This is a genomic window from Streptomyces sp. 6N223, from assembly GCF_052246635.1.
GTDB lineage: Bacteria > Actinomycetota > Actinomycetes > Streptomycetales > Streptomycetaceae > Streptomyces.
This window is the reverse complement of record NZ_JBQQCA010000058.1, coordinates 1-45852: the sequence shown is the minus strand read 5'-3', so window position 1 is coordinate 45852 and position 45852 is coordinate 1. Positions and strand designations below refer to the sequence as shown.

Here is a 45852-nt window from a genome sequence, read left to right as displayed (position 1 = left end):
GTGGGGCCCGGGGCGGGCGTGTCGTCGGTCAGGGCGCGTACGGGGTCGACGACGCCCCAGCCGAGGTACGGGTCGTGGCCGGGGATGGCGCGCTCGGCGGTCTGCTGGAGCTGGGTGACGATTTGCTCGGCGGTCCAGCCGGGGTGCTTGGCACGGAGAAGGGCGGCGACGCCCGCGACGTAGGGAGCGGCGAAGCTCGTGCCGTTGTCCACGCAGTGGCCGCCGCCGGGCACGGTGGAGACCATGTCGACGCCCGGGGCGGCGATGTCCACGAAGTCGCCGGACTGGGAGAACGGGGCCCGCTCGTTGTTGCGGTCGGAGGCGGCGACGGCGAGCACGCCGTCGTAGGCGGCCGGGTAGGTGGAGCGCAGGCGGCCGTCGGCGCCCTCGTTGCCGACGGAGGCGATGACGACGATGCCCTGGGCGACGGCGGCGTCGATGGCGCGGGCGAGGGAGGAGTCCTCGGTGAGTGCCTGCTCGGTGTCCTGGGAGATGTTGATGATGTCGGCGCCCTGGGTGACGGCGTGGTCGACGGCGCGGGCCAGGGAGACGACGGTGCCGCTGCCGTACTCGTCCTGCTGGCGGATGGGGATGATGGTGGCCCGGGGCGCGAGGCCGGCGAAGCCGGTGCCCTCGCGCGGGCGGGCGGCGATGATGCCGGCGACCTTGGTGCCGTGGCCGACGGTGTCGGTGGTGCCGTTGCCGCGGCTGGCGGTGGGCGGGGTGTCGTCGCGGCGGGGGTCGGCGGGGGTGAAGTCGGCGCCGCGGGAGGCGTCGACGGCGCCCGCGAGCTGGGGGTGCGCGGTGTCGACGCCCGAGTCGATGACGGCGACGCTGACGCCCTCGCCGCGGGTGTCCTGCCAGAGCTGGTCGAGCAGGACGCGCTGGAGGGCCCAGGGGCGTTCCTCGATGGGGTCGGCGCCTGGGAAGGTGCACTGGCCGCCGCTGGTCTGCGCCTGGGCGGGAGGGGCGAGGACGGCGGGGGCGGTGGCGAGCAAGGTTGCCGCGGCCAGGAGCAGGGAGCGGAGGCGTCCGTGGAGCACGTTCACGATCCCTGCGGCTGGCGGGCGTCGGTGGGGTCGAGGTAGGGGCCGGTGGGCAGAAGCTCGGACCACTCGGCGGGGACGGGGACGGGGGTGACGTCGCCGTAGCCGAGGCGGATCTGGGCCTGGTCGGCGTCTTCACCGGTGGCGGTGGCCTGTACGCCGTACCGCAGGCCGGTGTCGGTGACGAGGTAGACGCCGCCGGAGGTGGCCTGTTCGCCCTGGACCTGGCGGTAGAGCAGGCCCGAGCCGGGGGTGACGTAGGCGGTGGAGGTGTCGGCGGCGATCGTCGCCGGGTACGCGCCGCCCGCCCACGTGGCGACCTCGGTGCTGCCGTCGTCGGGGTCGACGGAGAGGAGGACGGAGCACAGCGTGGTGCGGCTCTCGTCGGCGACCGGTGCGGGGGCGGGCCGGGGCCAGTCGAGGTCGGCGTCGATGCTCTCGGCGGCGGGGGCGGGGGTGAAGCTCTGGGCGCCGATCGGGAGGGCGTTGCCGTTCTGGCCGAGCAGCTCGGTCTCGGGGCTGTTGAGGAGGAGCCGGGCCGTGAAGTCGGAGACGGGCACGACCTTGTCCTCGAGCACGAGGTAGTGCTGGGGGCCGCCGCCGGTGGGGGCGACGAGGACGGTGCCGACGCTGGCCGCCCGGTCCGGCAGGCCGGGGACGTTCGTGGGCTCGCCGACGCGCCCGGGGATGTCGGGGAAGGCGATGGGCTCGCCGTCGCGGAGGGTGGCCAGCCACTCCTCGGTGACCGGCTGGGGTTCGGGCTCGCCCGCCAGGAGGACGCGGCGCAGGGTCTCGCCGTCGTCGCCGGTCTCGGCGATGGGGTACCTGGTGCCGGTGGCGTCCACGAGGTAGTCCTGGTAGGTGCCGTCGTCGGAGGGGATCGTCGGGCGGACGTGGAGGAGTTCGCCTCCGGCGAGGCGGGAGGGGCCCGCGACGCGCCCGGCGTCGTCCTCGTCGAGGATGAACGTGGCCTGCTGCACGTCGCCGCCGGTGCCCGCGGGCTGCTGGCAGACCGCCCAGCGCTTGTCCTGGCCGGCGTCGTCGGCGTCCGGAAGGCGGTCGGGGGCGTAGGGGATGCCGAGGGTGGGGCCGCGTGGGATGGAGCCGCTGTCGAGCTCGCTCTCGTCGACGCTGACGATGTCGAAGTTGTCGGGGTCGAGGAGCAGCCGGGCGGAGGAGAGGTTCAGCACGGGGTGGAGCTGAGGGCCGGCGCCGTCGGTCTCCAGCACCACGTAACGCGTGGTGGAGTCGCTGCCGATGATGACGTGCTGGCCGGGCTCGTCCCAGTCCTCGGGGACGGCGGGGCGGAACATGCCCCAGGCGCCGAAGCCGGCCAGGATCAGCGCGCCGATGACGATGCCGGGGAGCACGGCGCGCAGCGGGCGCGGGGCTCCCTCCTCGCTGCCGGTGGGTGAGGGCTGGATGAACGCCGCCAGCCTGCGACGCTTGGCGAAGGTGTAGGCGTTCAGCTCGTCTTTGCGCGATGCCACGGTTGGCGCTCCTCCCCCGTCCCCGACTTCCGGCCCCCGGAACCGTGGACCGACGGACCGTTGGACGGTCTGTCAGTGCCTGCCTCTACTATGCCTGTGACGATCTGGACACGGGGAGGTGGGGGTCGATGAGCGGGGGGTCGATGACGACGGCCACGGCCACGGCGCCGGCGCGGCGTGTGCGGCCGGGGCGGTTGTGGGGGCTGGGAGGCCAGGCACCGCTGTGGTCGCTGCTGTGCGTGCAGGTCGCCGCCGCGCTGCTGCTGGCGGGGTACGCGGCGGACAGCGGGCCGCTGCTGGCGGCCGCCTTCGTGCCGGCCGCCGGGCTGGTGCTGGTGGCCGTGGCGTGGCGGGGCGGGCAGCCGCTGCCGGTGTGGGCCGGGGCGGCGCTGGCGCTGCGGCGCCGCAGGCGGCGGGCGGCCGGGTCGCTGCCGCCGGGGACGGATCCGCTGTTCTCGCTCGCCTCCGAATGCCAGCCGGGGCTGCGGAGTTACGCCTTCGCGGGGTCGGGGCGGACGCGCCGGGATGTCGGGATGGTCTCGGACGGGCACGCGCTGACGGCCGTGCTGCGGGTGGAGGCGGCGCCCTCGGAGCGTTCGCCGCTGCGGCTGGGGCCGAAGGAGCGGGCCATGCCGCTGCGGCTGCTGTACGAGGCCCTGGAGACCGATGGCATACGCCTGGAGTCGGTGAAGAGCGTGCAGTACACCCAGCCGGCTCCGACGCCGCTTCTTCCGGTCCAGGCCGCGGCCAGCGTGAACTACGCGCGGCTCGCGGGGTGGGACGGACCCCCCGCGCTGCGGTTGAGCTGGGTCGCGCTTCGGCTGGACCCGGAGCTGTGCCCGGCCGCCGTGGCCGAACGGGGCGGGGGCCTTGAGGGTGCGCAGCGGTGTCTGACGCGCGCGGCCGACCAGTTGGTGAGCCGGCTGAGCGGGGAGGGGTTCGCGGCGACGGTGCTGTCGGAGGCCGAGGTGCTGGCCGCGATCGCCGCGGGCGTGAGCTCCGATCCGGCGGCCACGACGCTGATCGGGCAGGGAGACGGGCCGCGCCCCCGGCGCACGGTGGAGACCTCGCGTGAGTGGCGGTGCGACGATCGCTGGCACACCACCTTCCGGGTGACGCGGTGGCCGGTGCTCGAGGGCGGGGGTGCCGGCGGTGACGCCGGCGGGGGCGCCGGACCGGCGACGCTGGCGCGGCTGGTGGCCGTGCTGACGTCCACCCCGGCGTTCGCCACGACCTTCGCCGTCAGCCTGCGCCGCCGGGGACGGGGGTCGGTGGCGCTCAGCGGGCACATACGCGTCACCGGGCGGGGCGATGAGGAGTTGCGTGTCGCGAGCCGGGCGGTGGCGAGGGCGGCGCGGTCCGCCCGGGTCGGGCTGGCTCGGATGGATCGTCAGCAGCTGCCCGGAGTGCTGGCCACGCTGCCGCTGGGCGGCGAGCGGTGAGGCGGGAGCTCGGGCACGCGCTGCCGGTGGACCTGCTGGACGCGCTGGCGCTGCCGGTGAGTGACGACGGGATCATCGTCGGGGTGGACACCAAGCGACGTCCGGCCGTGCTGGGCGTGCACCACCCGCTGCCGTACGAGATCGTGCTCATCGGCGGGGTGTGGACCGCGCAGGTGCTGGCGCTGCGCGCGGTCGGCACGGGCGTGCGGGTGGCGGTCGAGACCGGTCGGCCCCACCTGTGGACGCGGCTGGTGCGGGCGGCGAACAGCGGCGGGGAGCTGATGACGCTGCACGAGGTCGGCAGGGTGCCCCCGATGGGGCCGACGCTGGCGAGCCCGGTGCTGGTGGTGCGGGACTGCGGGATCCGGCCGCCGCGCGGGCGGGTCGCCTCGACCCCCTGGCAGACGGTGCTCACGCTGCTGCCCTATCTCAGCCCGGTGGCGCCCCGGTTGCTGGAGCGCTCGGCCGCGGCCGGGGTGCAGCGGGTCTCGCCCGAGGAGGCGGAGCGCATCACCCCGATCCTGGGGCTGCCGCCGCAGCAGGCCGCGGCGCTGCCGGTGCTGAGCGAGGACGCGACGCTGTGGTGCACGCGGCGCAGCAGGCAGCTGGTGCGGCTCGTGCCCACGGACAGCGAGACGGGGCTGCTCGGAGAGCCCCGTCGGCTCGATCCGGGCGGTGCGGAGTAATACACCCGAAGGTCGCCCCTTTTGCCGCGTTTCAGGTGTGATGATCGCCCCGCGAGCGGGAAGGGGGTGGGGGAGATCGGCGGGTGGCGACTAGGGTGAGAGAAAGAGCGGCAGGAGTGCCGTAGGCGGGCACCAGAGCCCTGCCCGGGAACCGCTCGGGGGATCCGGTCCGTCAGTCCGCACTGCCGGTCATGACGTGCGGGTCAAGAAGTAGCACCAGTCGCGGGAGGCGTCGTGAACAGCGATCGGGACGGGGTTCGCACCGCGGGAGAGGTCTCCCGCGACGAACGCCCCGAGGACGGACCGCTGGACGAGGAGCGGGAAAACACGGGTCAGTTCACCATCGACTACTCCCAACCCGCCTGGTATTCGGGGGGCGAGCCGGCGCAGGCCGGGCCGCCCGTGGCGGAGGGGGGCGCGCCGGACGGCGCGGCGCCACACGATGCCGGGCCGCAGCCGAGCGACGCCGTGCCGCAGGAGGCGGCCGGCGGGACGACGATGCAGATCTCCTCCGCCGCCGTGCGCCGCGCGATCGCCGCCGAACGTCGGCCCGAGGGCAACGCTGCGCCGCAGTCCCCCACACCGGGCGGGCCCTGGGACGCTCCTCCGTCGCCGCGGCCCCCGTCCGGGTCCGGGCTTCCCGGGGGCCTGCCGCCGCTGCCACCGGACTTCCAGATGCCGCCGCAGCCGGACGCGCCGCCGCCGATCCCGCCGGGCTTCTTCGTGCCGACGCCGTCGGCGCTGGCCGGAGCGCAGGACGCGGAGGCCGAGGCGGATGCGGAGGTGGAGGCGGCAGCGGACGAGGCGGCTTCCGACTCTCGCGCCGATGCCGATGCCGATGCCGACGGAGGCGAAGGTGAGAGCGCCGCCGCCAACGCCGATGCCGGGGGCGCGCCCATCGGCCTGCCCCCGGCGAGCACCAACCCCACGGCCATCCTCACGCCGCAGGCGACAGGTGACGGTGCGTTGGGAGACGGCATGACGGTGCGGTTCTCCATGCCCCTGGCGCAGCCGGAGGAGGAGGCCGAAGCCGGGGACGAGGACGGCGACGCGAACGCCGCCGCCGCGGGGCCGGACCCCGACACGGCGGACGCTGCCGAGGCGGCAGAGGCGGACGAGGAGACGGACGAGGACACGGACGAGCGAGCCGAGGCCGATGAGGCGGTCGACGGCGGAGGCGACGCCGGAGAGACCGAGGACGCGGACGAACGGGCTGGGGACGATCGGGAGGCGGCCGAGGCGGCGAACGAGCCGCAGGACGCGGTGCCGCCGATGCCGGGCGTTCCGCCCCAGCCGGAGCCGGAGGATGCCAGACCCGCCCCGCAGGACACGCCGCCCTCCTCCCCCGTCTCCGGGGGAGCATGGCAGCCGCCGCAGTCCACGATGGTCATCGCCGCCATGCCCCAGCAGCAGCCTCGGCAGCCGCAGGACCGGATGCCGCAGCAGGGTGAGGCACAGGCCCTGCCGCAGGGCCCGGCACCGGCGCAGTCACAGGCACAGTCACAGGCGCTGCCGCAGGCCCAGCCGCAGAACCAGATGCCGCCGCCGGCGATGCCGGCGGAGGCGCAGCCGCGGGTTGCGTCGCAACCGCAGGACCAGACGCCCCCGCAGAGCCAGCCGCCGGGCCCGGCGCAGCCGCAGCCGCAGGCGCCGCTGCCTCAGTACCCGCACCCGGCGATGCCGCAGCAGCAGGCGTACCCGCAGGCCGAGCCGCCGCAGAACGCCGCGCAGGCGCAGCAGCCCGCGCCGCCCGCGCCCCAGCCGTTCCCGCAGCAGCAACAGCCGGCGCTTCCCGCCGTGCCCGAGCCGCCCCAACTCGCGGCCGGGCCCTCCGCGGCGCAGCCACAGTCGCAGCCGCAGGTGCAGCCACAGCCTCAGGCGCCAGCCCCGCAGAGCCCGCAAGGCCCGCCGCCGGACCCGCGGGCCGGTGGCGGCTGGCCCGATCCGCAGCAGTACGCCGCACAGATGCAGCCGGGGTCGCTCGGCTACACCGCCTCCGTGGAGCTGTCCTCGGACCGGCTGCTGCAGGAGAGGCGGCGCAGCAAGCCGCGTTCGCAGCCGGCGAGCAAGCCCACCTCGCGGTTCCGCTTCGGCGGGAAGGCGGCGGAGGAGGAGCGGCAGCGCAAGCTGGCCGCGATCCGCACGCCGGTGCTCAGCTGCTACCGGATCGCCGTCATCAGCCTGAAGGGCGGCGTCGGCAAGACGACGACCACCACCGCGCTGGGGGCGACGCTGGCCAGCGAGCGGCAGGACAAGGTCATCGCGATCGACGCCAACCCGGACGCGGGCACCCTCGGGCGCCGGGTGCGGCGCGAGACCGGGGCGACCATCCGGGACCTGGTGAGCGCGATCCCGTACCTGCACTCGTACATGGACATCCGCCGCTTCACCTCCCAGGCGCCCTCGGGCCTGGAGATCCTGGCCAACGACGTGGACCCGGCGGTCTCGACGACGTTCAACGACGAGGACTACCGCCGCGTCATCGACGTGCTGGGCAAGCAGTACCCGATCATCCTCACCGACTCGGGGACCGGGCTGCTGTACAGCGCGATGCGCGGCGTGCTCGACCTCGCCGACCAGCTCATCATCGTCTCGACGCCCTCGGTGGACGGCGCGTCCAGCGCCTCGACCACGCTGGACTGGCTGTCGGCCCACGGCTACGGCGATCTGGTTCAGCGCAGCGTCACGGTGATCTCGGGGGTGCGCGAGACCGGCAGGCTGGTGAAGGTCGATGACATCGTGGCGCACTTCAAGAGCCGCTGCCGCGGCGTGGTGGTCGCGCCCTTCGACGAGCACCTGTCGGCGGGTGCCGAGCTGGACCTGAACCTGCTGCGGCCCAAGACCCGGCAGGCTTACTTCGACCTGGCCGCGCTGATCGCCGAGGACTTCGCGCGCGCCCAGCAGGCGCAGGGACTGTGGACCCAGGACGGCAGCGGCATCCCGCCGCACATGGCCCCGCCGCTGCCCGGTCAGCCGCAGGCCCAGCCCCAGGCTCAGGCTCCCCAGCAGTACGGCGGCTACCCGACGCAGCAGCCGCAGCCGCAGGGGACGCCTCCGCAGCAGGGTTACGGGTACCCGCAGCAGCAGGCCCAGCCCCAGCAGCCGATGCACCCGGGACAACCGGGGCAGCCGCCGCAGCAGCAACAGCAGCCCGGCGGGTACGCCTACCCGCCGCAGCCGGGAGCCTGGCCGCAGCAGCCGCCGTCGCCCCCGCAGCAGGGCTGACCGGGTCGGCGCTGCCGGCCGGGCCGGCCGGGCCCGGCGTCAGGCTCTGGCGGTGGCGTCGCGAGCCTGGCGCTTGTCCTCCGCGAGCTGCGCGAGGAAGTCCTCCAGCGCGGCGAAGGTCTCCTGCCCGCGCAGGAAGGCGTGGAAGTCCACGGCGACGTACTCGTCGTACAGCTCCAGGTCGGTGCGGTCGAGCACGTGGGCCTCGACCGAGAGCCGCGTGCCGTGGAACTGCGGGTTGGTGCCGATGGAGATGACCGCCGGCATCCGCTCGCCGCCCGCCGTCAGCCAGCCGGCGTACACCCCGTCCGCCGGGATCGCCGAGTGCGGCGGGGTGTCGAGGTTGGCCGTGGGGATGCCGAGCTCCCGGCCGCGCTGCGCGCCGCGCACCACCGTGCCCTCGACGCGGTGCGGCCGCCCCAGCACCTCCGCCGCGCCCGTCACGTCGCCCTCGGCGACCAGCCGCCTGGCCAGCGAGGAGGAGAACGGCTCGCCGCCGCCCGCCTCCCCGCGCTCGACGAGGTCGACGACGAGCACCTCGAAGCCGTAGGTCTCCCCCAGCTCGGCCAGGGTGGCGACGGTGCCCGCCGCGCGGTGCCCGAAGCGGAAGTTGGGGCCCTCCACGACCGAGCGGGCGTGCAGCTTCTCCACGAGCACCTTCACCACGAACTCGGCCGGGGACAGCCGGGAGAAGTCCTGGGTGAAGGGCAGCACCAGCACCGCGTCCACGCCCAGCCCGGCCAGCAGCTCCGCGCGGCGCGGGTGCGGGGCGAGCAACGCCGGGTGGCTGCCGGGCCGCACCACCTCCCCCGGGTGCGGGTCGAAGGTGACGACCACCGACGGGACGCCGAGTTCCTTGGCGCGGGCCACCGCCCGCCCGATGATGAGCTGGTGCCCGCGGTGCACGCCGTCGTACGAACCGATGGTGACGACGCTGTGCCCCCAGTCACCGGGGATCTCCGCCATGCCACGCCAGCGCTGCACCGTCTCTCGCTCCTTGCCGCTCTCGTGTGGTCTCGTGTGGTCTCGTATGGTCGGGTGCTGATCGCGTGGGGCCCCGAAGTGGACCCGCCGCGATGCAACGGTACCCGGCGTCCCCTCAGGCGAAGACCGCGAGGCACCTGGCCCGGTCGTCACGGGACTCGATGAGTGCGATGAAGCGGCCGCGGGGCCCGAAGACGGCGATGGGGCCCTCGGGCAGCGGCGGGGTCGCGATGCGCGCGCCGTTGCCGAGCAGCTCGGCCTGCCGCTCGTCCACGTCCCAGCGGGGGAACGCCGCGGCGGCGGCCTGCGCGAGGGGCCGCACGGCCAGCTCCCGCCGCAACTCGTCCAGGGTGCGGGCGGCGTCCAGTCCGTACGGGCCGACGCGGGTGCGGCGCAGCGCGGTCAGGTGCCCGCCGGTGCCGAGCGCGGCGCCGAGGTCGCGGGCGAGCGCCCGGACGTAGGTGCCGGAGGAGCAGGTGACCGTGGCTGCCACGTCGGTGACGGGGGTGCCGTCGGCCGCGGCGCGCTCGGTCACCTCGTGGACGGTGAACGCCGAGACGGTGACCGGCCGGGCCGGGAGCTCGACGTCCTCGCCCTGCCGCACCCGCTTGTAGGCGCGCCGACCGTCGATCTTGACGGCGCTGACGCTGGAGGGCACCTGCATGATGGCGCCGGTCAGCCCGGCCACGGCGGCGTCGAGGGCGTCACGGGCGAGCCCGGCGGCGCCGGCGTTGGCGGTGACCTCGCCCTCGGAGTCGTCGGTGAGGGTGGCCTGGCCGAGCCGGACGGTGGCCGCGTACTCCTTCTCGGTCAGCGCCAGGTGGCCCAGCAGCCGGGTGGCCCGCCCCAGGCCGAGCACGAGTACGCCGGTGGCCATGGGGTCGAGCGTGCCGGCGTGGCCGACGCGGCGGGTGCGGGCGATGCCGCGCACCACGGCGACCACGTCGTGCGAGGTGAACCCGGCGGGCTTGTCCACCACGACCAGGCCGTCGGGGCGGTCTTCCTGGTTCGCCTTCCTGCTCACCGGACTCCCCTGGCTCCTCTCGCTCACCGCGCTTCCCTTGCTCACCTGGCTCTCCTTGCTCACCTGGCCCGCCTCGCTCATCGCTCGGTGCGGCCCTCGCCCTCGGCCTCCTCGGCCTCCCCCTCGCCCTCGCCCTCGGCCTCCCCCTCGCCCTCGGCCTCGTCCCCGCCGGAGAGCTCGCCTTCGCCCTCGCCCCGGGTGACGTACGGGTCGGCGCCCGCGGCGTACTGGGCGCCGGCCGCGTCGCGCCTGAGACGCTCGTCCCGCTCCCGCGCCTCGTCGAAGAGATGGTCCAGGTGGCGGGCGGTCTCCGGGAGGGCGTCGGGCACGAACTCCAGGCTCGGCGTGTGCTTCACCCCCGCCGCCGCGCCGACGGCGGAGCGGAGCACGCCGCGGGCGCTGCGCAGCCCGGCGGCCACCTCCTCGCGGTCGGAGTCGTCGCCGTAGACCGTGTAGAAGACGGTCGCCTCCCGCAGGTCGCCGGTGACCCGGGTGTCGGTGATGGTGACCCGGCTGCCGAGCCGGGGGTCCTTGATGTCCCGGTGCAGCTTCTGCGCGACCACCTCGCGGATGAGGTCCGCCAGCCTCTGGGCCCGAGCCTTGTCGGCCACTGGTCTTTCGTCTCCTCGCTGTTCTCAAGATCAGTCATCGTGTTCGCCGTGGATGCGGCGGCGCACGGACAGCAGTTCCACCTCGGGACGGGCGGCCACGAGCCGCTCGCAGCGGTCGAGGATGTCGGTGAGGTGGCCGGCGTTTCCGGAGACGGCCGCGAGGCCGATCCTGGCACGCCGGTAGAGGTCCTGTTCGCCCACCTCGGCGACGGAGACGGCGTACTTGCGCTGGAGCTCCGCCACGATCGGGCGCACCACGGAGCGTTTCTGCTTGAGGGAGCTCACCTCCCCCAGCAGCAGGTCGAAGGACAGGGTGCCGGTGTACATGGGCGTTGATCGTAGTGGGCGGAAACCGGGCCTGTCCGGCGGATATTCACCGGCCGGACAGGCCCGGAACGCCCTCTCCCGCGTCAGACGCGGGGCTTCTCCCGCATCTCGTAGGTGGCGATCACGTCGTCGACCTTGATGTCGTTGAAGTTCCCGAGGTTGATACCGCCCTCGAAGCCTTCGCGGATCTCGGTGACGTCGTCCTTGAAGCGGCGCAGCCCCTCGATGGTGAGGTTCTCCGCGACGACCTTGCCGTCGCGCACCAGGCGCGCCTTGCTGTTCCGCCGGACCTCGCCGGAGCGGATGATGACACCGGCGATGTTGCCGAGACGGGACGAGCGGAAGACCTCGCGGATCTCCGCCGTGCCCAGCTCGACCTCCTCGAACTCCGGCTTCAGCATGCCCTTCAGGGCCGCCTCGATCTCCTCGATCGCCTGGTAGATGACCGAGTAGTACCGCACGTCGACGCCCTCGCGCTCGGCCGCCTGCGTGGCGCGCCCCTCGGCGCGCACGTTGAAGCCGAGGACGATCGCGTCGGAGCCGGCGGCGAGATCGATGTCGGTCTCGGTGACCGCGCCGACGCCCCGGTGGAGGACCCGCAGCTCGACCCCGTCGCCGACGTCGAGCTGGAGCAGCGAGGACTCCAGCGCCTCCACGGAACCGGAGGCGTCGCCCTTGAGGATGAGGTTGAGCTGCTGGATCTCGCCGGCCTTGAGCACCTTGTCCAGGTCCTCCAGGGAGACCCGGCGGGTGCGCTTGGCGAACGCCGCGTTCCGCTCGCGGGCGGCGCGCTTCTCGGCGATCTGGCGGGCGGTGCGGTCCTCGCCGACGACGAGGAAGTTGTCGCCTGCGCCCGGCACGTTGGTCAGGCCCTGCACCAGGACGGGCATGGAGGGCCCGGCCTCGGCGACGTTGCGGCCGGAGTCGTCCAGCATGGCCCGCACGCGGCCGTGGGCGTCGCCGACGACCATCGTGTCGCCGACGCGCAGCGTGCCGCGCTGCACCAGCACGGTGGCCACGGCGCCGCGGCCGCGGTCGAGGTGGGCCTCGATCGCGATGCCCTGCGCGTCCTGGATCGGGTTGGCGCGCAGGTCGAGCGCCGCGTCGGCGGTGAGGACCACGGCCTCCAGCAGGGACTCGATGTTGGTGCCCTGGCGTGCGGAGATGTCGACGAACATGGTGTCGCCGCCGTACTCCTCGGCGATCAGGCCGTACTCGGTGAGCTGGCCGCGCACCTTGGCCGGGTCGGCGCCGTCGACGTCGATCTTGTTGACCGCGACGACGATCGGAACGTCCGCCGCCTTGGCGTGGTTGAGCGCCTCGACGGTCTGCGGCATCACGCCGTCGTTGGCCGCGACCACGAGGATCGCGATGTCCGTCGACTTGGCACCGCGGGCACGCATGGCGGTGAACGCCTCGTGACCCGGGGTGTCGATGAACGTGATCTTGCGGTCCTCGCCGTTGACGTCGATCGACACCTGGTAGGCGCCGATGTGCTGGGTGATGCCGCCGGCCTCGCCCTCGATGACGTTGGTCTTGCGGATCGCGTCCAGCAGCCGGGTCTTGCCGTGGTCGACGTGACCCATGACGGTGACCACCGGCGGCCGGGAGGTCAGGGCCTCCTCGCCGCCCTCGTCCTCGCCGAACTCGATGTCGAAGGACTCCAGCAGCTCGCGGTCCTCCTCCTCCGGGCTGACGATCTGAACGGTGTAGTTCATCTCGTCGCCGAGGAGCTGGAGCGTCTCGTCGGAGACCGACTGGGTCGCGGTGACCATCTCGCCCAGGTTGAACATGACCTGGACCAGCGACGCCGGGTTGGCGTTGATCTTCTCCGCGAAGTCGGTGAGCGAGGCGCCGCGGGAGAGCCTGATGGTCTCGCCCTTGCCGCGCGGCAGCATCACGCCGCCGATGGACGGCGCCTGCATCGCCTCGTACTCCTGGCGGCGCTGCCGCTTCGACTTGCGGCCGCGTCGCGCCGGACCGCCGGGGCGCCCGAAGGCTCCCTGCGTGCCGCCACGACCGCCGCCGCGGCCCGCCGGGCCGCCGCCGAAGCCGCCGCCACCACCGGGACGGCCACCGCCGCCACCGGGACGGGTGCCGGTGCCGGGACGGCCACCGCCACCGCCACCGCCGAAGCCGCCGCCACCGCCGCCGCCGGGACGCGGGCCGCCGCGGCCGCCGAAGCCGCCGCCACCGCCGCCGGGACGCGGGCCGCCGCCCTGGCCGCGGCCGCCCGGTCCGCCCGGGCCGCCGCCGGGGCGCCCGCCGGCCGGCGGGCGCTGCGGCATCATGCCGGGGTTCGGGCGGTTGCCGCCCGGGCCCGGCCGGGGACCGGCCGGTCCGGACTGCGGACGCGGCATGTTGCCCGGGGTGGCACGACCGCCGCCGGGCGCCTGCGGGCGCGGTCCGGGACGGTCGCCACCGCCGCCGCCCGGCCGGGGGCCGGGCCGCTCGGGGCCGGGCCGGGGGCCGGGACGCGGCGACTGCTGCGGGCGCGCCATGCCGGTCGAGCCGCTGGTGGTGAAGGGGTTGTTGCCGGGACGCGGGCCGGCAGGGCGGGCGCCCGGCTTCGGCACGGCCGGCTTGGGGCCGGACGGCTTCGGGGTGGCGCCGGGCTTGGGACCCTGCCCCCTGGTGCCGCCGGTGGCGGGGCCACCGGCAGGGCCGCCGGACGCGCCGGGCCGGGGTGCGGCCGGTGTGGCGCCGCCCGGCTTGGGCGTCGCGGGCCGCGGCGGCGCGGTGTCGCCGGTTGGCTGGGTGAATTCGGGGGCCGCTGGGCGCGGCTTCGTGCCGGGCTTCGGGGCGGGGCCTGGCCGGGGGGATCCCGGCCGGGGCGCGGCGCCGCCCGGCTTCGGCGCGGCGGGCCTGGGCGCTTCGGCTCCCGGCCTGGGCGCGGAGGGCTTCGCCCCGCCCGCTCCCGGCCTGGCGGGCTTCCTGCCCGCGCCTGCGCCGCCCGCGCTGAACGCGTCGGTCAGTTTGCGTACTACTGGCGCCTCGATGGTCGAGGACGCCGAACGGACGAATTCGCCAAGTTCTTGGAGCTTGGCCATCACGACCTTGCTCTCTACTCCAAGCTCCTTGGCGAGCTCGTATACCCGGACCTTAGCCACTTCGCTCCTTACGGTCCGGGTCGGTCGTCCGCCGGACCTTCGCTACTTCTCGGGCGTACTCATCGCGTACTCATCGAGTGCTCATCGCAATCTCGACCTACTTCCAACTCGCGAGGTACCTACCGCACGGCCTTTCCGTGCGGCGCGTCTGATGGTGCTGCCTGGCCGACCACACGCCACAGCTCCCCGGTGTCAAGCGGTCCCTCGGCCCTGAAGGCCCGGGGGAACGCCCGACGGCGAACCGCCAGCTGCAGGCAGTCCGGCGTGGGGTGCAGGTACGCACCCCGGCCGGGCAGCGTACCGCGATGGTCGGGGACACAACGGTCCTCGATCAGCGCCACACGCAGCAAGCCATTCCGGGTGGCGCGCTGCCGGCATCCGACGCAGGTGCGTTCAGGGCAGGGTCGCGCGCTCGTCCGGCCAGACATCACCGATTCTACCTCCCCATACGCGGCTGCCCGCCGCCGGGGCGGCAGCACGGCATCGTGCGGCTCCACCCGTCGCAAGGAGTGACAACGCCCCCGGTCGCCGCGGCATTCCCGTGACGGACCGGCCGACGGCTCTAGGCGTCGCCCTCCCGCTCCGGCTCGGTGTCGGAGCGGATGTCGATGCGCCAGCCGGTCAGCCGGGCGGCGAGCCGGGCGTTCTGGCCCTCCTTGCCGATGGCCAGCGACAGCTGGTAGTCCGGCACCGTCACCCGGGCGGAGCGGGCGGCGGCGTCCACGACCTCCACCTTGTTGACCCGGGCCGGGGAGAGGGCGTTGCCCACCAGCTCGGCCGGGTCGTCGGACCAGTCGACGATGTCGATCTTCTCTCCGTGCAGCTCGGCCATGACGCTGCGCACCCGGCCGCCCATGGGGCCGATGCAGGCGCCCTTGGCGTTCAGCCCCGGACGCAGCGAGCGGACCGCGATCTTGGTGCGGTGCCCGGCCTCGCGGGCGATCGCCGCGATCTCCACGGAGCCGTCCGCGATCTCCGGGACCTCCAGCTCGAACAGCTTCTTCACCAGGTTCGGGTGGGTGCGCGAGAGCGTCACCGACGGGCCGCGCGGGCCCTTGACGACCCGCACCACGTACGAGCGGAGCCGCGAGCCGTGGCTGTACTCCTCGCCCGGCACCTGCTCCTGCGGCGGCAGGATCGCCTCCAGCTTCCCGATGTCCACCAGCACGCTGCGCGGGTCGCGGCCCTGCTGCACGACGCCGGTCACCACGTCGCCCTCGCGGCCGGCGTACTCGCCGAAGGTGATGTCCTCCTCGGCATCCCGCAGCCGCTGGAGGATGACCTGCTTGGCGGTGGTCGCCGCGATGCGGCCGAAGCCCTGCGGAGTGTCGTCGAACTCACGCGGCTCGGCCTCCTCCCCCGCGTCGGCCAGGTCGGCGGCGTCCTCCTTGGCCCACACGGTCACGTGGCCGGTCTCGCGGTCCAGCACCACGCGGGCGTCGCGGCGGCTTCCCTCGGTGCGGTGGTACGCGATCAGGAGGGCGGCCTCGATCGCCTCGACCAGCAGGTCGAAGGAGATCTCCTTCTCCCGCACCAGCCCGCGCAGGGCACTCATATCGATATCCACGGCTACGCCTCCTTCTGGCTCTCGTCAGGGATCGCCGCGCCGGAGCCCGGTCCGGCGGCCCCGGCCTTGCGGCTGAACTCCACCTCGACGCGCGCCCGTGCGATGTCGGCGAACGCTACACGGCGCGCCGTGCCGGGCCGGCCATCCGTACTGCGGCCCTTCGGCCCGGGAACCTCCACCTCGACGCCGTCCTCGTCGGCCGTGAGGATCCGCGCGGTGAGCTCTCCGCCCTCGTGCAGGTGCGCCCGGATCAGGCGGCCGGTGGCGCGCCGGTAGTGGCGGGGCGCGGTCAGCGGGCGTTCGGCGCCCGGTGAGGACACCTCCAGCACGTACGGCGCGCCGCCCATGGCGTCCGAGGAGTCCAGCGCCTGCGAGACGGCGCGGCTCAGCTCGGCGCACGCCTCGAGACCCACCCCGTCGTCGCTGTCGACGACGACGCGCAGCACGCGCCGCTTCCCGGCCGGGGTGATGGCGATCTCCTCGAGATCCAGCCCCCGCTGCGCCGCCAGCGGCCCCAGCAGCTCCCGCAGCCTGTCGATCTGGGTGGTGCTCATCCGGGTGACTCCTCGGCCGCGCGTGGCGCGTCTGCTGTTGTGGGGATGATCTCGCGGGTCTCGCTCAACACCCTATCGCCTGCGGCCCGGTCGCGGACCGACCCGGTCCGCCCGCCGGGCGGCCGGCACGGGCGCGCCGACGGGGTGGGGTGGCGCGAGGATACGCGCAGCGCACGGGTACGCTCACGGGACGGTGATCTCCTCCGCCGGGCCTGCCGACGGAGAGCGACCGCGTCTGCCCAACGATCCCCTCTGCGAAGGGAAGTGCGGGGAAGCGATGCCTCCTGGCGTCTCCGTCGGCTCGTCCCGTTCCTCCGGCCCCTCCGGCCCCTCCGGCCTTTCGGTTGTCGCCGGCCGCCTGTCCCGTCGCGTGCTGCTGGCGGGCGGCGTCATGGCCGGGCTGGGCGGCGGGCTCGCCGCGTGCACGGGCGCGGACGGCGGCCAGGGCGAGGAGCCCGCCGACGACACCGGGCTGCGGCGCCGCGCGGCCCGGGAGGGCTCCGAGCTGCTGGCCCGGTACGAGGCCACCGCCGAGGCGCACCCGGGGCTCGCGGAGACGCTGGCGCCGTTCCGCGACGTGGTGGCGGCGCACGTGGCGGCGCTGGCGGAGGACGGGCGGGCCGGCGCCGGGGGCGGCGCGGCGCCCGGCGTTCCCGCGGAGGAGCCGGAGGCGGTCGCGGCGCTGGTCGACGCCGAGCGCGAGACCGCGCGGCAGCGTTACCGTGCGGTGGACGGGGCATCGCCCGAGCTGGCCCGGCTGCTGGCCTCGATGGCCGCGGCGGGCTCGGCACAGGCGTATCTGCTGAGCGAGGCGCGGCCATGAAGCGTGGGGAAGAGGAGTCCGAGGCGGCGCTGACCGCGACCCAGGCGGCGCTCGCGGCCGAGCACGCCGCCGTCTACGGCTACGGCGTGGTCGGCGGCCTGATCGGCGAGGAGCGCGCGGGCGAGGCCGGCGAGGCGTACACCGCGCACCGGGCGCGGCGCGACGCGCTGGAGCGCGCGATCCACCGCCTGGACGCGACGCCGGTGGCCGCGGCCACCGCCTACGAGCTGCCGTTCACCGTCGCCGACGGCGCGGACGCGGAGCGGCTGGCGGCCGAGCTGGAGACGCGGCTGGCCGGGGCGTACGCCGACCTGGTGGCGGCGACGACGGGCGAGGAGCGGCGTTCGGCCGCCTCCGCGCTGCGCGAGGCCGCCGTGCGGGCCGCCCGGTGGAGCGGGGTCAGCGCGGCGTTTCCGGGGCTGGCGGAGGACGAGTACGCCGACGCCGGGCAGCCGGGCAGCCCGGCGGGCGAGCGCGCGGGCGAGGGCTGAGCCGTGGGCGGCCTGGCGCTTCCGATCGGTCCCCCGCAGCGGCTGACACGCGCCCGGGCGGCGGACGCCGGCGACTGGCTGGCCGAGCTGCCCCGGCTGGTGGCCGAGATGCTGCGCCGCTGGGAGCTGACCCCCGAGCGGGTCGTGGAGCCGGGCGGGCGCAGCAGCCTGACCGTGCTGGTGCGCACCGCGGACGGCGAGCCGGCGGCGCTGAAGCTGTGCGCGCCGGGCGCGGCGGCGCTGGAGGACGCGGCGCTGCGGCGCTGGGACGGCCGTGGCGCGGTGCGCTCACTGCGCTGCGCGCCTCGGGCCGGGGCGCTGCTGCTGGAGCGCCTGCACGGCGAGACCAGCCTGCGCTCGCTGCCGGAGGCGAGGGCGGTGCTGGAGGCGGTCGAGACGGCGCACCGGCTGTGGGTGGACCCGGGCGAGGGGCATCCCTTCGGCACGGTGGCGGAGCGGACCGCCGCGCAGGCGGCGGCGATGCGGGCCGAGGGGCCCGCCGAGGCGCATCAGCTGGTCGAGGAGGCACTGTCGCTGCGCGGCGGGCTGCTGGGCGAGGGGGAAGAAGGCGCGGAGGGGGAGTCGCTGCTGCTGCACGGCGACTTCCGGCAGGGCGCGGTGCTCGCCTCGGACGCGCCGCGCGCCCCGTGGCTGGCGGTCGGGCCGGAGCCGGTGGTGGGCGAGCGGGCCTACGACCTGGCGCGGCTGGTGCGGGACCGGCTGCACGACCTGGTCGCCTCGCCGGGGGCGGCGGCGGTCACGCGGCGGCGAGTGGCGCGGCTGGCCGAGCTGGTGGAGGTGGATCCGGAACGGCTGCGGGCGTGGGCGTTCTTCCGCGCGGTGGAGTCGGGTGTGCGGAACCTGGCGGCGGGGCGGCGGGCCGACGGCGAGATGCTGCTGGAGTTCGTGACCTGGCTGTAGCGGCCTGTGGCAGCCCGTGGCCCCGTCCGGGTGGGGCTCACCTGCGCAGCGGCAGGACCGCGCCCATGACGGCGTAGGGGCAGGGCGCGGAGGGGAACAGGACGCGGCGGGCCAGGTCGCGGTAGCCGAGCTTGCGGTAGAGGATGCGGGCCGGGCTCTCGGTGTCGATGGCGGAGAGGATCGAGCGCGGCTCGCTGGCGGCGTCGGTGAGGGTCGTGATCAGGCGGCGGCCTATGCCGTGGCCCTGGTAGGCGGGCAGCACGTGCAGCTCGGTGATGGTGAAGGAGTTGTCCAGCCACGCCTCGTTCCCGGCGCGCCGCAGGTACGGCTCGACCACGGAGGACCACCACTGCGCCCGGTCGTTGGGCATCCCGTAGACGAAGCCGACCAGCCGCCCGCTGCTGCTGGTGGCGCCGAGGGCGCGGGCGCCGGGATTGGCCAGGTGGCGCAGCACGATGTGGCGGCGTACGCCGATCTCCTCCTCGGTGAGCCCGAACGCCTGCGCCTGCACGGCCAGCGCCTCGTCCACCCAGGCCGCCAGGTCCAGCGGTCCGATGACGATGTCCTGCGCGTCGGGGGCGGCCCCGGCAGATGGTGTCATGCCCGGGAGGCTAACGCGCCTGGCTGGGGAAGTCGCGTCGAGCGCCGGTCACCGGGCGGAGCCGGGTCAGAACAGCACGCTCATCAGGGTGCCGGCCTCGCGGAATCCAAGGCGCCGGTAGAGGGCGAGCGCGGGGGCGTTGAAGTCGTTGACGTAGAGGCTGACCAGGGGTGCGCCCCCGGCCAGGGCGTGGCGCAGCACGGCGGCGAGGCCAGCGGTGGCCAGGCCCCGGCCGCGCAGCTCGGGCGCGGTCCACACGCCCTGGAGCTGGCAGGTGTGCGGGGTGACGGCGCCGATCTCGGCCTTGAAGACGACGCGGCCGTCCTGCACCCGGGCGAAGCAGCGGCCGGCCCCGACGGTCTCGGCGACCCGCGCCTGGTAGATCAGCCCGCCGTCGGCGGCGGTCAGCGGCGAGAAGCCGACCTCCTCGGTGAACATCGCCACGGAGGCCGGGAGCGCCAGGCCCATCTCGTCCTTGCGCAGCGGGCGCACCTGGGGGTCGGGGGTGATGCCGGGCGGGAGGGCGCCGGTGGCCATCAGGGGCTGGCGGGGGCGCAGCTCGCGGGCCGGGCCCCAGTGCGGCTCCAGGTGCGACCAGAGCAGCGCGGCCTGCTCGGCGGAGCCGACGATGGCCGAGCAGTGCCTCTCGTCGCGCAGCGCGTGGCGTGCGAAGGCGCGGACGGCGGCGGCGTCGGCGCCGATGGGGACCAGGTTGGATCCGGAGTAGCACAGGGAGACCAGCTCGCCGTGCCGGTACCAGCCCCACATCTCGCCGCCCAGGTACGGCGGCTCCAGGCCGGAGTCGAGGACCCGGGCGGTGACGTAGGCGTTGGCCAGCGGGTCCTGGTCGAGGACGGCGAGCACGTCGCTCAGGTCGGCCGGGGTGAGAACCCGGGTGGTGGACGTGGTCAGCACGGCGGGCGGCCCTCGCGGTCGGGAGCGGGTCGGGGCGTCGTGGGGCTCGTGACGCACTGTACCCGCCCCTGCGGGCGCGACCCGCCGGGACCCGGCCGGGGTGTCAGGAGTTCGCGGTCGCGCTCACGTCGCGACGGAGACCTCGGGCTCGCCGGAGGCGGCCCCGTCCTTCTCCATCTGCTCGGCGATCTTCATCGCCTCCTCGATGAGCGTCTCGACGATCTTCGACTCCGGCACGGTCTTGATGACCTCGCCCTTGACGAAGATCTGCCCCTTGCCGTTGCCGGAGGCGACGCCGAGGTCGGCCTCGCGCGCCTCGCCGGGCCCGTTGACGACGCAGCCCATCACGGCCACGCGCAGCGGCACCTCCATGCCGGTCAGCCCGGCGGTGACCTCCTCGGCCAGCTTGTACACGTCCACCTGGGCCCGGCCGCAGGACGGGCAGGAGACGATCTCCAGCGAGCGCTCGCGCAGCCCCAGCGACTCCAGGATCTGGATGCCGACCTTGACCTCCTCCACCGGCGGGGCGGAGAGCGAGACCCGGATCGTGTCGCCGATGCCCTCCGACAGCAGCGCGCCGAAGGCGACGGCGGACTTGATGGTGCCCTGGAACGCCGGGCCCGCCTCGGTGACGCCGAGGTGCAGGGGGTAGTCGCAGCGCTCGGCGAGCTGCCGGTAGGCGTTGACCATGATCACCGGGTCGTTGTGCTTGACGGAGATCTTGATGTCGGTGAAGCCGTGCTCCTCGAAGAGCGAGCACTCCCACAGGGCGGACTCCACCAGCGCCTCGGGCGTCGCCCGGCCGTGCTTCGCCAGCAGCCTGGGGTCGAGCGACCCGGCGTTGACGCCGATGCGGATCGGGGTCCCGGCGGCGGTGGCGGCCTTCGCGATCTCCTTGACCTTGTCGTCGAAGCGCTTGATGTTGCCGGGGTTGACGCGGACGGCGGCGCAGCCGGCGTCGATGGCGGCGAAGACGTACTTCGGCTGGAAGTGGATGTCGGCGATCACCGGGATCTGCGACTTGCGGGCGATGACGGCCAGCGCGTCGGCGTCGTCCTGCGTCGGGCAGGCGACCCGCACGATCTGGCAGCCCGACGCGGTCAGCTCGGCGATCTGCTGCAGGGTGGCCCCGATGTCGCTGGTTCTGGTCGTGGTCATCGACTGCACGGAGACGGGGGCGTCGCCGCCCACGGCGACGGAGCCGACCTGGATCTGGCGGCTGACGCGGCGCTCGGCCAGCCTGATCGGTACGGAGGGCATTCCCAGCGAGATGGCGGTCATGGATGCGTGCAACCCCACGTGCGGACGGTGTGGACGGCGGTGTGGACGGCGGATCGTGTGACTGGTCCGGCTCCTCGGGGCCGAGCCTACGGCACGGGCCCCGAGGGCGGTTTGAGGGCTGCCGGATCTAACCGGTCAGCGACACGGGGCTCACGATGTCGGCGGCGAGCACCAGCAGCGTGAAGCAGATGAAGACGGCGGCGACGACGTACGCGACCGGCATCAGCTTGGCCACGTCGAACGGTCCGGGGTCGGGCCGCCGCAGCACCTTGGCGAGGTTCCTGCGCAGCGACTCCCACAGGGCGCCCGCCATGTGCCCGCCGTCCAGCGGCAGCAGCGGCAGCATGTTGAACAGGAAGAGGGAGAGGTTGAACCCGGCGACGAGGAAGAGGGCGGTGGCGATCTGCTGGCTGGCCGGGATGTCGAGGGTGAAGATCTCGCCACCGACCCGGGCCGCGCCGACGACGCCCATCGGGGAGTCCTGCTCGCGCTCCTCCTGGCCGGTGGCCGCGTTCCACAGGCCGGGGATCTCGGAGGGGATGTCGATCAGCGCCTGCACGCCGTCGACCATGATGTCGCCCATGCGCTCGACGGCCTGGCCGAAGTCCTGCCGGACGATGCCGCTGGCCGGGGAGAAGCCGAGGAAGCCGGCCGTGACGTACTCCCCCGCCACGTAGCCGCCGTCGCCGTCGGTCTTGGGGACCTGGTTCGGGATGAGGTCGGCGTGCAGGGTCTCGGTCCTGCCGTCGCGTTCGACCGTGATCGTCGCCTCGCCCGTGGTCGCGCGGATGCGCTGCTGCAGGGTGCTCCAGTCCTCGATGCGCTCGCCGTTGAAGCCGACGATCACGTCGCCCGGCTTGAGCCCCGCGGCGGCGGCCGGGGCGGACGGGTCGCTGTCCCGGCAGTCGCGGTTGCCCTCGCTCGCCTCGATCACGCACTGCGAGACGGAGGCGACGGTGGTGGTCTGGGTGTTGACGCCGAAGCCCATCAGCACGCCGAGGAAGATCCCCACCGCGAGGATGAGGTTCATGCCGGGCCCGGCGAACATGACGATGACCCGCTTCCACGGCTTGCGGGTGTAGAACAGCCGCTTCTCGTCGCCGGGCCTGAGCTCCTCGAACGCCGCGGCGCGGGCGTCCTCGATCATGCCCCGGAACGGGGAGGTGGAGCGCTTGCGGACCTTCCCGTCGTCGCCCGGCGGGAACATGCCGATCATGCGGATGTAGCCGCCGAGGGGTATGGCCTTGATGCCGACCTCGGTCTCCTTGCCGTGCCGCGACCAGATCGTCGGCCCGAAGCCGACCATGAACTGCGGCACGCGCACGCCGAACATCCGGGCCGTGGAGTAGTGCCCCAGCTCGTGCCAGGCGATGGAGAAAAGCAGCCCGAGGACGAAGACGAGTATGCCGATGAGGAACATCAGGCCGTTCATGCGGTGGTCGCCTCCGTCGTGTGGCTGCTGCCGGCCAGCTCGCGGGCGCGGGCCCGCGCCCTGGTCTCCGCTTCGAGGACGTCTGAGAGGTCCGGAGAGGTTCCGGAGCCGGAACCGCTGCCGCCGACGCCTCGCTCCGCCAGCTCCTCGACGACCCGCGCCACGGTGTCCACGATGCCGGTGAACGGCAGCAGCCCGGCGAGGAAGGCGTCCACGCACTCCTCGTTGGCGGCGTTGAACACCGCGGGTGCGGTACCGCCGAGGCTACCGACGTGGCGGGCCAGCGGCACCGAGGGGAAGGCATCCGTGTCCAGCGGCAGGAACTCCCAGGCGTGTGCCTTCGTCCAGTCGACGGGCGCCCCGGCCCCCGGCACGCGGTCCGGCCAGCCCAGGCCCAGCGCGATCGGCATCCGCATGTCGGGCGGGCTGGCCTGCGCCAGCGTCGAGCCGTCGGCGAACTCCACCATGGAGTGCACGTAGGACTGCGGGTGGACCACGACCTCGATCCGGTCGAAGGGGACGCCGTACAGCAGGTGGGCCTCGATGATCTCCAGGCCCTTGTTGACGAGGGTCGCGGAGTTGATGGTGATGACCGGCCCCATGTCCCAGGTGGGGTGGGCCAGCGCGTCGGCGGGCGTGACATGCCGCAGCTCGGCCCGGCTCCGCCCCCGGAACGGGCCGCCGCTCGCCGTCACCACCAGCTTCTCCACCTCCTCGCGGCGGCCGCCCAGCAGCGCCTGGAACAGCGCCGAGTGCTCGGAGTCCACCGGCACGATCTGCCCGGGCCGGGCCAGCCCGGTCACCAGCGGCCCGCCGACGATCAGCGACTCCTTGTTCGCCAACGCCAGCACCCGCCCGGCGCGCAGCGCGGCCAGCGTCGGCGCGAGGCCGATCGAGCCGGTGATGCCGTTGAGCACGGTGTGGCAGTCGCGGGCGGCGAGCTGCGCGGCGGCGTCGGGCCCGGCGAGGATCTCCGGTATCGGCTCGCCCACGCCGTACTGCGCCCGCAGCGCCTCCCGCAGCTCGGTGGCCTTCTCCTGGCGGGCGACGGCCACCGTGCGGACCTGGAGCCGGTGCGCCTGCCCGGCCAGCAGCCCGACCCGCTCGCCCCCGGCGGAGAGGCCCGTGACGCGGAAGCGGTCGGGGTTGCGCAGCACGACGTCGATGGCTTGCGTGCCGATGGAGCCGGTCGAGCCGAGGATCACCACCTCCCGGGGCCCCTCGGCGGACGTGGGAGGACGTACGTGCGGATCTGCGAGCAGCGCGGGACTCTCCGTCATCCCCCCATTCTCCCCCGAGCGCGGAGCGCCCCGTGCGGCGGGCTTGGGCCTCCTTGGGCCTCCGGCAGGCCTGCAGGAGTGCGGGACTGCGGCGGGCTTACGACGGCGGACGGGGTCTGGCGGCGTTCGGCGGCGACGCAGTCGCTAGTCTCTCCTCCCCATGGGAACACCGACAGCCCCACCGGCACCCCAGTGGATACCGCCGACCGACGTGGAGCGGGCGCTGTACGAGGCCAAGGCGCGCGGCGACGGGGACGGGTACGCGCGTGCTGCTGGGCGCGGACACGCTGGCGTACAAGCGGAAGGAGAAGGTCGACCGCAAGAGGCTGACGGCTCCCTGGCTGCCGCACCAGGCCCCGGACGGCCGCACGCACGTCGCCGTCTTCACGCGCGGCGAGCTGCCGCCGCGCCGCCCCGACGTGGTGGCCTGCGAGATGCCGCTGCCGCTGCCGCCCGAGGAGTGGTGGGGAGAGGACCTGGCGGGGCTGCTGGTCAACCCGGGCACGCCGGCGGAAGCGGTCTTTCCCGACGCGAAGCGGCAGCGCCGCCACTGGAAGGCGCTGAAGAAGGACGCGCCCCGGCGCGGGCACGACGACGACGCGCTGCTGACGAAGTACACCGGCCCGCTGCACGGCCCGCTGGCCCACGGCCTGGCCTGCGGCGCGCACCTGGCGGTGCACCGGCAGGACCTGTGGAACGACGTCGGCGACGTCACCTCCGACTGCCAGGCCGACGCGTTCGTGCTGAAGGACTCCTGGGGCACGACGGACCGGGAGACGTGGCTGGAGCAGCTGAGCTACCTGCTGCAGGGGCTGAACAGCCCGCCGGAGCCGGAGTTCGCGCTCTCGGCGCGCCGCGGGCTGGCGGCACGCTTCCCCGGCACGCACCTGGACGCGGGCGCCTGGCAGCGGGTGGTCACCGACACGCTGCGGGCGCGCGGCGCGGACGAGGCGCGGATCGGCGGGGTGGTGGAGCTGACGCAGCGCATCTCCCGCTACGAGGCCCGGATGCGGGCGGACGGCGTGCTGCCGCCCGACGGGCACGTGGCCTCGGCGCTGGCGTACGACTACGGCCGCGCGGTGAACTACGCCCGCTGGGGCGTGGGCGCGCGGCTGGGCGAGCCCGCCGAGGCCGAACAGGTGGCGGTCCGGGCCGGGGAGCTGGCGCGGATGGCGTACGCCTCGTGGGAGGAGTACTCGGCGGGCTACATCCTGGGGCGGGTGCTGCGCTTCGACGAGGAGTCCTTCGGCCACATGTACGGCTCCGCGATCTCGCCGCACCGGATCCTGACGACGGACCCGGCGAGCCCGTGGCGGAACATCCCCTTCGGGGCGGCGGGCGCCTGAGGAGGATGTGATGGAGGACGCGATGCTGCGCCACGTCTACTGGATCGGCGGCGGCAGCGGCGCGGGCAAGTCGACCATCGCCCGCCGCCTGGCCGGCCGGCACGGCTGGCGCCTCTACGGGACCGATGAGGTGATGGGGGACCACGCACGCCGGACCACGCCAGAAGAGGCGCCGTTCCTGCACGAGTTCATCGCCATGGACATGGACGAGCGATGGGTCAGCCGGTCTCCGGAGGTCATGCTGGAGACGTTCCACTGGTTCCGGGGCGAGGGCTTCGGCCTGATCGTCGAGGACCTGCTGCGGCTGCCGTCGGACCGGCGCGTCGTGGTCGAGGGCTTCCGCCTGCTGCCGCACCTCGTGAGGCCCTTGCTCGCGGAGCCGCGTCACGCTGTCTGGCTGCTTCCGACGGCCGAGTTCCGCCAGGCCGCGATCCGGAGTCGGGCGACGCCGGGGGGCGGCTTCATCGGGAAGACCAGCGACCCGGACAGGGCGGGCCGCAACATCGCCGAGCGCGATCGGATGTTCGTGGAGCGCCTCCGGGAGGAGACGGCTCGCCTTGAGCTGCGCGCCATCGAGGTCGGGACCGGGATGACGGAGGACGATCTCGCCGGGCGGGTGACCGAGGCGTTCGGGCTCTGAGGCTCCGGTACCCGACGCGGTGCCGATCCGGAACGCCTCCCGCGGGAGGTGAGGAAAGGAAGGCACCGGGCGGTCTGGTGGCACACTGTGGCGATGACCGCTGTGACGGTGAGGCCGTTCCTGCCACGAGAAGCGGTCGCGTCTGATCTTGCTGCCTGGTGCGAGGTGTTCAGCGTCGGGCAGAGGGAGCTTTCCGGCAGTCTCGTCGAGCCCTCCGCGCTGGCCGAAGGGCTTCTCGCCGAGGACGCGCCGGCGATGCGCTGGGCTGCTCGGAGCGGTTCGGCCAGCCGCGTCACCGGTGTCGCGGAGTTGCGCCCACAGCGGCACCGGCCGGACATCGGCTTCCTGCGTCTGTTCGTGGCGCCACCCGCCCGCCGTGTCGGCACCGGTTCGGCACTGCTACGCCGGGTAGGGCTGGATGCCCCGTCGGCCGGGGTGAGCCGGATGCGGTCGACGGTGCTGGCGGGCCCGCCCGGGGAGGCTTTCGCGCGCGGCGTCCCCGGCCTGCGCGTGGTGCTGCGCCTGGAGCTTCAGGAGCAGCGGCTCGATGACGAGGCGGTGCTGCGTCGTTGCCATGAGCTGACGGCAGACGCGCGTCCCGGCTACCAGCTCCTGCGCTGGCGCGGGCGGACGCCGGAGCCGCTGGTCGCTTCCTTCGGGCGGGTGATGGGGCACGTGCGGGACGCGCCGGGTGCGGAGTTGCAGCTGGCACCCCGAGCCTGGGACGCGAGGGGGGTGCGCGCTTGGGAGGCCGAGATGACGACGGGCGGCACGCGTCTGCTGACCTGCGCGGCTGTCCACGCGGCCTCCGGGGACGTCGCCGCCGCCACGGTGGCCACTGTCCCCTCACCCGGCGGGCCGGTGGCCGACCAGCACGACACGGCCGTCCTGCCCGAACACCGACGGCGGGGCCTGGCCCGCTGGATCAAGGCCGGACAGGTGGGCCGGCTGCGCGCATACTTCCCAGGCGTGCGCGCCGTCACCACGACTCTCCATCAGGAGAACCTGCCCATGCTGGCCGTGAACCGGGCGCTGGGCTACCGCCGGGTGCGCGAGCGGTTGCTGGTGGAGGCACAGGCACCCGTTACTGCGCCGCGCCCGCCAGCAGCCAGCGGCTGACGGGGACTTCGAGCAGGACGCGGTCCCGGCCGGGGCGGTACGGGGCGGTGACGTCCCAACCGGCGTACTTCGCCGCGAACGCCTCCGTCACCTCCGCGGGGAAGCGGTCGCGGTCGCGGTGCGCCGCCGCGTCTCCCTCGGCCACGACCGGCGCCGAGCCGTCCTCCAGCGCCAGCGAGACCCGGGGGCGCTTCGCGGCGTTGCGGGCCTTCACCGTGTCGCCGTCCGTACCGATCCAGAACGCCTCCCGCAGGAAGACGAACCAGACCGGCGTCACGTGCGGCGAGCCGTCGGGGCGCGCGGTGCACAGCCAGATGTTGTGCTCTCGTGCGAGGCGTTCGCGGACGGCGGGGCCGGGATCGGGACCGGGTGGGCTCACGCGCTCCATCATCGCCGCCGTCCGCGTCCGGCGCCTCGGTCCTTCGTCCTACGCCCGCCCTGGAGGCGGCCGTACCCGCGCTGTGCCCCGTCCGGCAGTGTCTGCTGGGCGAGCGGGTTTGACGGCGAGGGTGCGGTCCCAGCCGGTGGCCGGCACAGGCCGGCCCTCACGGGCTTGCCTTCACGGGCCGGCCGTGCTCGTTTCGCGCGGCGGCGCCGGCGGCCCCTCGTCCTCGCCGCCCTCGCCGCCCGCCCCGCCGCGCCGCCGCAGCCGCCGCCGCAGCCGCCGGACCAGCGGCCAGGCCAGGATCAGCGCGATGACGGCGTACAGGCACACCGAAAGCGGCGTGTCGACCAGGCCCGTCAGGCTGCCGTCGCTGACCTGGAGGGCGCGCCGCATCTCCAGCTCCGCCGAGGGGCCGAGGATCGCGCCGAGGACGGCGGGCAGCACGGGCAGCCCGTAGCGCCGCATCAGCAGCCCCAGCAGCCCGATGACCAGCAGGACGAACAGGTCGAACGGCTCCCCGCCCACGGCGTAGGCGCCGACGGCCGCGAAGAACAGGATCCCGGCGTACAGGTACTGGCGCGGGATGCGCAGCAGCTTCGCCCACAACGGCGCCAGCGGCAGGTTGAGGACCAGCAGCATCACCATGCCGACGAAGAGGGAGGCGATCAGGCCCCACACCAGCTCGGACTCGCGCTCGAACAGCAGCGGCCCTGGCTGGATGCCGTAGGTCTGGAAGGCGGCCAGCATCACGGCGGCCACGGCCGTGGTCGGCAGGCCGAGGGTCAGCATGGAGGCGAGCGTGCCCGCGGCCGAGGCGGAGGCGGCGGACTCCGGGCCCGCCACGCCCTCGATGGCGCCCTTGCCCCATTCCCCCTTGTGCTTCGACAGCCGCTTCTCCGTGGCGTAGGAGAGGAAGGTGGGGATCTCGGCGCCGCCGGCCGGGATCGCGCCGAAGGGGAAGCCGATGACCGGGCCGCGCAGCCACGGCCGCCACGTGCGGCGCAGCTCGGCCCGCCCGAGCCAGGGCCGTCCGACCGGGATCGGCTTGTCGGGCCTGCGCCGCAGGTGCAGCGCCACCCACAGCGCCTCGCCGATGGCGAAGAGCCCGACGGCCACGATGACGACGTCGATGCCGTCGGCGAGCTGAAGGACGCCGAAGGTCAGCCGCTGCTGCCCGGTCAGCGCGTCGAGACCCACCAGGCCGATGGCCAGGCCGATCAGGAGCGAGGCGAAGCCGCGGATCCGCGAGCGGCCGAGCACCGAGGTCACCGCGATGAACGCCAGCACCATGATCGCGAAGTAGTCGGCGGCGTGGATGTCCACCGCCCAGTCGGCGATGCTCGGGGCCAGCACCACCAGCAGGATGGTGCCGATCATGCCGCCCGCGAAGTGCCCGATGGCGGCGGCGGCCAGCGCCTGCGCGCCGCGCCCGGAGCGGGCCATGGGATGGCCCTCGATGGCGGTGACCACGGCGGCGGTCTCGCCGGGGGTGTTGAGCAGGATGGATGTGGTCGAGCCGCCGAACATGCCGCCGTAGTAGATGCCGGCGAACATGATGAACGCCGCCGTGGGGTCGAGCCCGTAGGTGACGGGCAGCAGCAGCGCCACCGCCATCGCCGGGCCGATGCCGGGCAGCACGCCGATGGCCGTGCCCAGCAGCACGCCCAGCGCCGCCCACAGCACGTTGGCCGGGCTCAGCGCCGTTCCGAAGCCGTCCAGCAGGGAGCTCAGGGAGTCCACGGCTACAGCACCTCCATCAGCGGGCCGCCGGGCAGCGGGATCCCGAGCAGGTTGTCGAAGACCAGGTAGGTGACGAGCGACAGGCCCGCCGCGATCAGCGGGTCGCGCTCGTACGCCCGGCTGCCCAGGGCGTACGCCGAGCCCCAGAACATCAGCGCGCCCGAGGCGGGAAAGCCGATCGGCTCGATGAGGACGGCGTTGCCGAGGAAGACGGCGGCCAGCAGCAGCACCGTGCGCCAGTCGCCGGGCGCGGCCAGGTCGATGTCCTCGCCGCTCTCGGCCTCGCCGCGGCCGCCGCGCAGCACGTCGGCGGCGAGCAGCGCCGACACCACCAGCAGCGCGACGCCGACGACGACCGGCACGGTCTTCGGGCCGACCGGGCCTCGCTGCTCGATGTCGACGTCCATGGTGAGAACGTCGCCCAGCACCAGGGCGCCCAGCGCGAGGAGCAGGACGCACACGCCCAGCTCGGAGTGGTCGCGCACCCACTGCCGTGTCAGCATCACAGCCCCAGCTCCCTCAGCGTCTCGTCCACGCGCCGGTCCTGGTCCTGCAGGAACCGCCCGAAGTCCTCGCCCGTCAGGAAGGCGTCGGCCCAGCCGTTGCGCTTCAGGGCCTCACGCCACTGCGCCGAGTCGTGCAGCTCGCTGAAGAGGCGGATCAGCCGGGAGCGCTCGGCCTCCGTCAGGCCCGGCGGGGCGACGACGCCGCGCCAGTTCATGAACGACACGTCCAGGCCGGCCTCCGTCAGCGTCGGCGCGTCGATCCCCGCCGCCCGCGACTCGCCGGTCACCGCCAGCACCCGCAGCTCCCCGGCCTCGATCTGGTCGAGGTATTCGCCGACGCCCGAGACGCCGAACGCCACCTCCCCGCCGAGGATCGCCGCCAGCAGCTCGCCGCCGCCGTCGTAGGCGATGTAGTTGGCGGACCTGGGGGTGACGCCGGCGGCCTCGGCGATCAGCATGGCGGCGAGGTGGTCGGGGCCGCCGGGCGAGGAGCCGCCGCCCAGCGGCAGCGAGCCGGGCTGCTCGCGCCAGTCGGCGAGCAGGTCCGCGAAGTCGTGGTAGGGGGAGTCGGCGGGCACGACCACGATGTCCGGCTCCTGCGTCAGCCGCGCGACGGGCGTGGTGTCGGCGAGCGTGACGTCGGTGTGGTTGGTGTGCACCGCGCCGACGACGCCCAGGCCCATCGACATCGCCATGCGCCCGTTGCCGCGCTCGGCGACCAGGCGGCTGAGGCCCACGGTGCCGCCCGCGCCGGGCAGGTTGAACACCTCGATGCCGTCGGTCAGGCCGGCGTCCTCGGCGCTGGCGGCGGCGGTGCGGGCGGTGATGTCGTAGCCGCCGCCGGGCTCGTTGGGAACCATGAAGCGCAGCCCCGGGATGCTGGTGCCGCCGTCTCCGTCGCTCTCGGTCCCCAGCAGCGGGGGCACGACGAGGACCAGCAGCGCCGCCGAGAGCAGCGAGGCGAGGGCCCGGACCCGCGGTCGAAGCAGACGCAACGTGTACACCGCCTTTCCGCCGTTGACGCGCGGTTTCGCGCGTATCGCATCGGTGCGAACGGCGCCACATCGTGCCTACGGCGGCGGCGGGGCGTCTACGCCTGTTTCCGTTGCGGACGTAACTGTCCTTGTGGTCATAGAGTTCACGCCCTGAGTGCGCGCCCTGAGTTCACGCCCGCCGCAGCCGGTAGCGCCGCTCCGGGCGGCCGGTGCCGCCGTAGCGCAGCGACACGGTCACCTCGCCGGTGGCGGTGAAGTGCTCCAGGTAGCGGCGGGCGGTGACCCGCGACAGGCCCGACCGCTCGGCGCAGGCGGACGCCGACAGGTCGTCCTCGCTCGTCAGCACGCGCCGCACCAGCTCCGCCGTCTCCTCCGACAGGCCCTTCGGCAGCCGGGACGGCGCGGCCTTGAACACCCGGTCCACGTCCTGCTGCGCGGGCGCGGCCAGGGCCGCGAGTTCCTCGCGCCGCCGGGCGTAGTCGCGCAGCCGCTCCCGGAGCACGGGCACCTCGAAGGGCTTGATGATGTAGTGCACCGCCCCGCCGCGGAGCGCGCCGCGCACCGTCTCCATCTCCCGCGCCGCCGTGATGACCAGCACGTCCACGTCCGCGTCCCGGCCCTCCCCGCCGCCGCGCAGCTCCCGCAGCACCTCCAGGCCCCCCATGTCCGGCAGGTAGATGTCCAGCAGCACCAGGTCCGGCCGCAGCCGGCGCACCGCCTCCAGGGCCTGCACCCCCGTGTGCGCCTGCCCGACCACGCGGAATCCGGGCGTGCGCTCCACCACCGTGCTGTGGAGCCGCGCCACCATGAAGTCGTCGTCCACGACCAGCACGCCGATCACGTCGTCACCGTCTCCCGCTCCCGCGCGGTGCGCGGCAGCCGCGCGGAGAACGCCGCGCCTGCCACGGCGACGCCGCCGCCCCGGCGTTCGCACACCAGCCGGGTGATGGCGAGGCCGAGGCCCCGCCCGCTGGCCTTGGTGCTGAAGCCCTGCCGGAAGACCTCCTCCCCCAGCTCGGGCGCGACGCCGGGACCGGAGTCCGTCACCCGCACCCGGACGTCCGCGGTCACCTCGTCCTCCGTCAGCTCCACGTCCACCCGGGCGCCGGCGGGCGCGACGCCGCGCACCGCCTCCAGGGCGTTGTCCACGAGGTTCCCGATCACCGTCACCAGATCCGAGGCCAGCGACTCCGGCACCGGCCCGAGACGGCTGTCCGGGGTGACCCGCAGCGCCGCGCCCTGCTCCGCCGCCAGGCTCGCCTTCGCGATCAGCAGCGCCGCCAGCGAGGGGTCGGCGACCGCCGCCTGCACGTGGGCCGTGCGCTGCGCGTGCGTTCCGCTGATGCCGCGCACGTAACGCCCCACCTCCGGGTACTCCTCCAGCTCCACCAGGCCGGCGATCACGTGGAGGTGGTTGGAGAACTCGTGCGCCTGCGCCCGGAGGGTGTCCGTGGCGCCGCGCGTCGTCTCCAACTGGTGCTGGAGCGCGGTCAGCTCCGTCAGGTCCCGCATCGTGGTGACCGAACCGACGGCCTGCCCGTGGGTGACGATCGGCATCCGGTTGAGCGTCAGCACGCGGTCGCCGGTGACCACGACCTGGTCCCGGCCCCCGCCCCCGCCGCCCTCGCCCGGCCCGGTCAGGGCGTCGCGCAGCACGCCCGGGACGCCGAGTTCCTCCAGGGTCCGCCCGGCCGCGTCCGGCGGCAGCCGCAGCAGCTCCCGGCCGCTGTCGTTGGCCAGGGTGACCCTGCCCTGCCGGTCCAGGCCCACGACGCCCTCCTTGATGCCGTGGAGCATGGCCTCCCGGTGCTCCACGAGCGCGGTGATCTCGCCGGGCTCCAGGCCCATCGTCTGCCGCTTGATGCGCCGCGCCAGCAGGTAGGAGCCGGCCACCCCGAGCGCGCTCGCGATGCCCAGGTACAGCAGCAGGTCGGGCGCCGCCGCCTCCACCCGCTCGGCGAACCCGCGCGCCTCGCTGCCCACCGCCACCACGCCCAGCAGCCCGCCGTCCTCCCCGAACACCGGCACGTGCGCCACCAGCGAGGTCTCCCCTCCCCCCGCCGTGACCGTCCCCACCCACGATCGGCCCGCGAGCACGGTGCTGCCGCCCAGTTCCAGCGGCTCCCCGACCCGCCGCGGATCGGCGGGCGAGGTGAGGATGCGCCGCCCCAGCGTGGCGATCTCCACGAAGGACGCCCCCGACACGCTGCGCGCGCTCTCCGCCGGGGCGTGCAGCACGCCCACGCGCGCCGGATCGTCCAGCCCGATCCGCACCACCCGCTGAGCCGCCACCGACTCCGCGGTGCTCAGCAGCCGCCCGCCCTCGGTCCGGCGCCAGTCCGCGCTCGCCTGTGTCACGGACACCCACGCCACGACTGCGAGCACGACGACGATCAGCGCCAGCTGGAGCGTGAGCACCTGCCGCGCCAGCGACATCCGCTGCAACCTGCGCCCCATCGCGCCGACCTCCTCACCAGCGATGCAGGCGCACATTGTGCCCTCGAACCCGCCCGGGCGGGAGGTCGTGGCGTCGCCGGCGTGACGCGCGCGGTGCGCACGCCGCGAACGCGAGCGTGGCGGCGCGGCGTTGGGCCGCCCGCCGGGCGGCGGCGCCGTGCGCGTCGTAGTCTTCTCGGCGTGAAGCCCGCCACCGGCAGCACTGACACCAAGGAGCGAAACAGCCACATGGAGGCCACCGCACAGATCGGCGTCACCGGACTCGCGGTGATGGGCCGCAACCTGGCCAGGAACTTCGCCCGCCACGGCTACACCGTCGCCGTCCACAACCGCACGCCCGCCCGCACCCGCGCGCTGATCGAGGAGTTCGGCCACGAGGGCAGCTTCGTCCCGGCGGAGACCGCCGAGGAGTTCGTCGCCGCGCTGCAGCGCCCGCGCCGGCTGATGATCATGGTGAAGGCGGGGGACGCCACCGACGCCGTCATCGAGGAGTTCGCCGCGCTCCTGGAGCCCGGCGACATGATCATCGACGGCGGCAACGCCCACTTCGCCGACACCCGCCGCCGGGAGAAGGCGCTGCGCGAGCGCGGCCTGCACTTCGTCGGCACCGGCGTCTCGGGCGGCGAGGAGGGCGCGCTGCACGGCCCATCGATCATGCCGGGCGGCTCGGCCGAGTCCTACGCCGTACTCGGCCCGATGTTCGAGGCCATCAGCGCGAAGGTGGACGGCGAGCCCTGCTGCACCCACGTCGGCGCCGACGGCGCCGGGCACTTCGTCAAGATGGTGCACAACGGCATCGAGTACGCCGACATGCAGCTCATCGCCGAGGCGTACGACCTGCTGCGGCGGGTCGCCGGCTACTCCCCCGCCGAGATCGCCGAGGTCTTCCGCACCTGGAACACCGGGCGGCTCGACTCCTACCTCATCGAGATCACCGCCGAGGTCCTCGCCCACACCGACCCGGAGACGGGCGGGCCGTTCGTCGACGTCGTCGCCGACGCCGCCGGGCAGAAGGGCACCGGCCGCTGGACCGTGCAGACCGCCCTCGACCTCGGCGCCCCGGTGACCACCATCGCGCAGGCGACCTTCGCCCGCGCCGCCTCCAGCCAGCCGGCGCTGCGCGCCGCGTACCAGGGCCTGCCAGGCGGCACCCGCGCGGACGCCGCCGAGGACTTCGCCGACCGCGTCGAGCAGGCGCTGTACGCCTCGAAGATCATCGCCTACGACCAGGGCTGGAAGATGATCCAGGACGCCGCCGCCGAGTACGGCTGGGACATCGACCTCGGCGATGTCGCGGCGATCTGGCGCGGCGGCTGCATCATCCGCGCCGCGTTCCTCGACCGCATCCGCGCCGCCCATGCCGCCAACCCCAAGCTGGTCAGCCTGCTGGCCGAGGAGGGCTTCGCCCGCGAGATCACGGGCGCGCAGGAGGCGTGGCGCGAGGTCGTGGCCGCCGCCACCCGCCAGGGCATCCCCGTGCCGGCGTTCTCGGCGTCACTGGCGTACTACGACACGCTGCGCGCCGACCGGCTGCCCGCCGCCCTGATCCAGGGCCAGCGGGACTACTTCGGCGCCCACACCTACCGGCGCACCGACCGGGAGGGCAGCTTCCACACCCGCTGGGCGGAGCCGGGCCGCCCGGAGGAGACCGCGTAGGCCGTTCGTGCCGTCCGCCTCCCCCCGGACGGCCCCGGGGGAGGCGGCCTGGCCGCGCTACCGGCGGCCTTGCTCGTGCATGATCCCGTCGAGTGCGACGAGCGGCACCGAAATCGCCGCGGAACGAACCATTACGTCGCAGTCGAGGGCCTGGGCCTAGCTGTACAGGCCGCCGATCCGCTGGATCTCCTCCAGCGGGTACGGGGTCTCCCTGCTCTCGAGCTGGATTCTGCGATTGAAGTCCGACACCACCGCGGCGAGCGGCGCGTGCCGGGCGAGGATCGCCGCGGCCTCCTCCGGAATTCCCGTGGGACGCTCGCCCTCCGCGTAGGCGCGCACCAGCGCGTCGCGCTCCTCCCGTTGATCCCTCTGATAGCCGTACAGGGCGATGACCAGCCAGATCACCAGATGCCAGGCGGTGTAGCAGCGGTCGTAGACCTGATGCCGGTCGAAGAAGCCGGCCTCGTCCCGCGACAGCTCGAACCGGGAGGAGATGGCGAGGCCGTAGTCCGCGAAGTAGAGGCGGTGGCCGTCGGTCAGGATGTTCTCGAAGTGCGCGTCGAAGTGCAGGAGCCCCTGACCGTTCATGAACGCCGTGCCTGCCTCCAGCTCCTTCTCCACCTTGGCGCACGCCCGGTCTGCCGCCTCGTCACCCGCCCGGAGCTGTGCGCCCAGCCACTGGTGGAGGTTCTGCGGGATGTACTCCAGGAACAGCGCGACACTCGCCGAGGCCTCCCCCAAGGCATCAATCCGGCGGCGTACCTGCGATCCGCCGCCCCAGTAGGCGACGGCCCGTTCGACGTCGGCCAGTTCCTCGGGCAGCGGCGTGTAGTCCGGCAGCACCCGCCAGTGGTGCAGGAGAGGGAAGCCGTCGTACTCCCCCGCGAGCACCCAGTTCGTCGTCATGACGTGCACGGCCAGCTCACGCCAGGCCCCGAAGCCTGGCCCGCCGATGCCGTAGTGGCAGTAGACCGGCAGCCCGAAGAGGTTCGCCGTGGACCGGACGTTCTCCGGCCGCCGCTCCAGGTCGGTGAGCGGCACCCGCTTCACGAAGACCGGCGTTCCCGCGACGTCCAGCAGCGCCGACTTCCCGCCGATACCGGACCCGATCGGCACGGCCGCGTCCACGAGCTCGTGCAGCGCGCGATCGCTGAGGAGCGCCAGCGAGGTGGAGACGGCGCTGTGGGCGGTGAGACGCGCGCCGCGCGACATGTCGGCGGACGTCACTGAGCCAGTCCGCTCGGACGGCCATGCGGAACGCTCTCAGCCGAGCGGGCCCGCCCGGAAGGGGAGAACAGGGTCATGGTCCAGAACCTTATGCCGCTGGTGCCGGAAGGTGACGCCGTCCATCCCGGCTTCCTGTCGCGTCTCGGATGGCCCCGGAGGGGCGATCGCCGAGGCGATGGCCGCACGGCACCGGACGCTCCGCGATCCGCGTACGCCCGAGGAGTGGGTGGTCCCCGTCCCCGAACTCGTGGCGGATACGGACGTCAGTCGGCGACGCCCTCGTCCAGGGTGACCTCATAGAGGATGTCCGCGCCGGGCTGCTGGCCGACCTGGTCGGCGTTGCTGCTGCCCAGCCACAGCGCGCCGCCGCCGGGGACGGTGGAGATGGCGCGCAGGCGGCCCAGCTCGCCGGCGTAGTAGGCCTGCGGGGTGCCGGGCTCGGCGCCGTTCAGGGGAATGCGCCACAGGCGCTGGCCGCGCAGGGTGCTCATGTAGAGGGTGCCGTCGGTGTAGGTCAGCCCGGCGGGCACGGCCTCGGGTGGGGCCCAGGTCAGCAGGGGGTTGGCCATGCCCGGCTCGGTGCAGGGGCCCTCGCACACGGGCCAGCCGTAGTTGCGGCCCTTGCGGACGATGTTGAGCTCGTCGTAGGTGTCCTGCCCGTTCTCGGCGGACCACAGCCGGCCCGACTCGTCCCAGGCCAGGCCGTGGGCGACGCGGTGGCCGTAGCTGTAGACGAGGGTGCCGAAGGGGTTGCCGGGCGCGGGGGTGCCCTCCGGGGTCAGCCGCAGGATCTTGCCCGCGAGGGAGTCCAGGTCCTGGGAGAGCTCGGGCTGGAGGGCGTCGCCGGTGGAGGCGTACAGGTGGCCGTCCGGGCCGAACGCCAGCTGGCCGCCGTTGTGGAACTCGGCCTTCGGGATGCCGGTGACGAGGGGCTCGTAGCCGCCGAGCGTGGTGCCGTCGTAGGTGAGGCGCGCGATGCGGTTGTCGTCGGCGGCCGTGTGGAAGACGAAGAGGGTCCGGTCGTGGGCGAAGTGCGGGGAGAGCGCCAGGCCCATCAGGCCGCCGTCGCCGCCGCTGACGACGTTCGGCACGGTGCCGATGGCGGTGCGCTCGCCGTCGGGCGTGACGCGGACGATCTGGTGGGTGTCGCGCTCGGTGACCAGCGCCGAGCCGTCGGGCAGCCAGGCGATGGCCCAGGGCACGGACCAGCCGGTGGACAGCTCCTCGCGGGCGACGGGCTGCGAGCGCGGCCGTCCCTCCTCCTCGGCCGCGGCGGGCGCGGCGGCCAGCAGCCCGGCGGCGAGCGCGGCCAGGCCGCCGAGGGCGGCGGTGATCCTCACTCTTCCTAAGCGCATCGAGAAACGCATCGAGACTCCTGTTCCCCCAGGGACGGCTTGTGCGCGGGTCACGATCACATCCCGCCCACAGGCCGTCAAGAAGTCTCACAAGGGGCTCAGGGAATCGAGCGGTGCACGTCCGCCCGCTTCGAGGGACCCGGGGTGGCGTCGGCGATCCACGGGCCCGGCGTCGAGGCGTCGATGATGCCGGACTCCAGCCAGGCGTGGCGGCCCTCCAGCACCGCGCGGCTCAGGGTGTGGTCGGGGCCGTCGGTGTTGTGCCACAGGTGGTGGAAAAGGTCGGCGACGCGCTGGCGCGCCTGTTCGCAGAACGCGTCGGCCAGCTCGTACGCCTCCCGCCCCGACTCGCCGCGCCGGCGCAGGCGTTCGGCGTGGACGCAGGCCGCCGTCATGGCGAAGAGCTCGGCGCCGATGTCCACGACGCGGCCGAGGAAGGCCTGTTTGGCCTCCAGCCGCCCCTGCCAGCGGGACATGCCGTAGAAGGTCGAGCGGGCCAGCCGGCGGGAGGCGCGCTCGGCCCAGCGGAGGTGGTGCGCGAGGTCCGGGTGGCCGCCGGGGATGTGGAAGTCGCCGTATGCCAGCGGGAGCTGGCCGCGCCCGGCGGCCAGCGACGGCAGCCAGCGGGCGTAGAAGGCGGTCGCGGAGAAGGCGGCACGGCGCTTCTGGGTGAAGGAGGCGTCGCGCGAGACGAGGTCGCCGGCGACCTTCAGGTGGGCGTCGACGGCCTCGCGGGCGATGAACAGGCGCATGATCTCCGAGGAGCCCTCGAAGATGCGGTTGATGCGCAGGTCGCGCAGCAGCTGCTCGGCGGGCACGCCGCGTTCGCCGCGCGCGGCCAGCGAGTCGGCCGTCTCGTAGCCCCGGCCGCCGCGCATCTGGACCAGGTCGTCGGCCATGCGCCAGGCCATCTCGCTGGCGTAGAGCTTCGCGAGGGCGGCCTCGATGCGGATGTCGTGGCGGTGTTCGGGGCGGTCTTCGTCGGCGAGCTCGCTGGTGATGTCGAGGATGGCCTCCAGGGCGAAGGTCGTGGCGGCGATGAAGGCCAGGCGGGATCCGATGGCCTCGTGTTTGCCGATGGGCCTGCCCCACTGCTCGCGGGCGCCGGCCCACTCGCGGCCGGTCTTCAGGCACCACTTGCCCGCGCCCACGCACATCGCGGGCAGCGAGAGGCGGCCGGTGTTGAGGGTGGTGAGGGCGATCCTCAGGCCCTCGCCCTCCTCGCCGATGCGGTTGGCGGCGGGGACGCGGACCTGGTGGAAGCGGGTGACGCCGTTCTCGATGCCGCGCAGGCCCATGAAGGCGTTGCGGTTCTCCACCGTGATGCCCGGGGAGTCGGCCTCGACGACGAACGCCGTGATGCCGCGATCGGGGACCTGCGCCATGACGACCAGCAGCTCGGCGACGACGCCGTTGGTGGTCCACAGCTTGACGCCGTCCAGCACGTACGCCTCGCCGTCCTCGTCGGGGACGGCGGAGGTGGCCAGCCGGGCGGGGTCGGAGCCGACGTCGGGCTCGGTGAGGAGGAAGGCGGAGATGGCGCCGCGGGCGCAGCGCGGCAGGTAGGCGTTCTTCTGCTCCTCGGTGCCGAAGAGCTTCAGGGGCTGCGGCACGCCGATGGACTGGTGGGCCGACAGCAGCGCGCCGACGGCGGGGCTGGCGGAGCCGACCAGGGCGAGGGCGCGGTTGTAGAAGAGATGGCTCAGGCCGAGGCCGCCGTGGGCCTCGCCGATCTTCATGCCGAAGGCGCCGAGCTCCCTGAGGCCGGCGATGACGTCGTCGGGGATGCGGGCGTCGCGCTCGATCTGGGCGCCGTCGATCTTGGAGGCGCAGAACTCGCGCAGACGGGCCAGGAAGCGTTCGCCCGTCCGGGTGGCGGCCTCGTCGGGGAGCGGGCGCGGGTGGAGGAGTCCGAGGCGCAGGCGCCCCAGGAAGAGCTCGCGAGCGAAGCTCGGGCCTCGCCACTCGCGCTGGCGGGCGGCCTCGGCGACCCTGCGGGCCTCGTCCTCGGTGGTCATCGTCGATCACCTCACCTACCGATGGGTTCTACCGGTCCGTATACCCGATGATGGGCGATGCGTACCGGTTGGCGCGACACGCCTGCCACGGAGCTGTTGAAGCGCTTCGACAAAGCTATGGACACCAACCCCGGCGCGGTCTAAGGTCATGCCGGTTAACTGAACGGGGCGTCGTGGCCGCGTTGTGACCACGATGCGGTAGTCGGAATCGTAGTCGGAATCGAAGCGCTTCACCCGCGCGATTCCTCCCGCACCCCCACACACGTCGTCCACTCCTGGGAGGGCACATGGTCACTCTCGCCGAGGTCGCCCGGCACGCCGGCGTCTCAGCCAGCACGGTGAGTTACGTCCTCAGCGGAAAGCGGACCATCTCCAGCCAGACCCGGGAGCGCGTCGAACGCAGCATCAGGGAGCTGGGCTACCACCCCAACGCCGGAGCCCGCGCACTGGCCAGCAGCAAGTCTGACATCATCGCGCTGATGATGCCGCTGCGCACCGACACGTTCGTGCCGGTGATGATGGAGATCGCCATCGCCGTGGCGACCACCGCCCGTGAGCACCGGCACGACGTGCTGCTGCTGACCGGCCAGGAAGGGCCGGAGGCGGTACGGCGGGTGGTCGGCAGCGGGCTCGCCGACGCCATGATCATGATGGACGTCGAGCTCGACGACGCCCGGCTGCCGCTGGTTCGCGAGACGCCCCGGCCCGCCGTGCTGATCGGGCTGCCCGCCGACGCCCGCCACCTCACCTGCGTGGACCTGGACTTCGCCGCCACCGGGCGGCTGTGCGTGGAGCACCTGGCGGAGCTCGGGCACCGCGACATCGCCGTCGTCGGCGAGGCGGCGGCCGTCTACGAGCGGCACACCGGCTTCGCGGAGCGCACCATGGACGGCATCCGGCAGCGCGCGGGCGAGATGGGCGTGCGGATCCTGCACCGGCCCTGCGAGGGCTCCTACGAGTCGATGGCCGGGACCCTCGCGCGGATCTTCGACGAACGCCCCGCCACCACCGGCCTCATCGTGCAGAACGAGTCGGCGATCGGCCCGCTGCTGAGCCTGCTGCGCGCCCAGGGGCGCGCCGTGCCCGAGGACATCTCGGTGGTGGCCATCTGCCCCGAGGCCGTCGCCGTGCAGCAGTCCGTGGCGCTGACCGCCGTGTCGATCCCGGCCGAGGAGATGGGGCGGCGCGCGGTCGAGCTGGTGATGGCCAAGGTGAAACAGGCCGGGGGGACGCGCGGCCCGGCGACGGCCGTCGCCGCCGAGACCAGGATCGAGCTGCTGCCGCCGCAGCTGACCCTGCGCTCCAGCACCGGCCTCGCCCCGACCCACGCCTCCGCCCACGCCCCGAGTCCTTCCACCCCTGCGCGCTGACGGGAGTTACGCGACCACCGTGAACGACACCTACTCATCGAACGACTCCCCGCAGCCGGCCGTCTCCCTCGCCCAGTCCTCCCCCACCGTCGGCACCTTCGCCGAGCGCGACGGCGCGCTGGAGTGGAGCGGCCGGCAGGAGACGGTGCTCATCCAGCCGTGGGGGCCCGACGCCGTGCGCGTGCGGGCGCGCCTGGGCGGGCCCGTCCAGCCCGGGCTGCCCGGCGCGCTGCTGGACGACGCGCCGCCGGCCGGCCCGGTGGCCGTCAAGATCCGGCCGGGCCTGGCCACCCTCACCTGCGGCGCGATCACCGCCGAGGTGAACGCCGAGGGCATGATCCGCTTCCTGCGCACCGACACCGGTGAGGAGCTGCTGGCCGAGGAGCGGGCCCACTTCTGGTGGCCCGGGCCCCGGCTCTACACCGCCACCGGCAACGGCTACCACCGCCTCGAACAGCGCTTCCGGGCGTACGAGGGCGAGAGGCTCTACGGTCTCGGCCAGCACCAGCACGGGCTGCTGGACCAGAAGGGCGCCGTCATCGACCTGGTGCAGCGCAACGCCGAGGTCTCCATCCCCGTGCTGACCTCCAGCCGGGGCTACACGCTGCTGTGGAACAACCCCGCCATCGGCCGGGTGGAGCTGGCCGGCAACGGCACCCGGTGGGTCGCCGACAGCGCCCGGCAGATCGACTACTGGATCACCGCCGGGCAGCCCGCGCGCGCGATGCGGCGGTACGCGGCCGCCACCGGGCACACCCCCATGCTGCCGGAGTGGGCGGCCGGGTTCTGGCAGTGCAAGCTGCGCTACCGCACCCAGGACGAACTGCTCGGCGTGGCCCGCGAGTACAAGCGGCGCGGCCTGCCGCTCGACGCCATCGTCTGCGACTTCTTCCACTGGACCCACCTGGGCGAGTGGAAGTTCGACCCGGCCGAGTGGCCCGACCCGGCGGCGATGGTGGCCGAGCTCGCGGAGCTCGGCGTGAAGCTCGTCGTCTCGGTGTGGCCGTCGGTCTCGCCGCTGAGCGAGAACCACCCCGTGATGGAGCAGCGCGGCTACCTCATCGGCACCGAGTACGGCCCGATGGCCCACGCCGACTGGCCGGACAAGGAGGTCGCCGAGACCGTGCAGGTGGCGTTCTACGACGCGACCAACCCCGGCGCGCGGGAGTTCGTCTGGGACCGGGTGCGGGAGAACTACCTGGCCCCCTACGGGATCACGGCGTTCTGGCTCGACGCCTGCGAGCCGGAGCTCAAGCCCGGCTTCCAGGCCAACCTGCGCTACCACGCCGGCCCCGGCCTGGAGGTCGGCAACCTCTACCCCCGGGAGAACGCCCGCACCTTCTACGAGGGCCTACGCGCGGCGGACGCCGACGAGGACGGCGTCATCACCCTCAACCGCTCGGCGTGGGCGGGCAGCCAGCGGTACGGCGCCGCGCTGTGGTCGGGCGACATCGGCACCGACTTCGCCACGCTGCGCCGTCAGATCGCGGCCGGGCTCAACGTCTCCCTCTCCGGCATCCCCTGGTGGAACACCGACATCGGCGGCTTCCACGGGGGCGACCCGGACGACAAGGAGTACCGCGAGGTGATGGTGCGCTGGTTCCAGTTCGGGGCGCTGTCACCGATCATGCGGCTGCACGGCTTCCGCGAGCCCGGCATGCCGCTGGGCCCGGCGATGACGGGCGGGCCGAACGAGGTGTGGTCCTACGGCGACGAGGCCGGGGCCGTCATGGAGGACTACGTGCGCCTGAGGCAGCGTCTGAAGCCGTACGTGCTGGCGCAGATGCGGACGGCGCGGGAGGAGGGGCTGCCGCCGATGCGGCCGCTGTTCCTGGAGTTCCCCGACGACGAGCGGGCCTGGGGCGTCGCCGAAGCCTACCTGCTGGGTCCCGACCTGCTGGTGGCACCGGTGCTGGAGCCCTGGGCGCGGGAGCGCGAGGTGTACCTGCCGGCGGGGGCGCGCTGGACGGACGCCTGGACGGGCGAGGAGTACGAAGGGGGGCAGCCGGTGACCGTTCCCGCGCCGCTGGAGCGCATCCCGCTGTTGCTCCGGGACGACGCCCAGCTTCCGGTCACCGGCTGACCCCGGTCTTCGGTGTGTGTGGCTCCGGCGCCGTCGCCTTTCGCCGGAGCCACACGTCTGTGGTGGGGCCAGTGGTGCTTTTCTCCCGCCGCCCCCCTGAAGTTGCCGCCGGGCGGCGGAAGGTTGCCTCGCGGGCGCGGCGGATCCGAGAAGCTGGAAGGCCCGGGGCGGAGCCCCGGGCCTTCCAGACGGGCGGGCGCCGGTCTAGCTGGTGCTCACCGCGTAGTTGTTGACCGTGAAGTCCATCCCGCCGGCCGATGAGGTGATCTCGAAGCCGAGCTGGGACTGACCGATGACGGTGTCCGCGCTCATCCAGCCCTGCTCCACGATGTAGTCGAGGATCGGGACGACGTCGATCTCACCTGCCGAGGAGTTGCCCTGGCGCAGGAAGGAGTAGACGTTGTTCGCGCCGTTGCTGCCGGTGTAGACGTCCCAGGTGTGGCCGCCGAGTTCGGCGGTGCCGACCGGGCTGCCGATCGGGCCGACAGGGCCGTACCAGTTCAGCCAGAGCATGATCTCGTGTTGGTGGTTCTCGTCCCAGATGTCGTACGCGGTGTTGTACGCGCCCGCCTCCGGGACCGTCACGTCATAGCTCGTGGTGAACGAGTTGATGGCGTTGATCGGCTGGTTCACGTTCCAGTTTGAGTTGGGGTAGGACTTGATGCCGCCCGTGTCCGGGTGATCGGCGTGGACGGTGAACTGCTGACCCGACTCGGCCGAGATGCACTGGCTGCCCGCGCCGGAGCCCCAGATGTTGTTGTAGACGGTGTAGCCGTCGTCGAACGTGTTCTCGCCCCACTGATCGCAGGACTCCCAGGCCTGGGCCTGCGCGGTGCTCGCGGTGTAGCCGACGATCGTCAGCAGGGCGACCACCGGAGCGATGATCAGGGTGAGGGTTCGCCTCCGTCGCATATGCGGCTCACTTTCGATGTGGGGGTTGTTGTGGGGGTTGTGCGGTTCGTGCTCGCGGAGAGCACCGCCACGCCGTAGCGGCCGAGCGTGATGCCGTCCGCGTGGGTGTGGCCGGTGAGCAGGTCGGTGTGGGGATGCTGCAGGGGAATGGTGACCTGCTCACGTCTGTGGTTGAGAAGGAAGAGGAACGCCCCGCGCCGGACCGCCTCGACGCCAGGGGCCAGCCCGGGCAGCACCGGGGCGACGCCGGCTCCGCGCGCGGCCTGCGCGAGGAGGGCGCGCAGCGTGGGGCGTTCGGGCAGGGTCGAGACGTACCAGGCGGTGCCCTCGCCCGGGGTGGCGCGGGTGATGGCGGGGCGGCCGGCGAGCGGGCCCTCGGCGTACGCGGCGACCGTCTCGGTGGCGTCCGCCGGCTCCAGGTCCTCGCTCCAGACGGAGGCGGCCGAGCCGTCGGTCAGGCGCAGCGTCTCGCCCTCGGCCAGCGGCCACCACTCGTGGACGCGGGCGATGCCCAGCAGGCGGCGCAGCCGGGCGTCCACGCCGCCCTCGCGGACGCGGTCGTCGGCGTCGGCGACGCCGGTGAAGAAGCCGCAGACGAGGGTGCCGCCGCCGCGCACGTAGGCGTCGAGGCCGTCGAGCGCGGCGTCGGTGAGGAGGTACAGCTGCGGCACCACGACCATGCGGTAGCCGGCCAGGCGGGCCTCGGGGTGGGCGAAGTCGGCCGTGAGGCTCTGCTCCCACAGCGCCTGGTGCCAGGCGGCCAGCACGGCGGGGTAGTCGAGCGCGGCCGAGGGGCGGCCGGGCTGGCCGGAGGCCCACCAGGCGTCCCAGTCGTGCAGCACGGCGATGTCCGCCTCGACCCGGGTGCCGGCGACGCCGGACAGGGCGCCGAGTTCGGCGCCGAGGTCGCGCACCTGCCGGAAGGTGCGCGAGTGCTCCCCGGCGTGCGGCAGCATCGCGGAGTGGAACTTCTCGCTGCCCTGGCGGGAGGCGCGCCACTGGAAGAAGCAGACGGCGTCGGCGCCGCGCGCGACGGCCTGGAGGGACCACTGCCGCATCAGGCCCTCGGGCTTGGGGCGGTTGACGGGCCGGAAGTTGACGGCGGAGGCGGCCTGTTCCATCAGCATCCACGGGCCGCGCGCCTGGGAGCGGGTGAGGTCCTGGACGAGGGCGCCGTGGGCGGGCCCGGCCGGGTCGTCGGGGGCGGCGGCCGGGTCGGGGTAGACGTCGACGGAGACCACGTCCTCCTCGGCGGCCCAGCGCCAGCCGTCCTGCCCGGCGAAGAGCGGCATGAAGTTGGTGGTGACCGGCGTGCCGGGGCTGTGGGCGGCGACGACGTCGCGTTCGGCGACGAAGCATTCCAGCAGGGCGTCGCTGGAGAAGCGGCGGAAGTCCAGCGCCTGGGCGGGGTTGATCAGGTACTGGGCACGCCGGGGCGGGATGATCTCCTCCCAGGAGTCGTAGCGCTGGCTCCAGAACGCCGTGCCCCAGGCCTCGTTGAGCGCGGCGAGGGTGGCGTAGCGCTCGCGCAGCCAGGCGCGGAAGTGGCGGGCCGTCTCGTCGCACCAGCAGGAGGTGCAGTACTCGTTGCCGATGTGCCACAGCCGCAGGGCGGGGTGGCCGCCGTAGCGGCGGGCGAGGTCCTCGGCGATGCGGCGGGCGTAGTCGCGGTAGACCGGCGAGGAGGGGCAGAACTGGTTGCGCGAGCCGTACCAGACCACGGTGCCGTTCTCGTCGCGCGGCAGGGTCTCGGGGTGGCGGGAGCCCATCCAGGGGGGCGGGGAGGCGGTGGGGGTGGCCAGGCAGACGCCGATGCCCGCCTCGTGGAGCAGCTCCAGGACGCGGTCCAGCCAGCCGAAGTCGCGGGCGCCGGGGCGGGGCTCGAGGGTGGCCCAGGAGAAGACGCCGACGGTGGCGAGGTTGACGCCCGCGTCCTTCATGAGGCGGACGTCGTCGTGCCAGGTCTCCGGCGGCCACTGCTCGGGGTTGTAGTCGCCGCCGAAGAGCAGGCGCCCGCGCGTGGCCACGCCCATGCCCGGGCCGTTGCCGTGCGCGGCCATCGAGCCCTTCCCTTCCGATGTCGTGCGGTCGTGTGTGGGGTGGTGTGTGGGTGAACGTTTCATCCCTTGATGGCGCCGATGAGCATGCCCTTCTTGAAGTGGCGTTGGACGAAGGGGGAGAGGACGGCGACGGGGAGGAGGGCGAGGATCATGACGGCGGTCTGGACGGCGAT

At 73.9% G+C, this 45852-nt stretch carries 38 protein-coding genes and 1 pseudogene; 12 read left to right on the top strand and 27 right to left on the bottom strand.

Annotated elements, in window-relative coordinates; genetic code table 11:
* Both mycP and eccB read right to left on the bottom strand, forming a co-directional pair.
* On the bottom strand, positions 1-1043 hold a 1043-nt coding region (gene mycP, locus ACTWQH_RS27275), incomplete at its 3' end, for a type VII secretion-associated serine protease mycosin (RefSeq protein ID WP_443289418.1).
* A 2-nt stretch (positions 1044-1045) separates the two neighbouring features.
* A complete protein-coding gene (gene eccB, locus ACTWQH_RS27270) occupies positions 1046-2536 on the bottom strand; it encodes a type VII secretion protein EccB (protein ID WP_443289417.1) in 1491 nt (496 codons plus the stop codon).
* 143 nt (positions 2537-2679) lie between these two features.
* Here eccB and eccE point away from each other — a divergent pair, with 143 nt between their 5' ends.
* The 3 genes from eccE to ACTWQH_RS27255 all read left to right on the top strand — a co-directional run bounded on the left by eccE (position 2680) and on the right by ACTWQH_RS27255 (position 7889).
* Positions 2680-3978 (top strand): type VII secretion protein EccE, encoded by a 1299-nt coding sequence (eccE, locus tag ACTWQH_RS27265; RefSeq protein ID WP_443289416.1) that lies wholly within the window; start codon positions 2680-2682, stop codon positions 3976-3978.
* A complete protein-coding gene (locus tag ACTWQH_RS27260; RefSeq protein ID WP_443289415.1) occupies positions 3975-4664 on the top strand; it encodes a hypothetical protein in 690 nt (229 codons plus the stop codon). Before eccE ends, ACTWQH_RS27260 begins: the two co-directional genes overlap by 4 nt.
* Before the next feature lie 234 nt (positions 4665-4898).
* On the top strand, positions 4899-7889 hold the full coding sequence (locus ACTWQH_RS27255; protein WP_443289414.1) for an SCO5717 family growth-regulating ATPase: 2991 nt from the start codon (positions 4899-4901) through the stop codon (positions 7887-7889).
* Positions 7890-7928: 39 nt separating this feature from the next.
* Here the strand turns inward: ACTWQH_RS27255 and ACTWQH_RS27250 are convergent, their stop codons facing one another.
* The 8 genes from ACTWQH_RS27250 to rimP all read right to left on the bottom strand — a co-directional run bounded on the left by ACTWQH_RS27250 (position 7929) and on the right by rimP (position 16066).
* Complete coding sequence (locus ACTWQH_RS27250) at positions 7929-8873, bottom strand: bifunctional riboflavin kinase/FAD synthetase (protein WP_443289413.1); 945 nt, start codon at positions 8871-8873, stop codon at positions 7929-7931.
* A gap of 115 nt (positions 8874-8988) precedes the next feature.
* Positions 8989-9897, bottom strand: coding sequence for a tRNA pseudouridine(55) synthase TruB (truB, locus tag ACTWQH_RS27245; RefSeq protein WP_443289422.1), 909 nt, complete (start codon positions 9895-9897; stop codon positions 8989-8991).
* 77 nt (positions 9898-9974) lie between these two features.
* The gene (gene rbfA, locus ACTWQH_RS27240; protein WP_443289412.1) at positions 9975-10508 is read right to left on the bottom strand and encodes a 30S ribosome-binding factor RbfA; all 534 of its coding nucleotides are present in this window, start codon (positions 10506-10508) and stop codon (positions 9975-9977) included.
* A gap of 30 nt (positions 10509-10538) precedes the next feature.
* Positions 10539-10835 carry a DUF503 domain-containing protein gene (locus ACTWQH_RS27235; protein WP_443289411.1) on the bottom strand — a complete coding sequence of 99 codons (297 nt, stop codon included), beginning with the start codon at positions 10833-10835 and terminating at the stop codon, positions 10539-10541.
* A gap of 83 nt (positions 10836-10918) precedes the next feature.
* Positions 10919-13945: a translation initiation factor IF-2 gene (gene infB / locus ACTWQH_RS27230; RefSeq protein ID WP_443289410.1), complete on the bottom strand. Its 3027-nt coding sequence runs from the start codon at positions 13943-13945 to the stop codon at positions 10919-10921.
* 119 nt (positions 13946-14064) lie between these two features.
* Positions 14065-14373, bottom strand: a complete 309-nt coding sequence (locus tag ACTWQH_RS27225; RefSeq protein ID WP_443289409.1) for a YlxR family protein — start codon at positions 14371-14373, stop codon at positions 14065-14067.
* A gap of 134 nt (positions 14374-14507) precedes the next feature.
* Entirely contained in the window at positions 14508-15512 is a 1005-nt protein-coding gene (gene nusA, locus ACTWQH_RS27220) for a transcription termination factor NusA (RefSeq protein ID WP_443289408.1), read from the bottom strand.
* A gap of 2 nt (positions 15513-15514) precedes the next feature.
* The gene (gene rimP / locus ACTWQH_RS27215; RefSeq protein ID WP_443289407.1) at positions 15515-16066 is read right to left on the bottom strand and encodes a ribosome maturation factor RimP; all 552 of its coding nucleotides are present in this window, start codon (positions 16064-16066) and stop codon (positions 15515-15517) included.
* Positions 16067-16343: 277 nt separating this feature from the next.
* On the opposite strand from rimP, the gene ACTWQH_RS27210 reads away from it, so the two are divergent.
* Genes ACTWQH_RS27210 through ACTWQH_RS27200 form a run of 3 tightly spaced genes read left to right on the top strand, consistent with a single transcriptional unit; the run spans position 16344 to position 18301 of the window.
* Positions 16344-16889, top strand: a complete 546-nt coding sequence (locus tag ACTWQH_RS27210; protein ID WP_443289406.1) for a hypothetical protein — start codon at positions 16344-16346, stop codon at positions 16887-16889.
* Positions 16886-17380: a ferritin-like domain-containing protein gene (locus ACTWQH_RS27205; protein WP_443289405.1), complete on the top strand. Its 495-nt coding sequence runs from the start codon at positions 16886-16888 to the stop codon at positions 17378-17380. Before ACTWQH_RS27210 ends, ACTWQH_RS27205 begins: the two co-directional genes overlap by 4 nt.
* 3 nt (positions 17381-17383) lie before the next feature.
* Positions 17384-18301: an aminoglycoside phosphotransferase family protein gene (locus tag ACTWQH_RS27200; protein ID WP_443289404.1), complete on the top strand. Its 918-nt coding sequence runs from the start codon at positions 17384-17386 to the stop codon at positions 18299-18301.
* 37 nt (positions 18302-18338) lie between these two features.
* Here the strand turns inward: ACTWQH_RS27200 and ACTWQH_RS27195 are convergent, their stop codons facing one another.
* The 5 genes from ACTWQH_RS27195 to dxr form a co-directional block, all read right to left on the bottom strand.
* Positions 18339-18902, bottom strand: coding sequence for a GNAT family N-acetyltransferase (locus ACTWQH_RS27195; protein ID WP_443289403.1), 564 nt, complete (start codon positions 18900-18902; stop codon positions 18339-18341).
* Between the two features lie 66 nt (positions 18903-18968).
* On the bottom strand, positions 18969-19817 hold the full coding sequence (locus ACTWQH_RS27190; protein WP_443289402.1) for a GNAT family N-acetyltransferase: 849 nt from the start codon (positions 19815-19817) through the stop codon (positions 18969-18971).
* A 123-nt stretch (positions 19818-19940) separates the two neighbouring features.
* Positions 19941-21098 (bottom strand): flavodoxin-dependent (E)-4-hydroxy-3-methylbut-2-enyl-diphosphate synthase, encoded by a 1158-nt coding sequence (gene ispG, locus ACTWQH_RS27185; protein WP_443289421.1) that lies wholly within the window; start codon positions 21096-21098, stop codon positions 19941-19943.
* Positions 21099-21225: 127 nt separating this feature from the next.
* Positions 21226-22530 carry a M50 family metallopeptidase gene (locus tag ACTWQH_RS27180; RefSeq protein ID WP_443289401.1) on the bottom strand — a complete coding sequence of 435 codons (1305 nt, stop codon included), beginning with the start codon at positions 22528-22530 and terminating at the stop codon, positions 21226-21228.
* The gene (gene dxr, locus ACTWQH_RS27175) at positions 22527-23810 is read right to left on the bottom strand and encodes a 1-deoxy-D-xylulose-5-phosphate reductoisomerase (RefSeq protein WP_443289400.1); all 1284 of its coding nucleotides are present in this window, start codon (positions 23808-23810) and stop codon (positions 22527-22529) included. The genes ACTWQH_RS27180 and dxr overlap by 4 nt, the downstream gene beginning before the upstream one ends.
* Before the next feature lie 266 nt (positions 23811-24076).
* On the opposite strand from dxr, the gene ACTWQH_RS27170 reads away from it, so the two are divergent.
* From ACTWQH_RS27170 to ACTWQH_RS27160, 3 genes are all read left to right on the top strand, one after another.
* On the top strand, positions 24077-25156 hold the full coding sequence (locus ACTWQH_RS27170) for a DUF1266 domain-containing protein (protein WP_443289399.1): 1080 nt from the start codon (positions 24077-24079) through the stop codon (positions 25154-25156).
* A gap of 10 nt (positions 25157-25166) precedes the next feature.
* Complete coding sequence (locus tag ACTWQH_RS27165; RefSeq protein WP_443289398.1) at positions 25167-25796, top strand: hypothetical protein; 630 nt, start codon at positions 25167-25169, stop codon at positions 25794-25796.
* A gap of 93 nt (positions 25797-25889) precedes the next feature.
* Positions 25890-26915 (top strand): hypothetical protein, encoded by a 1026-nt coding sequence (locus ACTWQH_RS27160; RefSeq protein ID WP_443289397.1) that lies wholly within the window; start codon positions 25890-25892, stop codon positions 26913-26915.
* Here ACTWQH_RS27160 and ACTWQH_RS27155 read toward each other — a convergent pair.
* The 6 genes from ACTWQH_RS27155 to ACTWQH_RS27130 form a co-directional block, all read right to left on the bottom strand.
* Entirely contained in the window at positions 26881-27303 is a 423-nt protein-coding gene (locus tag ACTWQH_RS27155) for a pyridoxamine 5'-phosphate oxidase family protein (RefSeq protein ID WP_443289420.1), read from the bottom strand. The two genes, ACTWQH_RS27160 and ACTWQH_RS27155, sit on opposite strands and share 35 nt — an antisense overlap.
* A 171-nt stretch (positions 27304-27474) precedes the next feature.
* The gene (locus tag ACTWQH_RS27150) at positions 27475-29040 is read right to left on the bottom strand and encodes a tripartite tricarboxylate transporter permease (RefSeq protein ID WP_443289396.1); all 1566 of its coding nucleotides are present in this window, start codon (positions 29038-29040) and stop codon (positions 27475-27477) included.
* A gap of 2 nt (positions 29041-29042) precedes the next feature.
* Positions 29043-29543 carry a tripartite tricarboxylate transporter TctB family protein gene (locus ACTWQH_RS27145; RefSeq protein WP_443289395.1) on the bottom strand — a complete coding sequence of 167 codons (501 nt, stop codon included), beginning with the start codon at positions 29541-29543 and terminating at the stop codon, positions 29043-29045.
* Entirely contained in the window at positions 29543-30541 is a 999-nt protein-coding gene (locus tag ACTWQH_RS27140) for a tripartite tricarboxylate transporter substrate binding protein (RefSeq protein WP_443289394.1), read from the bottom strand. The genes ACTWQH_RS27145 and ACTWQH_RS27140 overlap by 1 nt, the downstream gene beginning before the upstream one ends.
* 169 nt (positions 30542-30710) lie before the next feature.
* On the bottom strand, positions 30711-31382 hold the full coding sequence (locus tag ACTWQH_RS27135; RefSeq protein WP_443289393.1) for a response regulator: 672 nt from the start codon (positions 31380-31382) through the stop codon (positions 30711-30713).
* Entirely contained in the window at positions 31379-32998 is a 1620-nt protein-coding gene (locus ACTWQH_RS27130; RefSeq protein WP_443289392.1) for a sensor histidine kinase, read from the bottom strand. Before ACTWQH_RS27130 ends, ACTWQH_RS27135 begins: the two co-directional genes overlap by 4 nt.
* A 228-nt stretch (positions 32999-33226) precedes the next feature.
* Between ACTWQH_RS27130 and gndA the strand changes: the two genes are divergently transcribed.
* On the top strand, positions 33227-34654 hold the full coding sequence (gene gndA / locus ACTWQH_RS27125; protein ID WP_443289391.1) for an NADP-dependent phosphogluconate dehydrogenase: 1428 nt from the start codon (positions 33227-33229) through the stop codon (positions 34652-34654).
* A 156-nt stretch (positions 34655-34810) separates the two neighbouring features.
* Here gndA and ACTWQH_RS27120 read toward each other — a convergent pair whose 3' ends face one another.
* The 3 genes from ACTWQH_RS27120 to ACTWQH_RS27110 all read right to left on the bottom strand — a co-directional run bounded on the left by ACTWQH_RS27120 (position 34811) and on the right by ACTWQH_RS27110 (position 39254).
* The gene (locus ACTWQH_RS27120; protein ID WP_443289419.1) at positions 34811-35866 is read right to left on the bottom strand and encodes a protein kinase family protein; all 1056 of its coding nucleotides are present in this window, start codon (positions 35864-35866) and stop codon (positions 34811-34813) included.
* A 278-nt stretch (positions 35867-36144) separates the two neighbouring features.
* The gene (locus ACTWQH_RS27115; RefSeq protein WP_443289390.1) at positions 36145-37221 is read right to left on the bottom strand and encodes a PQQ-dependent sugar dehydrogenase; all 1077 of its coding nucleotides are present in this window, start codon (positions 37219-37221) and stop codon (positions 36145-36147) included.
* 113 nt (positions 37222-37334) lie between these two features.
* Entirely contained in the window at positions 37335-39254 is a 1920-nt protein-coding gene (locus ACTWQH_RS27110) for an acyl-CoA dehydrogenase family protein (RefSeq protein ID WP_443289389.1), read from the bottom strand.
* Positions 39255-39541: 287 nt separating this feature from the next.
* On the opposite strand from ACTWQH_RS27110, the gene ACTWQH_RS27105 reads away from it, so the two are divergent.
* Both ACTWQH_RS27105 and ACTWQH_RS27100 read left to right on the top strand, forming a co-directional pair.
* Positions 39542-40624 (top strand): LacI family DNA-binding transcriptional regulator, encoded by a 1083-nt coding sequence (locus ACTWQH_RS27105; protein WP_443289388.1) that lies wholly within the window; start codon positions 39542-39544, stop codon positions 40622-40624.
* A 19-nt stretch (positions 40625-40643) separates the two neighbouring features.
* Positions 40644-42707, top strand: a complete 2064-nt coding sequence (locus tag ACTWQH_RS27100) for a glycoside hydrolase family 31 protein (RefSeq protein WP_443289387.1) — start codon at positions 40644-40646, stop codon at positions 42705-42707.
* Between the two features lie 204 nt (positions 42708-42911).
* On the opposite strand, the gene ACTWQH_RS27095 is transcribed toward ACTWQH_RS27100, so the two are convergent.
* The 3 genes and pseudogenes from ACTWQH_RS27095 to ACTWQH_RS27085 form a co-directional block, all read right to left on the bottom strand.
* Complete coding sequence (locus ACTWQH_RS27095; RefSeq protein WP_443289386.1) at positions 42912-43619, bottom strand: GH12 family glycosyl hydrolase domain-containing protein; 708 nt, start codon at positions 43617-43619, stop codon at positions 42912-42914.
* On the bottom strand, positions 43592-45679 hold the full coding sequence (locus ACTWQH_RS27090) for a beta-galactosidase (protein ID WP_443289385.1): 2088 nt from the start codon (positions 45677-45679) through the stop codon (positions 43592-43594). The genes ACTWQH_RS27095 and ACTWQH_RS27090 overlap by 28 nt, the downstream gene beginning before the upstream one ends.
* Before the next feature lie 59 nt (positions 45680-45738).
* Positions 45739-45852, bottom strand: a pseudogene (locus ACTWQH_RS27085) (carbohydrate ABC transporter permease); the annotation flags it as partial.

Coding starts and splice junctions, on each gene's coding strand:
- eccE (WP_443289416.1), top strand. CDS start 2,680: ATGACGACGGCCACGGCCACGGCGCCGGCGCGGCGTGTGCGGCCGGGG.
- ACTWQH_RS27235 (WP_443289411.1), bottom strand. CDS start 10,835: ATGTACACCGGCACCCTGTCCTTCGACCTGCTGCTGGGGGAGGTGAGC.
- ACTWQH_RS27225 (WP_443289409.1), bottom strand. CDS start 14,373: ATGTCTGGCCGGACGAGCGCGCGACCCTGCCCTGAACGCACCTGCGTC.
- rimP (WP_443289407.1), bottom strand. CDS start 16,066: ATGAGCACCACCCAGATCGACAGGCTGCGGGAGCTGCTGGGGCCGCTG.
- ACTWQH_RS27210 (WP_443289406.1), top strand. CDS start 16,344: ATGCCTCCTGGCGTCTCCGTCGGCTCGTCCCGTTCCTCCGGCCCCTCC.
- ACTWQH_RS27205 (WP_443289405.1), top strand. CDS start 16,886: ATGAAGCGTGGGGAAGAGGAGTCCGAGGCGGCGCTGACCGCGACCCAG.
- ACTWQH_RS27195 (WP_443289403.1), bottom strand. CDS start 18,902: ATGACACCATCTGCCGGGGCCGCCCCCGACGCGCAGGACATCGTCATC.
- ispG (WP_443289421.1), bottom strand. CDS start 21,098: ATGACCGCCATCTCGCTGGGAATGCCCTCCGTACCGATCAGGCTGGCC.
- ACTWQH_RS27180 (WP_443289401.1), bottom strand. CDS start 22,530: ATGAACGGCCTGATGTTCCTCATCGGCATACTCGTCTTCGTCCTCGGG.
- dxr (WP_443289400.1), bottom strand. CDS start 23,810: ATGACGGAGAGTCCCGCGCTGCTCGCAGATCCGCACGTACGTCCTCCC.
- ACTWQH_RS27165 (WP_443289398.1), top strand. CDS start 25,167: ATGGAGGACGCGATGCTGCGCCACGTCTACTGGATCGGCGGCGGCAGC.
- ACTWQH_RS27160 (WP_443289397.1), top strand. CDS start 25,890: ATGACCGCTGTGACGGTGAGGCCGTTCCTGCCACGAGAAGCGGTCGCG.
- ACTWQH_RS27155 (WP_443289420.1), bottom strand. CDS start 27,303: ATGGAGCGCGTGAGCCCACCCGGTCCCGATCCCGGCCCCGCCGTCCGC.
- ACTWQH_RS27145 (WP_443289395.1), bottom strand. CDS start 29,543: ATGCTGACACGGCAGTGGGTGCGCGACCACTCCGAGCTGGGCGTGTGC.
- ACTWQH_RS27130 (WP_443289392.1), bottom strand. CDS start 32,998: ATGGGGCGCAGGTTGCAGCGGATGTCGCTGGCGCGGCAGGTGCTCACG.
- gndA (WP_443289391.1), top strand. CDS start 33,227: ATGGAGGCCACCGCACAGATCGGCGTCACCGGACTCGCGGTGATGGGC.
- ACTWQH_RS27120 (WP_443289419.1), bottom strand. CDS start 35,866: ATGTCGCGCGGCGCGCGTCTCACCGCCCACAGCGCCGTCTCCACCTCG.
- ACTWQH_RS27110 (WP_443289389.1), bottom strand. CDS start 39,254: ATGACCACCGAGGACGAGGCCCGCAGGGTCGCCGAGGCCGCCCGCCAG.
- ACTWQH_RS27105 (WP_443289388.1), top strand. CDS start 39,542: ATGGTCACTCTCGCCGAGGTCGCCCGGCACGCCGGCGTCTCAGCCAGC.
- ACTWQH_RS27095 (WP_443289386.1), bottom strand. CDS start 43,619: ATGCGACGGAGGCGAACCCTCACCCTGATCATCGCTCCGGTGGTCGCC.
- ACTWQH_RS27090 (WP_443289385.1), bottom strand. CDS start 45,679: ATGGCCGCGCACGGCAACGGCCCGGGCATGGGCGTGGCCACGCGCGGG.